Here is a 57,671-nt window from a genome sequence, read left to right as displayed (position 1 = left end):
CCCACTCCATAATTCATAATTTATAATTCATAATTCCCACCTCCCCACCTCCCCCCGCAACGCGCACGAAGTGGTCTCCCCACTCCATAATTTATAATTCATAATTCCCACCTCCCTACTTCCCCATCTCCCCACAGCAAAAATTAAGTTTTGTATCAAAAATTTGCTAATTTTGCTGTTATGTGCTATACAGTTACACCACAAAACAGGATAGAAAAACGAGATTTTCTTAATTACCAGACATTTTCTCAAATTTTATGGCAACTCTCCCAGAGTCAAATTATCCTAAAAGAAATCCTCTCCTAGAAAATCCGACAAGACTCAGAGAAATTGTGGCCATTAGTGCTTTTATCCTTGTATTAGGACTTCGATGATGAAAGAATTGGAGCGATACTATAAAGTTTTAGGGTTAGATCATGGGGCATCTCTCGACGAGATCAATCAAGCCTACAAAGATTTGGTGTTTATTTGGCATCCTGATCGCATTCCCAAGGATAATCAGCGTCTTTTGGAAAAAGCCACCGCTAAACTGCAAGAAATTAACCAAGCTAGGGAACAATTGCGGCAAATTCATCAAAATTCTCCTAAACGCTCCAATTCCGCCCCTAAAACTGAAAAACAGCCCGCCCACGCCTATAAAACTGCTTCTCCCTATCAGCCTCACCCTAGCCAACCCGGCCAAAATTCCCAAACCCACAGTCAACAAACCCACAGTCAACAAACCCATAGTCAACACAGCCACTCCCAGAATAACCATCAGGTTCACAATCAGGGCACCTGGCGCCCTCACTATCGGGATTTAAACGGAGCCGATTTACAGGGAGCTAACCTGAAAGAAAAAGATCTCTCTAGTCGCAGTCTCATCGGGGCAGATTTAAGCCATGCCGACTTAAGCGATAGCTTCCTGCACAAAGTTAACCTAGAAAAAGCTAATCTGTACAAAGCTAATCTTTTTCGCGCCAATCTCCTCGAAGCTAACCTTAAAGGCGCAAATTTACAGGAAGCCAATCTCATCGGGGCGGATTTAAGCGGGGCGGATTTAAGTGGGGCGGATTTACGCGGGGCAAAAATTGGCTTTGGTAAGCGTATTATGGTGAAATTAACCCGGGCAATTTTAACAGGAACAATTCTCCCCGATGGCTCGATTCATCAATGAATAACCTCTTGCTAATTTTGATTTTTCTTTAATAGGAACTATCACCCGATGGGCATTTATTACACAATCGCTGCTGTTTTTCTAGGAATGCAATTAGCTGCAGGAGAAAATTTATCGGCGGCAAACCCTGATTTTCTCCGGCTGCAAAAAACTTTAGAAAAACACAATTTTATCGTCAAAATTGCCCCGCCACCAGTGCGAGGAGCCTATGGTTTATTTGATAGTAAAACTAGAATTATTTGGATTCATCCTCTGGTTTTTGACTTAGGTATTGCCCGACCAACATTAATTCATGAAGCTGTCCATGCCGCTCAACTTTGTCATGGAGGCAAAACAGTTAAAGCTCTTAATTTAGGCATAGAACCCCCAGCAATGACCAGAAGATTTTTTATGAATTATGAGGGTTTTAGCAGACAAATTGAAGCCGAAGCCTATACTGTTCAAGTTCAGCCCGATGGTCTAGATTTAGTGATTTCTTTACTGCAAAAATATTGTGCTTAGAAAACCTGTCGATAAATCTACCAATCCCGTTCTAATTCTTCGGCCACACGACGATAATCGGCGCTGGCTTCTTGGGCATTTTTACCGCGCCAATTGGTAATAGCAACCCCGTCTAAAACGGCCTTTTCGTGGGCCTTATAATTTCTGACAAAAGCATGACAGGCAGGAATACCTAATTCTAATAAAGTATTTTGTGCTTCTAAAGTTTCCTTAAGACTACGAGAATCCACTTTTGTTAACAAAACCCGATAGGCAATTCCTAGGGGTTTAACTGCTGTGCGTACCGTGTCAATTAAAGCCATTAAATCCATCGGTGCGGGAGGAGTCGGTAAAATTAAATAATCTGATTCTGCTATTACTGCCGTAAGTAATTCGGAACGCAAAGCTGGTGGTGTGTCAATCACGATCAGATCGTACTCGATAATTTGACGCAATTCTCCTAATTTCTCTGTATTAATTTGCTTGGCTAAATCAAATACCATACCCGCTTGATTTCTTTCTACCCACCAAGTGGAGGAACCCTGCGGATCCGCATCCACAAGCAAAACACGCTGATTCTGCCCCCAAATTGCCGCTAAATTAACCGCAGTGGTGGTTTTACCCACACCACCTTTACCGTTGACAACAGCGAGAATTTTTGGGCTATTAGACTTTAATTGCGAGGTTGTTGGGGAATTTGGCATTTTCAGTTATCAGTTATTTTAGCTCTCAGGAGACAGGAGACAGGAGACAGGAGACAGTATTCGGGAGAGTGTTTTTATTTATTCTCCCCCCTCCCCAATTCATAATTCATAATTCATAATTTCTACTGATTACTGATCACTGAATATAACTAACCAGAAAGTTTTTGATCTAAGATTTGGCTAGTTAATTTAGGATCGGCTTTACCGCCGCTTTTTTTCATGACTTGACCGACAAAAAATCCCTTAAGATTGGTTTTACCCGCCCGGAATTTTTCTAACTCGCTTGGATGGGCGGCGATAATTTCCTCGATCAGTTTTTCGATGGCAGAAGTGTCAGAAATTTGTATTAATCCTTTCTTTTCCACCAGTGTTTTTGGTGAACCGCCCTGGGTGAGAAGTTCTGGTAAAATTTCCTTAGCAATTTTGCCACTAATTGTTCCCGTTTCAATCAGTTTAACTAATTCGGCTAAGTCTGACGCTTGCAGGGCGATTTCTGTGATCGTCAGCTTATTATTATTCAAATAAGCGGCGATATCTTGACTGATCCAGTTAGCGACTAATTTCGCATTTGCCCCCGCAATTACAGCAGTTTCAAAATATTCGGCCACGGTGCGATCATCGGTTAAAACCCTGGCATCGTAGGCGGAAAGACCAAATTCTTCTTCATAACGACGACGTTTACGAGCGGGTAATTCCGGTAATTCTTCCGCCCAAGCTTTTAACTGTTCGGGGGAGACTTCTAGGGGGGGTAAATCCGGTTCGGGAAAATAGCGATAATCGCTAGAACCTTCTTTTTTCCGCATACTAATCGTCCGTTGACTAGCTTCTTCCCAAAGACGGGTTTCCTGTACGATCGCTCCGCCATTTTCGATCGCTTCAATTTGTCGATCGATCTCGTATTCTATGGCTTTTTGGATAGCACTAAAGGAGTTCATATTTTTAATTTCTACCTTAGTCCCGAACTTCTTAGCGCCTTTTTTACGAACGGAAATATTGACATCGCAGCGCAGGGAACCTTCCTGCATATTACCGTCACTGATGCCGAGATAACGCACTAAACGCCGTAATTCTTGGGCATATTCCGCCGCTTCGGCCCCAGTGCGTAAATCCGGTTCCGAGACAATTTCTAATAATGGTACACCTGTACGGTTAAAATCCACCAGGGAATGGGTGGAACCGGAGAGACGTTCGCTGCCAGCATGAACCAGTTTTCCCGCGTCTTCTTCCATGTGCAGACGGGTAATACCGATAATTTTGCGGCTAACTTCCTTAGTTTTTTTATCGACGATCTCGATTTCTAGTTGACCCTGTTCGACAATAGGGAGATCATACTGGGAAATTTGATAATTTTTCGGCAGGTCGGGATAAAAATACTGTTTGCGATCGAATTTGCTATGAGGTGTGATTTTACCATCGATAGCTAATCCCAGTTTAACGGCACTGGCCAGGACTTCTTGGTTAAGGACGGGTAATACCCCCGGATAACCCAAACAGATGGGACAGACGTTAGTATTGGGGGGACTATCGAAGTTGGTGGGACAGGGACAAAATATCTTGCTTTTGGTGTTGAGTTGACAGTGGGTTTCTAAACCGATAATTGCTTCGTATTCAGTGGCAGACATATTTTCTCGCTCTCGCCGACACAGGAATGATCTGTTTAATCATTATAGTCGCGATTCTGGAGCATTCCCTCCCTTCATAAAACTTAATAATGTAGTTACTAATCACTTTAGTCACCTTTAATATAGCCCAAAAAAGATAATTTATTCAACCAATGTCCGCCATTATTTTAAATTTGATCAAAGGCATAAGATTAAAGAAGCTTATCGATAATTTTTCACCGATAAACCTAGCCTTTCTAGTATCGACCACCGACCAGCGAACCACGAAAACCAAAACTTCCCACCTCACCATGAAGATAACCGCCATAAATCGCAGCAAAAATTAACTTCTAGAGACAGGATATTTGCTTAGTATAGAAATAGAGAGATTATACCTGAGAACTGACCCCATAACCGCCCAAAAGCAATATAAGCGGCGAAAGTGATCATTTTCTAGGCAAGTATTGCCTTAGTAATTGACGATTTTTACTTTTTACTTGATTTTATGTCTTTAACTCTCTCAGAACAACTCAAGCGAGAACAATTATCCTATCCCCAAACTCTCCTCCATCATCTGCAAAAGTTACGGCATTTTGTGACAGTGGAAGGAGAGGAGAAATTGCAGCAGTGGAAAAACCTAATTGAAAGGGAGAATTTTCAACCTAGCACCCGTAATTTAGCCTATTATCTCGCCCTGAGACAAGAAGATATCCGGGATTTGCAATTAGCTTTAATGCCCTGGGGATTATCTTCCCTAGGCCGGATTGAATCGAAAGTTTTACCGACCCTCGATGCGGTAATTGCCACTTTAGGGGCGGTTTGTCATCAAGAAGCCTCATTATTACCCAAACATCCCCCTTTAGAGGCATTTTTCCAGGGAGATCAACTTTTAGCCTCCCATAGCGCCGAAGTTTTCGGTCTGCCTTCCCCCCAGCGTCGGGTGCGAATTATGGTGACAATGCCGACGGAGGCGGCAACCGACCCCGATTTTATCGCTCAATTACTGCGTTGCGGGATGGACTGTATTCGCATTAATTGCGCCCATGATGGACCCAAAGAGTGGCAGGGAATGATCGAAAATCTGCGCGAGGCGGTCAAAAATCCCGAAAATTTAGTCAATGGACATACCTGTAAAGTTTATATGGACTTAGCTGGCCCAAAAATCCGTTTAGAACAGATTTTAGCCCCCCAGTCCCAAACCAGACTATATCAAGGGGATTTTCTCCTCTTAACCACCCAACCGCCCCATACTGCCCATCCTCAGTATTTTCAGGCTAATTGTTCCCAACCGGAAATTATTCCCCAAATTCCCGTCGGGGCGAAAGTTTGGATTGATGATGGTCATATCGGGGCTGAAGTTATTGCCATAATGCCAGAAGGTCTCTTACTAAAAATTACCCACGCCAGGGAGAAAGGGGAAAAACTCAAAGCAGATAAAGGCCTAAATTTCCCCGATACGGTCTTAAATATCGATCCTTTGACCGCAAAAGACCGGCAAGATTTAGATTTTATTGCCGAAAATGCCGATATTATCGGTTACTCTTTTGTACAAAAAGCCAGCGATATCGAGACACTACAGCTAGAGTTACAAAGTCGTTTGGGGGATACTTGGCGACAAAAAGCAATCGTGGCCAAAATAGAAACACCTTTAGCCGTGAAAAATCTTCCCGAATTAATCATCCATGCCGCCGGTAAACAACCTTTTGGGGTAATGATTGCCCGGGGTGATTTGGCCGTAGAAATTGGCTATCAAAGACTAGCAGAAATTCAAGAGGAAATTCTCTGGTTATGCGAAGCGGCCCATATTCCGGTCATTTGGGCTACCCAAGTCCTAGAAAATCTGGTCAAGAAAAGTATTCCCTCCCGGGCCGAGATTACCGATGCCGCTATGGCCGAAAGGTCCGAATGTGTCATGCTGAATAAGGGGGAATATATCCGCGAAGCGGTGACAATTCTCGATGATGTTTTACAAAGAATGCAGACCCACCAAGCTAAAAGTTATCAGTTATCAGTTATCAGTTATCAGTTATCAGTTATCAGTTATCAGTTATCAGTTATCAGTTATCAGTTATCAGTTATCAGTTATCAGTTATCAGTTATCAGTTATCAGGAGTCAGTTATCAGGAGTCAGGAGTCAGGAGATTATTTTTATTTATTCTCCCCAGTTCATAATTCATAATTCATAATTCATAATTACTCACACCTTTTAAACAGGATTGAGAATCAGAGGCAAATTAACGTATATTATTGACCGCACCGCTAACCAAACCAGCGCTAACATAGCGACCATAACCATCAAGACGGTTTTGTTGAGCGATTCGGGAGGGATTATTGACGAGATCGGCAACTCCCACACCCATCATCACCACGGAGATAACTGCGATTAAGTAGTTACGGACAAAAGTTGGATTTTGGTGGCTGACTAACATGGTTGTTACCTCTCTTTCCTGTCGATAACCTTAGAATACGAGAGGGTTTGGGGTGATGTCAGTCCCATAATTCTGGGTGACAGAAGTGGAAAAAAGTGGAATCCACAGATAAGCTATGATTTTTTGTCGATTAGAATCGGTAAATAGGGAATCGGGAACAGGAAAAGGGCAATATTCGTCATTAATCTGGTTAAATAATCAGTAAATTGCCTAAAAACTGACATATTCTCCAGAATATGACCCTAGAAACAGCGATTATGACCATAAAATTTCTCTGGCCTTTAGTTTTAGGATTATCTATTGTTATTATTGACAATGGGCAATACCTGAGAGCAGAAACGCTAACTTTGAGCGCCAGTCAACGGCAACAACTGCGATCGCTGGATGCTAAGATTATTTTACCTAACTATATCCCTCCCGGATTTCGGGCCAGCGAGATTAAAATCCTCGCAGAAGAGGGGAATGGATACGCAGTCCTCTTTGAAAATGCCGAGAATAGCTGTTTTTTGGTGGAAGGAATCGAAAACGCCAGGGGCGATGATGGTTTAGAATTAGAGGGAACCCTAGCGCTCAATTCCCCACTATTTGGAGAAGGATACTGGCTCAATTATGGTACACCCAAAGACTCGGAATTAAGGCAACAATTCCCCGAACCCGATTTATATTCCGATTGGATGAAAATGGGAGAATATTTTTATCGTCTCAGTGGGGCATTAATTGCCCGGGAGGAGTATGATTATCCTAATTGCCGTCAAGATATTTCCCCATCGGAAGCAGTTAAAATAATCGAATCTTTTGGAGATAACAATTAAATTGAATTTATCTACAGTCATTTCTGCTCTACAACAAAGAAGCAAGGAGCGGTTAGCTTGGTCTAATTTTTGCTGGTTAGGATTAGTAATAATTTTGGGACTGGTTATTAGGTTAACACAATTAACTAGCAAACCTCCCTGGACGGATGAATTTGCCACTATGGTTTTTAGTGTTGGCAATAATTACCAGATAGTGCCGTTAAATCAGATAATTTCCCTCACCACTTTATTAGCACCTCTCCAGAGCAACCATCAGGCAACTATTGCCGATGTAATTAAATTAGTTATTCAGGAGGACAATCATCCACCTTTATATTTTATTCTCGCCTATCTCTGGAATAAATTATTCTTTGATCGCGGAGAATATGTATCTTTAGAAGGAATGCGATCGCTGGCAGTATTTTGGGGAGTTATTTCGATTCCTGTAATTTATTTTATCAGCAAATTGGTCTTTAAATCTGGCTCTATCGCTTTTCTGTCGGCGATTTTAATGGCGGTTTCTCCCTACGCGGTTTTTATCTCCCAAGAAGCGCGTCATTATACTTTAGCGGTTGTATTTGTCCTCATATCTTTAGGCTGTTTTCTGAGGGCAAGCAGCAAAATTATCGACCATAAGAGAATATCCCATACTTTGGTTTTTTTCTGGTTAATTGTCAACTGTATCGGGTTATTAGTTCACTATTTTTTTAGTTTAACTATCCTCGCGGAAGCGATAACTTTATTATGGATTTTATCCAATCAAATCAAACAAAAAAACTTTTGGATAACTAATTGGTGGCGTTTAAGTTTAGTTTTTTTAGGTAACTTGAGCTTTATTATTATTTGGTTTATCACGTTTGTACCCAAAGATTATGGCAATCAGATGACCAGTTGGATTCAGAGAGACAATGATAGTTTTTCAGCAGTAATTAGCCCCTTTTTTCAATTGCTGGGAACATTAATTACTATGCTTTCTCTGCTCCCCGTCGAATCAGAATCTTTAATAATTATCTTGATTTCTGGGGCAATAATGATCGGTTTTTTTCTCTGGATTATCCCACAATTAAAAACAGCGTGGCTAGACTCCTATAAACCAGAATTAGGCATTCTCTCGGCATTTTTTCTCAGTTCAATTGCTATTTTCTTGGTCATCACCTATCTGCTCTCGATCGATATTACCCGGGGAGCTAGATATAGTTTTGTTTACTTTCCCTCGGTAATTTTAATTCTAGCAATTTTATTAGACAATTGTTGGCAAAGGAAGCAGAAAAAAATCGTAATTATTGTCCTTATCATGGCTTTAGTTAGTTCCCTAAGCGTGACTTTTAATTTAGGCTATCGTAAGTATTATCGGCCAGATAAATTAGTTACCACTATCGAAAATAATAGCCGTTATCCGTTAGTAATTGCCACTAGCTATAGGAGTTTAGTGCAGGTGGGAGAAATGATGGGAATTGCTTGGGAATTTAACCAAAAATTTCCCGATAAAAACCCTAAGTTTCTCTTAGTTAACCCAAAACAAAAGCCAAATTTTAATCTGCCCTCTTCTCCCCCTTTTGAATTATGGCTAATTAATTTCCATTCTTCAATAGATCGAGCGGACTGTCAACTCTCAGAGTTATCCTCCAATTATGTAACGGGTTATGAATATCAAAAGTTTCTCTGTGGGCGATCGATGGAGTATAATAATAAAGTTAAGTAGGGCTATTAACTATGATTATTTGGGTAAATGAACAGATTGACCCCTGCGGTTTAGTACAAGCTTGTATTGCCTGTCAAGATGAACAAGCAGCAAAAGATTGTCATCAAAGTTGGTTAACCAGTCTTACGGACGAACAAAAACAAGCAGGGTGGATAGCAGTTTTAAGAACCGTAGAGTCTTGGGATGATGTACCGGTAAATGCTCTGAAGTTAAGTTATTAACTAACGTCAGTTCGGGATAAGGGTGCAAAGAAAAGGCGGGGGCTAGTAAGCTGAAAAATATATAAACTCAGCACCCCCAACCCATCTATGTCTAGTCTAGAAGCTCTTTTCTGTCCTGTCGACGACGGATGCCGTGTATTTGAACCTAAATTAGAACAGACAAGGCTTTGGCCCGATAATAAAGCTCGTAAACATGGCAAAATCTTGACTTGAAGCGAAATGATGACCATCCTGGAGCATTGTTTTGGTCGTTGCACGGGGATTAGCTTTGTCGATGCCACCAAAATTCAGGTCTGCCATAATCGCCGCATCAGTAGTCATCGGGTGTTTGACAATTTAGCCGCACGGGAAAAACCTCTGTGGAGAGGAGGGGGAATTGCTCAACGTTCACCTTGCTCCAGGCAATGTGGACGACCGTAAACCCGTGAACAAATTGCTACAATCCCTGTTTGGCAAAGTTTTTGCTGACCGAGGTTATACCAATTCTCTAAATGCCAACTACAGATAGAGCATCCAGGATATAACCTCGTCCAACAATTGAAGCAATTACCTCTTTGTTCATTTCTTCGAGTCGTTGACCAATTAACAAACGTAATTCCTCTAAGTCTCTAGGTAGTTTCCATCTCAATCCTTTTTTTAGATATTGCTAAATCTGTTCAATTGGATTAGATTCTGGGTAATGCGGTGGCTGAAACATGAGAATAATGTTGTCAGGTATTTTCAGGTTTTTTGCCTTATGAAACCTGCCATTATCTAACTGTATTATCAAAATACTATCAGCAAAATATTCAGAAACTAATTCTAAAAATATTTAAAAATATTCCTTTTCTTTTAATCTTTTTTCTAAGGCTTTTTCTGCCCACTGAGGAACTTTTCTTGGTCTTCCTGTACTGACTTTTTTAGACAATAATTTTTCCAGTCCCCCTTGACGATATTTTCCTAACCAATCTTGTACAGTGACTCTATTTCTTCCTATCATTTCCGCGGCTTCTGTCACTGTTTTTGCCTTTTTTGTCTTTAACAAGTACAATAATTGTATTCTTTCTTTTCCTGAACCAGTTTTTTCTTTTCTAAGCAGTTCCTTGAGTTCTGCTTAACTTTCAGATATTTCTATCTTATAAACTCCTGCCATATTTTTCCTTTAACTCTACTAATATGATATTCTATCCTATCTGTATTCACATTTTGGAGAATTGGTATAAGATTGAATGTGGGATGTGTGGGGAGTGTTATGACTCGTAAAGTAATTGCCTCAATTACAGAACAGGCTTATATTCTTGAGGTTTTGTCTATCGCCAAAGTTTAGAGAATCGGGACAAAAGTCTTACTCGATAAGCATTTCACGATTCCTTAAGCAAAAACTATTACACAAAGTCGAGAACAGCGGCAATTTACTACTAAAGATAGATATTTAAACGCATAAAACCTGTTATTTATAAGATTATAGCAATTTTCATCAGAAGGAGGCGTAGTCAAGAGGCTTAAGCTCCTTGTTGGCAAAACTTGTCGATACCTCGGTAAGGTAAAAAGAGCTATAAAGCGATGGTCTTATGAAGAATGGCAACATTTTCGGAGTTTCTCGATTTTTGCTTTAAACCAAATATCGAACCATCAACAATTAAACTTAACCCCTCTTAGTGGTGCGGAAAGCTTTTTAAAATCTCTCAAGAGACAACCAATGTCGTCAAAACGAGGGCTGAAACCAATTATCTTCCTAGTATTCAGATGCGCTATATCGAACTATATCGAACAGTGTCTTACTGATAATCTTTTATTGATAATAGTGTTAGGAGTTTTCCGACCACCAAGCTCATCCCCGGGTAAATTGCCATGACAACATGGAAAATTTTGGGTCGTGTTATCGACCGTCAAACTCGTTCCAGTATTTCAGGACTCCGAGTTGAGGCTTGGGATAAAGACTTAATCTATGACGACCTGCTGGGCAGTGCCGTCACGGGGGAAGGCGGAGATTTTCAGATAATGTTCGACGAGTCCTACTTCCGAGAAGTGTTTCTGGATCGGCGGCCGGATATTTTCTTTAAAATCTTTCAAGACAACGAGCTAATCGAGAGTACGGAAGATTCTGTCCTCTGGAATATTGAATCAGGAGAAAATCAAATGGTTATTGAAGCGGATCAATCGATTAGTCACAGACATAAACTCGGCTTGAGCGGCCCGCTCAGAGTCACTTTACCCGTTGAAGTCGCCTATAATCTAGAAGCTTTGCAGGTCAGTATCGCGGAAATTATGGGTCGCGTGGGTTGTAAGCCCTGCTTTTCCGGGGCGGCTTGTACTTTCCTTCACGAGCGGGAATTTATCCTCGATCCCGTGCGGAAAGTCACGCCATTGAATCGGCCAATCCCGGAACTTATGGACAGAGACTTGGGTGCGCGGGCCGGTGGGGTGAGCGTAGTGCTAGATGCTGGGATTAGTAACGATATCGAACGGGTGAAGGAAGCGATCGCCCGTATTGTCGCCCGTCTCGGATGTCCCGCATGTCACTCGGGATTCGATATCGCCTTTCGCAACGAGTTAGACCTGATTACCGTTGATAAAAAGTTGAATGTACAAGCATTTGGCAAAATCTAATTCTCGACTTCCGGAAATGGGCGTTGGGATTACCTATTCACCAGAACTAGAGCCTCTTTTAGAACAACGCCCGGAACTTTTTCCTGTCCTAGAAATCGAGCCTCAGACGATGTGGATCGAGACTGGGCAAGCTCCTCGACGCTACCGAACGCTAGAGAAAGTTTTCGAGCGTCTCGCTGGGCTTCCGGGAAAAAAGCTCGTCCATAGCGTCGGGATTCCCGTCGGCGGGACAGTTCGCCCCGATCGAGGGCAGTTAGAACTGTTGCGGCAGACGATCAACCGTCTCGGTTCGCCTTGGATGAGCGAGCATCTTAGCTTTAACGCGACCCCGGAATTCCACACGGGCTTTTTCTTGCCTCCCCTCCAAACACTAGAAGGAGTCGAGACCGCCGTTCGATCGATCGGGGATCTTCAAACCGCTTTACCCGTGCCGATCGCGGTGGAAACTGGGGTCAATTACCTGCGACCCCGGCCCGGGGAAATGGAAGACGGCGAGTTCGTCGCCCGCGTTATCGAAACTGCCAATTGTGGGCTGTTGTTGGATCTTCATAACCTCTGGGCTAACCAACTCAACGGTCGTCAGTCGCTCGAAGCTTACCTATCCCGACTTCCTCTCGATCGGGTCTGGGAAATTCATCTAGCGGGTGGCATGAAGTTGGGGGGTTTCTGGCTAGACGCTCATTCCGGGGAAATACCCGCTCCCTTATTCGAGTTGGCTAAACGGGTCATTCCCACCTTGCCGAACTTGAAAGCGATTATTTTCGAGATTTTTCCCTCTTTCATTCCCGTTGTCGGCCTGGATTTAGTCCGAGAACAGATAGAACGACTGCACGAACTCTGGGAACTTCGGAAACCCGGCCGCCCCTCCCAAGAAATCTCTTATCCCGTCCCGAAAACGAACGGGGGGGCGATAGGGGGTACTGCCGTTTCCCCGAGTAGATGGGAGTGGCTCTTAGGCAGTTTGGTGATCGGCCGCTCTCTACCGGACGAAATAGCACGAGAACTGACCGCCGACCCCGGAGTCCAAATTATCAACCGCCTGATTCAAGAATTTCGCGCTTCGATGATTGTCAGTGCCATCAGGTTAACTTCCCGTCTGATGATGCTGGCGCTCGGGCCGGACATCTTCCGCGCTATCCTAGCCGATTTTTGGTCGAAAGCCCCGCCCCATCAATTCTCGACCACCGAAGTGGAAGCTTTCGCCGAATACTTGCGCTCTCTCGACCTTCAACTCCCCCAACTGCTAAAAGTTCTGGAGTTCGAGCGGGCTGTTATCGCCACGCTCATCGATGGACAACCGCGTCTCGTTCGCTTCGACATTGACCCATTCCCCTTATTACGCGCTTTAGCCGAAGGGCATTTACCCGATGTACCCAGCCAACCCGGTCAATACGAGATCGAGATCGCGCCCGATGGCCCGGTTGCAGTTAGTGGCGTTGATTTAGATTCCACTCGGTCAACTTTGCCTTTTCACTAAGAGCTGGCGAGAATTCTGGCTCTTCTGGTTTCTGTGTGGAAACGGGGCCTATACTGATAGTTTCTTCAGCAAAATAGCACTAAAAGCTGAAGGGGTGACAACCAAAAAGTGCCGACCTTTGGAGGGATCGGGGGTAAAATTCAGGTACTTTTTCCCTGAAAATTAGGTAACTGACTACCTGAAAATCGGTAAAACCCCACACCCCACACCCCACACCCTGCCCCCACGAAAAACTTTTTCAGCAAACCCTAGGTAAGGCCGATATCGGTTGGAATCTTTCTTAACAAAAAAGTAAAAAACTTAAAAAAAGAGCAAATGATTGATGGGTATAGTTTTGAAAGAAGGAATCGAGGTCGAGGTCATCAAAAAAATGGAGAAATGGGCGGATCGAGAATTACAGTATGCGGGGCGGAGTGGAAAAATCGGAGGGAAGATGCGAACAATGGTTAGGTTATTGACCAAGAAGCACCGACGACCATCTCAGAAAACGGGAATTTGGCTGTCAACTTTGTGGGGATGCCTCTCTCCAGGATTAGCGATCGCAGGAGTTCCCAATGGAACTTGGCTTTCTCAACCTCAAATTCGGTTTCATTCGTCCACTAACACCCTCGGCCAGGTCATGAAAGACATCCAAAGCCAAAACTATAAGGTGGTCTTCCTGGATTTTCGGGGAGTGTCCGATGAGGTACAGAGGCGGGTGAGTCGGGAGGCGCGAGAGTACAGGTTAATGCCGGTGGTCTGGGTTCAGTCGCCCCAGTACCGTTCCCTGAGCGTCGCTGAACTGATCCATGAAGCGCGTCACGGGGATGGGATTCAGGTCGATGACCATTTTTTTGCCCATTATTCGGAGAGGGAGTTCCAATCTCTAGATTATCAGTACCGGAAACCGATTTTTTGCAGTATTCAGCCATTTCAGGCAAATTTAGTCACAGGGGGTCGGTGTAATCAGCTTGACGTTCAATGTTATGCCACCGAAAATTTTCGGAACTGTATCGCCCTGGCCGAAAGACTCGATGCAGTGGTGAGTTTGTCGGAGCAAGATACTTTTAGATATAGAGAGCAACTGGGAGCGCGGCCTTTCAACGTTTTTTTATGGCCTTATAGTTATCTTCCGCCCACAACACAAAATCTCTTTCATGCGGTGTCCGCCTTTTTAAGGGAATGGGGTGGGGAAGGTGACGGTTAGGATTATTCACCCCGAAGCGCGGGCGAAAGCCGTCCCGAAGCGCGGCAAACTAAAATCGAAAATCTAAACCTTCTGGATAGGGGTGAAAGTAGCGATCCCGTCGAGCGCCCGCGACCCCGTTTTCCTGACAACGGGGCTTTGTCGTGATGCCGAACGTGATAATTTAGGTATCGTAAAGCATAATTATCGGCAGGATGGGTTAGACATCTCTTATTTTTAACCTGAGTTTCACATCTGCCAATTTCCCCTCATAACTACCATAAAATGAGAAATTATGACAATATTTCTAAGGATTGCCAGAAAAGAAAGAGCGCCCCGCTGCCGTGCCGATGGCCTATCCTAAAAGAATAATTGACGTCCAAACTTGATTTTTTTGGGTTCCTTCCACCTTTTCTAGTCTTCTATCCATCCCATCGACTTTCTCAGTTAGTTTTGCCTGTCCCACCTCTAGTTTAGTTAGCCGTTCGTCGATTTTGTCAAATTTCTGGTTAAGATTCTTCTGTAGGCTGTCAAATTTCTGGTTAACATCCTTGATGCTGTCTTTTATTTCCTTAAGGATGGATTCAAGACTATAAGTAACGGTTTCGTTAGACATTTTGGTAAAATCCCTGTGAGTAAGTTTTTTTAAGCGATATCCGTTGATAGTACAATAATTTTATCTTAATCCTAAATCTGGTTATTAAAGACTGATTATTTATTGCCACTTTTGCCTATTGCATGAGTGCCTATTCCCTCTCCTGATATGTAGCCTATACTCAACGGATTTAGTATGATTTCCTATTTTTGAGAAAAATATAGATAACCGCCTAGGTCAGAAATGTTGAATCCGTACATAAAACTTTACATACAAGCTGACGAGAACAGGATAGTCATTAAATTCCATAATTGCAAAAATGTTTTAGACAAACTCAATTATAAACAAAGTAATGTAATTGAGAATTTAATTTACCTTATCCTATTTTTAGCCATGAAATATATGATAGCGATGATAGTTTAAAAAATCTAAATCTGGTGAGAAGCGATCAGGAACATTTAAAGTTTTACCGCGATAGTTGATAAAATTTAGTTCTAACGTCTCACTACCTTGATCCTGAGCCTTTTTTTCGATCTCATGGCCAATAATTAATCTTAAATCCTCATCGAAACTAATTAAACCTCGATCGAAAGCAGTATCATGAGTACGAGCTAGGCACAGGCCATTATGAGGGTTTAAACGCTGTTCAGGAAATTGACTCCAGGGTAATATATGACTAGCTGTTAATAACAGAGGAATGGGATTTCCTGTAATACAGCAACGATAGTTATATAGGGCTAAAATTGTCTTTCTAAAAAAGTTTTGTCCGATTCTAACTTTTCTGATTGCCTCGGTTTCTGTTTTGATCTTTTCCGAAAAATCAAGTCTAGTAAAATCCTCTTGCTGTTCGTTGATAACTCCTAAAATAATGTGTAATTTTTCCTGACTTTACAGTTTAAAAAAGTCTCTAACAAAATCTACTAACTCTGATAAGGGACTAATAAAATCTTGGGATTTTTGTCTATTTAAATCCGTCTCTTTTTCATTATCTAATTTTTTGGCCAAAAATGCTTTATCAAAAAATTTTAACATTCCTCGTTGTTGAGGATTGTTAATTTCGTTGTAAAAATTAACTGTAACAAAACAGATAAGAGGAATTTCTGGAACATTATAGTTAATGCCGTATTTTTCCTTAATTTTAGAACCATGATCATTAGCTATTTCTAACAAAAGTTTCCATTTATAGGTTTGCGATGCTCTTTCTCGCAAAGAAGTTTTTAACGATAAAATTATACATTTAGGATAGGGTATTTCTTGATTATTACCATCACTTATATTTGCAGAAGTATGGTAAGAATAAATGATCAAATCACAATCTGGTTTTTGTTGTTCTCCATCACCCAATTTAATAGTGGATATATTTTCAAATCCTCGAACAGCAGATTTTTTATTAGTTATATAAATACGTTGATCAATATTCTTGATCTCCTTATTTTTGAGAAAAATATAGATAACCGCATAGGGAAATATGTTTCCTACCACAGCTTTGGCAGTTTGTTTTTCATCTTTTATCAATCCCTGAAGCTTTCTTTGTTTAATAATTTTTTCTACTTCATCTTTTGAGCCTTGAATAACTTCATAGAGATAATTGAAAGCATTTTGATATATCTCTACATCTTGAATTGCTAAAATAGCGTCTATTTTCGAGATCACCGGTTGCATATAATAAGCATTCTTAATTGTCTCGATTAATTCATTTTCCTGAACATTAAAGCTATAGATATCACTCATAAATCTTTAGGACTAAAAAACTAGGGCAAGTTCTAATTGTTTGATAATTGGATTTTTGCGAGATGAATCAAGCAAATTTTTCTGATCTAAAATAGGATTATTCAGACTTAGCAATATCTCCCTTCCTATTGCCTCTACTACAGGAGGTACAACCGCATTACCAAACTGTTTATAAGCTTGATTATCAGATACAGGAATAATGAATTTTTCAGGAAATCCCATCAATCTTGCACATTCTCTTGGTGTTAGACGACGGGGATTTTTTCCCTGTTGAGGGATCAAAATTTCGGAACCATCTTTATAATATCTAGCACTCAAAGTTCTGGCAATTCCCTCTAAATTAACCAATCCATAACCGAAACCATTCCCTTTTTCTTTATGTTTATCAGCATACTTCTGTAAGTAATCCCAGAGATGATCTGTTAAAGTATATTTACTATCAACTTCCCCTTCAAGAATATCTTTAATTTTAGGATGAATATCTGGTATTTCTGGAAACATAAATCGGCTAGGTTTCTCAAACCCCACTATAAAAATTCTTTTTCTGTTCTGGGGAACAAGAGAACGAGCATCTATGACCTGATAATAAATATGATAATTTAAATCCTCTGATAGGGTATTTCTAATCACTTCAAATGTTTTACCCTTGTCATGACTCTGTAAATTTTTGACATTTTCTAAAATGAATGCTTTCGGTCTTTTTTCTCGAATAATTCTGACAACCTCGAAAAAAAGTGTTCCTTGAGTGGGATGATCAAATCCATGGCGAGTACCTAACGCATTGTGTTTAGTTACTCCAGCTATGCTAAAAGGCTGACAGGGAAACCCAGCCGTCAATATATCATGATCTGGTATTGTTAAAGCGGGAATTAAAGTAATATCTCCTTCGGGACTATCGTTAAAATTGGCTTCGTAGGTTTTTCGAGAAAATTTATTCCACTCCGATGAAAAAACACACTGACAACCCAGATTTTCAAAAGCTATTCTAAAGCCTCCAATGCCGGCAAATAAATCGATAAATTTGACCATTTTACCTTAATATTTTCCTAGGGATGATATTCCCTGATTATAACCAACAAGATATATAAAGTACAAGTGAATTAACCACCTTAATCCTGTTTTAATTGTTAAGATAGATACGACTGATTTTCCTAGCAGCCCAAAATAATTCAGTCGCACCTTTTTGACATTCAAATCAAATCGGGAAAAACTTCGCGCACTGCTGGATGAATTAACCTATAATTGGCGACATTTAACCCCTTAGCGAGGGAAACATCTTGATCCAAGGCTTTTAACCCATGGTCGGCTAATTTAATAACGTAGGGTAGGGTACTATTATTTAAAGCTTGGGTTGCCGTCCAGGGGACTGCTCCTGGCATATTAGGCACTCCATAATGTACTACTCCCGACTCCAGGTAAGTCGGTTGACTGTGGGAAGTGGCCCGCAGGGTTTCCACGCAGCCCCCTTGGTCCACTGCCACATCGACAATTACAGAACCAGGGTTCATTTTGGCGACTAAAGAGCGAGAAACCAGCGTAGGCGCTCGTTTTCCTAAGACTAGCACTGCCCCAATCAATAAATCGGCCTTAGGAACCACATTTTCTAATTGTGCCGAGCTACTATAAAGCAATTCTACCCTGGAACCGAATAAAGTCTCTAAATAGGCCAAGCGCTCGACGTTAATATCTAAAATAGTTACTTTTGCCCCCATACCGATGGCAATTCTGGCCGCTTCCGTACCCACCACACCACCGCCAAGGATAACCACTTGTCCAGGACTCACCCCGGGGAAACCCCCCAGTAAAACTCCCCTACCTCCCTGTTGTTTTTCCAGATAGCGGGCCCCAAATTGTACCGAAAGACGACCGGCAATAACACTCATGGGAGTTAAGAGAGGCAAGCGACCATCGGCAAGCTCGACCGTTTCATAAGCGATCGCAGTTGTTCCCGACTCGATTAATGCTTCCGTTAAATAGCGCTCGGCCGCTAGGTGTAAATAGGTGAAAAGGAGAGCTTCCTTGTTTAAAAAACCGTATTCTGCCTTAAGCGGCTCTTTTACCTTAACAACTAGCGATTTATCCCAAACTTGTGCCGCTTTTTCCACAATTTTGGCCCCAGCTTTTTGGTAATCCTCATTGCTGAATCCAGCACCCAATCCGGCGGCCGTTTCCACAAATACCCTATGACCGCGATCATTGAGTACACGCACACTACTAGGACTCAAACCGACGCGAAACTCCTGATCTTTAATCTCTTTGGGAACACCTATTTCCATAGTTTGCTTCTGGGGGACTATTTCTAACTAGGGTATGCTGAAAAAGTTTTTCGGTGGGGGTAGGGTGTGGGGTGTGGGGTGTGGGGTTTTAGCCATTTTCAGGGGAAAAGTCCCTGAATTTTCCCCCGGATCACTCCAAAGGCCAGTACTTATCGGACAATGTTTTTAGATTTATTCAGCCAACCCTATAGTTGCGAGTTATCGGGCATACTATTGGGGAATTCTAGAAACTTTTTTGGTATTCTTCTAGCAAATCGATTAAATCTATCTGACATTTGCTGGGTAACAAATCCGCTAGAGAAACTTGCAGATGACCTCCTCCGAGGGTGACTTTAATCTCCCGCAGGATAGACATGACTGCATTCTCGCTTAAGCTGTTGTTTTCGAGCAAAGGGAAGACTTTTTCGGCAACGACGCTGTGTAAATGTGCTTCCCGGAGATAGAGATGCCATTTAGCCACGTCAATGTAGATATTGTCGCCGATTTGGGCCGCCAGATTTTCGATGTCCTGAGTTGTGTTAGCCATGGGATGTTACCGAGTAGTTAGCGATCGCCGCTATATAAATCAAATGTCCCACCAATAGAATAGCCCAAATTCCCGTGAACAGATTTAACCAAGTCCAATCGGAGAATTTAATGATATGAAAAAACCACAACCCTGAATTAATCGCTAAAAAAGCCGCTACATGAACGGCGAAATTCATGCGATCATCTAAACGTCGGAAAGCGGGATCGTTTTTGCGATCGGGTTGACGGGGCCAACGAGGAGGCATAAGCAGTGATCAGTGATCAGTTATCAATTATCAGTGTACCGTTTTTTTAGCCAATAGATTTTGTCTTTGATCCCCCCTGCCCCCCTTGGTAAGGGGGGTGGCGATCCCCCTGCTCCCCGCTACCTGCCATTTGCTCCCAACTCTTGACCATCTCCAATCAGGATAAACGCCGCCCAAAAGAAAGGATGAAGGTCAATATGGGCGAGTTTTGCTTGACGGAGGGCTTCCGCTTTGGTCATGCCCTGTTGTAAATTAGTATAAAATTGATTTAAAATCGCCGCCGTGGGCAATTCTGGGCTGTTTTGTTGGGAATATTGCACAAAATCGGTGGCATTCCAAAGACTGGCGAGGGTGGTTTTCGCCCCCGCTCTTTCCCAAACGTAGGCCAAACCCGCCAAACCGACTCCATCCACTTCCCGCGCCGTTTCACAAGCGCCAATAGTAATCAGTTCGGTGTTTTGCAGTCCCAGTTTCACGGCATCTTTGAGTTCATACTCTCTCTTGTTGGCAAACAGCAGGGTATTCGGTTTCATGCCTAGGCTAGGACACCCCTCTGGACGGAAACAACCATGAGTGCCTAAGTGCAGAATAGGAAACCGAGGCGATTGGCTTAAAAAGGCGTCGAGGGTGGCTTGTTGGTGTTTGTAGATTTGGCTGTTGGCATAGGTTTTTTGCAGAAAGTCGGCTTGGGCTTCTGTCCCGATTAATTCGACTTGGGTAGGACGGGGATTAGCAAAGACGAGGACACTAGGATTATTGACTTTCGGCGTGGGTTGGGGCTGCACTTTACTCAGACGGGTGAGGTAGTGAATGGGATATTTTTGCAGGAGATACTGTTGGGTTTGGCTGTCGTAGAGGGTTTCAAAGGAGATTCTTTGCAAAGCACCCGTGGCAATGATGGCCAGGGTTTGATTCGGGGCAATTTGGGCTTCAATGGGACGAATCAGCAGGTCATAGAGTTGGGAACTGAGGGCGCGATCGACGATTTCTAGGTCGCTTTCCAGTTGGCTGGCGTAGCGTTGCAGACGCTCATTAAGATCTTTAGGGACGGGAACTTGCTGAACCTTAAGGGTGGTACGAGTAAGGATAAAGAGGGCAACGGTATGTTCAACGTTATTTCTGCCTGTGAGTAGGACGGGTTGGAGGAGGGTGGTATTAGCAGGTAGATTGGCTTGCAGTTGGGCGAGGTCGGTGGGGGTAATTTCCAGTAAATCGGCTAATTCGGGGTATTTTTCCACAAGGATTTCCGCTTGTTCGCTGAGGGCGGCTTCTTGTTGCCGGACTTGTCGGGAGAGGGTGTCGCTGAAGTTGGTTTGTAATTCTTGGCGCCGGGCTTCCAGTTGCCGTGCCTGTGCTTTCCACTCCTGATAAGCTTGATTGGCGACGGGATTTTTGACTTGTCCTTCCGTTCCCGCAAGGCGATCGTAATCCACAAGGTCAAAAGTGGTGCTGAGATTTGCCCATTCAAAAGCTTTCTGAGGGGAATTCTGGCGAATGAGCAGATCCACTAGGGCAATGCTTGTCCCTTGCTGACTTTCTAGGAAGGTTGCCCGCAAGGAACGGCTAACCCCCCGCCGTAGATCCAGAATCAGATTAGCGGATTGTTCCCAAGAGTTAATCGCCACTTCTGGTTTTCCTTGATCTCGATAGACAAAACCAATATTATTGAGGGTATTGGCTTCCCCCGCGCGATCGCCCACCGCCCGTGATAAGGGTAAGGACTGTTGGTAGTAGTCTAAAGCCTTCTGTTTCTCCCCTAAATCATCATAGACAAAACCAATATTATTGAGAGTAACGGCTTCCCCCGTGCGATTGCCCACCGCCCGCATTATGGGTAAAGCCTGTTGGTAGTTGTCTAAAGCCTTCTGTTTCTCCCCTAAAGCATCATAGACACGACCAATATTATTGAGGGTAATCGCTTCCCCAGAGCGATCGCCCACCGCCCGTCTTAAGGGTAAAGCCTGTTGGTAGTAGTCTAATGCCTTCTGTCTTAAGGGTAAAGCCTGTTGGTAGTAGTCTAATGCCTTCTGTTTCTCCCCTAAATCAGAATAGACAAGACCAATATTACTGAGAGTAGTGGCTTCCCCGGAGCGATCACCCACGGCACGGTCTAAGTGTAAAGCCTGTTGGTAGTAGTCTAATGCTTTCTGTTTTTCCCCTAAAGCATCATAGACAGCACCAATATTACTGAGAGTAGTGGCTTCCCCGGAGCGATCACCCACCGCCCGTCTTAAGGGTAAAGCCTGTTGGTAGAAATCTAAAGCTTTTTGCTTTTCTCCTAAATCATCATAGACAGCACCAATATTACTGAGAGTAACGGCTTCCCCAGAGCGATCCCCCACTGCCCGTGATAGGGTTAAGGACTGTTGGTAGCAGTCCAAAGCTTTTTGCTTTTCTCCTAAATTGTCATAGATAAGACCGATACCAGTGAGGGTAATGGCTTCCCCAGAGCGATCACCCACCGCCCGCCATAGGGGTAAAGCCTGTTGCAAGTAGTCCAATGCTTTTTGCTTTTCCCCTAAATCTGAATAGACAAGACCAATATTATTGAGAGTAGTGGCTTCCACTGCGCGATTGCCCACCGACTGAAGTATGGGTAAAGCCTGTTGGTAGTAGTCTAATGCCTTCTGTTTCTCCCCTAAAGCAGAATAGACAGCACCAATATTATTGAGAGTAACGGCTTCGCCCCTGCGATCGCCCACCGCCCGTCTTAAGGGTAAAGCCTGTTGGTAGAAATCTAAAGCTTTTTGCTTTTCTCCTAAATCATCATAGATACGCCCTAAACTGGTGAGGACTAATGCTTGCTCTAATTTACTGTCGAGTTGCTGATAAAGCTTTAACGCCTGTTGGTACTTCCCTAATGCCCCCTGATAGCCTTCTAATGTTCCCGACTGGAACAATTCAAATGCTTCTTGAAGTAATCGATCTGCTTCTTGACGTAAATCCGTCTGCACCAATAGGGGGGAGGCCATAACCGTCAAATGCGGCGCTGTTACGACTAGCCCTAGACTGAGTAATATCCCTAAACCTGTCTTCATTGCTTCCCCTCGCCAGACTCAAATGATTCTTTATATTATCTCAATAATGCCAGTATCAGGATTTTGAGGATTGGAGGATTTTCAGGATGGGGTTGAGGGTGGGTGTCCTATTCCCTGTATCTTTTAATTATCTACTCCTTGCCAATAACCTAATCCTGTTAATCCCTTAATCCTCAATGCCAGTATCAGGATTTTGAGGATTGGAGGATTTTCAGGATGGGGTTGAGGGTGGGTGTCCTATTCCCTGCATCTTTTAATTATAGACTCTTCACAAGTCACCTAATCCTGTTAATCCCTTAATCCTAAAAATCCTGATCTCAGGATTGAGGGGATTTGAGGATTTTCAGGATAGATATAATATTCTTTATGATCCTTTAATTATCTACTCCTTGCCAATAACTTAATCCTGTTAATCCCTTAATTCTCAATGCCAGTATCAGGATTTTGAGGATTTGAGGATTTTCAGGATAGATATAATATTCTTTATGATCCTTTAATTATGTACTCCTTGCCAATAACCTAATCTTGTTAATCCCTTAATCCTCTAAATCCTGATACTGATATTTGTTATCTATTATTAAATATCTTTTTGTATTCTAAACTGGTTGCGCCAAAGTTGATTAATAAACCAACAGGAAAATTATAAGCAACGACGTAATTTTTTGCTTGTGCAAGATGGACATTTTCTAGGCGAATTACTGCTTTTAATTCGACAATGACTTTTCCTTCTACGGTAAAATCGGCGCGTCTTGTTCCGACTTGTATTCCTTCATAAAAGATAAGTTGTTCTTTTTCTCTTTCAAAGGTTAATCCTGTTTTTCCTAATTCAATATCGAGACATCTTTGATAGATGACTTCTTGAAACCCATTCCCCAGTGTTCGATGGATTTTCATACAACAACCAATAATTTTATAGGTGATTTCGTCTAATTCCATAATGCCAGTATCAGGATTTTGAGGATTGGAGGATTTTCAGGATAGGGTTGGGGGTGGGTGTCCTATTCCCTGCATCCTTTAATTATAGACTCTTCACAAGTCACCTAATCCTGTTAATCCCTTAATCCTCAATGCCAGTATCAGGATTTTGAGGATTGGAGGATTTTCAGGATAGATATTATAGTCTTTTTATCCTTTAATTATAGACTCTTCACAAGTCACCTAATCCTGTTAATCCCTTAATCCTCAATGCCAGTATCAGGATTTTGAGGATTGGAGGATTTTCAGGATGGATATTATAGTCTTTTTATCCTTTAATTATAGACTCTTCACAAGTCACCTAATCCTGTTAATCCCTTAATCCTAAACATCCTGATACTGATTTTTATTGACATAATTTTGGTGATTAATTTGCCCGACAACGCACCACTCCTGCCGCTTTTAACTCGCCATTAGCAAATTCTAACTGTTTCAACACATAACCATAAGCCCCTTTCTGAGTTAACTCTCTTTGCATCTCTGGAGGCAAATCTGATAAGTTAATCTCTACCTGCTTACGCTTTTGCTTTTCCACCAAACTCAAATGCTCAAAACGGCGCGGTAGAGCATAAACCGAACCACATCGCTTGTCCTCTCCCTGAATCACAATTATCGGGTTTTCGGGAATACTGATGATGGTTTCTCCCTCTAAGGTTAATTGTGTCACTTGGGCAATGGGTAGATTAAACTCCTTACCCCCTTGCTTAAAAGAAATCTGACGCTGAGGGCGATCGAACCGAGTTAACGTCACCCCCTTATAATCTCTGCCATTGTGTAACGTAATATTTGCTAATCGTGGTAAAGCCGCTTCGAGGGTGGGTGCTTGAGCGATACTAGAAACAGTCAAAAATCCCAAAAAAACTAAAGCTATACCGGATAAAATTTCTAAACGTCTGACCATAACTCGCCCTACAATGATCATCTATAATAACTTTAATTTTAGCGTTCTTTTTTAGCGTTAGTAGCCCCCTGTGACGACTCCTTCTCCCCCGACGATTCTCCTCAATCTTGCCAGTGCCGCCGGTCTCATTGGTGCGGGATTGTACTATACGGGTTGGGTCTATCGTTGGGCATACTTTGCCTATTACCAACTAGGTATCACCAGCCTCGATTTTCCGGTTGAATCCTTCTTATTACTCCCTCTTCAAGTCTTCTTTGGTACGCCTCAAAGTATTGCTAACACCCTGATTATTGCCCTTCTGATTCCTATACTTTTTCAGCTTTCCACCCTTTGTCTTGCTTTCCTTCACTGGCAATATCAACAGTGGCTCACTAGACTGAAAAATTGGCAACTGAAAAGACAAAACCAACGCAATCGCCGAAAAATACCCTATGCTCCTCGTCCCCGCTTTCAGCGTCAGTTAACCCTTCCTCTCGCTTCGGAACTGATTCTCCTGAGTTGGATTCTCTTACTCATCTTCCATCTTGCCCGGGATCAAGGTTTAAAGGATGCCCGTCGAGATGCGGTGAATCCCACTTCTACTCTCCCCGTTGTCACCCTGATTAGTGCCAAGGAACTGCTCATTTTAGGTAAAGAAGCAGGGGATCTTGATCCCAATCAGCCCCTTTTTGAAGCCCTAACGCCCGAAGATCAGCAGAGTCTCATTGGTGATCCTAATTTAGCCCGCATTATTCAACAGCGCAACCTAACCGATACGGAGCAAGATCGCGTCTGGCGATTATTACTGGAAAGAGGGGGATGGCTGTACCTTTTTCGTGCTTTACCCCAAGATGCCCCCAAAACTGAACATCCCGTACTGCTAGGTGTCGCTAAATCTAACGTCGGTCGGCAGTTGCTTATTTTAAGCCCTGAACCCGTTAAATCCACTAAATAGTATAGAACAGTCTCAAGTTATCTACTGGTGGCGATTTCCACTTCGGGTAAGATTTCTAAAGATAAACGGGTTCTGACAGTGCCGGAAAGACGTTTAAGCAGTTGCGGGCGTAAATCACGCAGAATATAGATTAATTCGTCTCCGGTGCGCCATTCTTCCCTTTCTGTTACTACCTGTAGGGAATTATCGCGACGCAATAGTAGGGGCAGCAGTTCGCCATTTTCGATTAATTTAGTTAATCTGGTCTGTTGTTCGCTCAAATCATTGCCTTTAAAGATAGTTTTACCCAATTTAATCTGATTATCGTCTAAATACTGATTCCATTCCTTGACCGAAAAACTAGGGAGAAAAACCTGATTAACCTTATTTTTATCTGGGTTAGGGGTTCCCGCAAAGGCAGCCAACAACCGGGGAGGATGAAACTCCTCCCCGGCTCTTTGGGCTAAAACCAGATTAACCTCGCTATTATTAGTCAAAACCAGAAAAGTCCCCATGGATTCGATGCCGGCTTCTTGCAGTATTTTTGTATCAAGTCCGCTACTCTGCAGCACCGTCAAACCCTCTTCTTTTGCTTGCTGACAGGCCCTGGCATCCGTATCGATTAAAACCACGTTTTCCCCTTGTTCTTGGAATAAACAGCCGATTAAGCGACCTAGAGGATTACAACCGACGATTACTGCTCCTGTTGCCGCAGAAGAAGTGATTTTTAGCCCTTTTGCCACCCACCGCGCCGTTAATCCCTGAATAAAAACGGTCATTAAAATTGTTAAAAAGACTAAAGCTTTGATCGCTTCACCGCCATTAATACCGGCACGGGTGAGTAAAATGGCAAATAAAGAAGCTACAGAGGCGGAAACGATTCCCCTAGGGGCAACCCAAGCGATAAATAACTTATGTCGCCAATTTAGATCACTTTTTAGGGTACACAGAGCCACACTCAGGGGACGCACCACCAGCATCAAGACTAACACCGTCAGGACGCTGCCCCAACCCAAAGCGATGACACTGGCGATCGAAAGATCCGCCGCTAGTAAAATAAACAGTACCGACACGCAAAGAGTGGTTAATTGACCCTTAAAACGCCTTAATAACCGCTCATCGGGAACTGCCGCCGCTTTTAGGACAATTCCCGCCATTACCACCGCCATTAACCCCGATTCACTGCGACTAAATTGCGATAAACCAAATAATCCCCAGACTCCCGCTAAAACCACGAGGTTCTTTAACTCAAAAGTCAGAAAATTGCAAGTTTTTATAATAAAACTTAACAATCCTCCTCCAGCAATGCCGATCGCCGCCCCGATGCCTAAACGCAGGGTTAAACCGGTGATAATTTCCATGGGGCGGGCATGACTATCAATAATCGTATTTAGCACCACTACGGCTAAAATTGCGCCCACAGGGTCGATTAATACCCCTTCCCCTTCCAAAAGCGTCGCCACCCGCCGATCTACGGCTACTTGCTTCAGCAAAGGCCCGATCACTGTCGGACCAGTTACCACCACTAAAGAAGCGTAAAGAAAAGCGATCGGCCAGGGAAATTCCCCCAACCAGTGGGCTGCCATACCGCCACCGATGAGAGTGATGGAAGTACCGAGGGTGACAAGGTTGCGTAAACTGCCAGAAACTCGCCCTAATTCCCGTCCGCTTAGGCTTAAACCGCCTTCAAATAGGATAATCGCCACAGAGAGAGCAACAAGGACTTCTAAGCCAATTCCCAGACTTTGGGGCTGTAGAATTTCCCAACCATCGGACCCTAAAGCAATCCCAAAAATGAGCAGGAAGACAATACTGGGAACTTTCAGGTATTCGGCAATGACTTGGGCTGTAATCCCCGCCACCACAGTGATGACAATTTGCAGGGTAAGGGCGAAAGATGGATCCATGTTTAGCGATCGGTTATCGGCTATCGGTTATCGAGGCGGGGTTATGGTTGGGGTTTAATCATTCTAATTTTGACTCTCCCCCGCTAACCGCTCGCGCGGTGTAGCGGGAGATTCTCGGTTCATAGGTTTTTAACTAGATCGACCTGGTTTAACCCAGTCGATCCCCGTCAAATCGCCTCCGCGAGCGTTTTCTAACACGGTCAGTCCGACCGCGTTTTTTCCTCGGTTCTCGATTACCTTCGCTGATGCCGTGTCTCTCGGTTCAATGTGGCCGCAAGAATCACACCGGTGAACTCTTTCTGATAACGACTTTTTGCCAGTAATCGCGCCACAATTCGGACACTCCTGGGAAGTTCCGTTTTTATCGACCTTAAGATAATATTTCCCCCGTTTCCAAGCGACAAACGGTAGTATCTCGTTAATAAAACTACCGATGCCCGAATCCAGAGATTGTTTTCTAACGATCCCTCTAGACCAGGAAATGAAGTTAATATCTTCGACAAAGATATTATCAGCAAGATCACAAAGGTAATGAGCTAACTTAAAGTGCCAATCTCTACGAGTATTAGACACTTTTTCATGTAATCTTGCTATCTTCTCCTGAAGTTTTAACCAATTGCTAGAGCCTTTAGTTTTCCGTTTCAAGCGTCTTTGTAGCAATTTAAGCTTACTCTGTACTTTCAACAAAAATCGAGGGGCTTTGATTAAATCTCCCCGTGAAGTAGCAACAAAACTCTCAATCCCCGCGTCAATTCCTAAACAGGTTTTCCCCACTGTCATATCGGGAACTAATTCCGTAGATTGGAAGGAAACCGAAACGTAAAATCCCGACGCTTTTTGGATAATTCGAGCTTGTTTAGGCTCGAACCCAGACGGGTATTCTCTAGATTGCCTGATTCTAATTTTTCCCAATTGTGGAAAATTTAAGTATTCGTCACCTAGAAAGCTTTTTGACAGCGCAGGAAAAACAAAACTCCGCATCTTTTTCTTAAATCTAGGAAAGCCGAAGCCTTTCGATTTCATCTGGTTAAACGCCTTATCTAAAGTTTTTAAGACTTGCTGTAAAACTTGAGCGTTAACCGTCTTTAATATCGGGTAAACTTTTTTAGCTTCCGTTAGATTTTTAGCTTGAACGAAGTAATTAGGATAGGGTTCATCCGCAGGAATTATGTACTCGGAAACTAGCGAACAGTGATCCGCAAGACACTTTCGAGAGTTTAACCAATCTTTCCGTTCTGAAAGAGCGTAATTATAAACGCTTTTGCAAACATCAAGAATGTGGATTATCTCCTGTTCCTGTTGTCTGTTTACCTTTAGTTTGTACTGGTAGGTAAGCGTTATCACTGTCTTTCGTGAGCGTGATGTATAGTTAAATTATAACACTTACTGCCTAGGATATCAACTATAGCGGTTCTCACACCTGTGTGGCACAGTTTAACCTTTGCTAATTAAGCTTTTCACCATCGATAATGTATCTCTTGCGAACAGGAAACGCTATAATTACAATCATGGACCAAACTAATCGCTAACCTTAAAACAGTTAGTAGTCGCTTAATTAGACAAGAATTTCCGTATTTGGCGGCCGAGTATTTCGACAACAAACCCTATTTTTGGACGGGAGCTTATTTCGTGGCTAGTTGTGGCGACGTTACTGTCGAACAACTAAAAAAATACGTCGAGAACCAAAACTCCCCGAAAGTGGAAACGCTACCGCGTTAGTTTTATTCTGGTCGCGATTCATCTCGCTCCATTGAGATAGTTTTGATTCCCGCTCTGGCCCGGTCGGGAGGAAATAATACCAATTCTCCAAAGTCTGACTACAGAAGTTTAATCCCCCTAAATCCCCCTTAAAAAGGGTGACTTAAATTCGATGTGTAGTTTTCATTTAGAGAAATGGTATAAGCATATTCCAGAAAAAGGGTTTTTTTGAGAAACCCGTTTTCTAACTGATAACTCAAAAAGATTGGGATTGAATGGCCGTGATTACCACCGTATTGATAATATCGGGAACGGTACAACCGCGACTGAGATCATTGACGGGTTTTTTTAATCCCTGTAGGATTGGACCAATCGCTAAAGCTTTTGTTTCCCGCTGCACGGCTTTATAAGTATTATTCCCTGTATTCAGGTCAGGAAAAATAAACACCGTCGCTTGGCCCGCTACCTCTGACCCCGGCATTTTTTGGGCAGCTACTTCCTTATCCACGGCCGCATCGTACTGAATCGGCCCTTCTAGCTTCAAATCGGGGCGTTTTTCCCTAGCGATTTTGGTCGCTCGTCGTACTTTTTCCACGTCTTCTCCCTGGCCCGATTGACCCGAAGAATAGGAAAGCAGGGCGATTCGCGGCTCTATTCCGAATTTTTGGGCGGTTTCGGCAGAAGATAGGGCGATTTCGGCTAATTCCTCGGCACTAGGGTCGGGATTGACCGCACAATCCCCATAAACCAAGACTCGATCCTCTAGACACATAAAAAAGACCGAGGAGACGATCGCACAATCGGGCTTAGTTTTGATAATCTGGAGTGCAGGCCGAATCGTGTGTTGAGTGGTATGCACTGCCCCCGATACCATACCATCAGCATCGCCCTGATACACCATTAAAGTGCCAAAATAGGAGACATCCTGTGCATAATCCCGGGCCATATCCAGATTCATTCCCTTGGCTTTTCTCGCTTCGTAGAGGGTCTGCACATAGCTTTCAAAATGGGGACTAGCCACGGGGTCAATAATTTGCAGGCGATCGAGATCGAGAGTGATACCATGTTTTTTAATCACCATTGCGATCTCGTCCGGTTGTCCCAAAAGGGTTAAATCGACGATATCCTGTTCGATTAAAACTGTGGCTGCCTGGAGGATGCGCGGTTCGGTCCCTTCGGCCAAAACGATGTGACGTTTTTGCGCTTTGGCCTGTTGTACGAGATTATAGGTGAACATCTTCGGGGTAATCCCCTGGGTCCGCAAAGTGCGAATTTGCGCTTCTAGGCGATCAAGATTGATGTTACTGTGAAAAAGCTGCAGACTGAGGTTAATTTTATCGTAGTCCGTCGAGGTCAGGGTGGTTCGCACTTGGTGGATGCGTTCGGCCGTAGTGTAGGTATCGGTGGTGACGGAGAGAATCGGTAAGGGATCGGGCAAACCGTCAATTAAACGGGCGATCGAAGGATTGAGTTTATGACCTGCTGTTAAGACTATACCGGCTAATTGGGGATAATTGGCCGATTGGTGGGCCTGTAACATCCCGATAATCACATCGCCGCGATCCCAAGGCGTGATAATTAAGCTATCTTCTTTTAGCCGCTCTAGGGCATTTTGCATCTGCATGGCCACCACCAGAAAGTTACTAGCTAAACTGTCTAATCTCTGCTGTCCGTAGAGAACTTTTGCCTGTAATTGTTGGGCGATTTCTGCCACTCGCGGGCTGCTCAGTTTGGCATTGTGGGGAATCACTCCTAGGGCATATTCTTGGGGGGGAAAAATTTTAGTCAGGGTTTTCCGTAATTCCTCTATTTTTTCCTCTTCAGCTTGATTGATAATAATCCCAATCACCGTACAACCTTTATCTTGGTAGGTGTCGCAGGAAATCAGGATCGGACTAAGGGCATCTTCGATACTGCGATTGTGGGCATTACCTAATATTAAGATGGGATGGCCGAGATTTTTGGCAATTTCTGTATTTAGTTCAAATTCAAAGGCGGAATTTTCTTGCAGATAATCGGAACCTTCACAGAGGATAAAATCATATTTTTTTTCTAAGTTTTTAAACTTTTTGATAATTCTTTCGATGATTTCATCAAATTTTTGTTGTACCAATAAATCCTTAACTTCTTCGTAACATAAACCGAAGGCTTCTTCGTAGGTTTGTTCTAATTTAAAATAATTGAGGATTAAGTCAATGTCTTCGTCCCGATGACCTTCGGAGCAGTCGAGAACAATTGGCTGGAAAAAAGCAACTTTATTAGTTTTGCGGAGAATTAAGTCAATAATTCCTAAAGCGACTAACGCTTTACCGCTTCCCGTTGCCGTCGTGCTGATATATAAAGAGTTAGTCATAGGTAGAGAAGAATAATAACAGGAGTGGGATTTAATTGGGCCACCCCAACCTTGAGGTGAGCGATTGATCCCCCCTTAATCCCCCCTTAATAAGGTGGTTTTGATCCCCCCTTAATAAGGTGGTTTTGATCCCCCCTTAATCCCCCCTTAATAAGGTGGTTTTGATCCCACCTTGATCCCCCCTTAATAAGGTGGTTTTGATCCCCCCTTAATCCCCCCTTAATAAGGTGGTTTTGATCCCCCCTTAATCCCCCCTTAATAAGGGGGGCTGCGAGCAAGTTGTCTATAAGGGCGTGAATTGTTGGGAAATTTTCAGGTAAACTATCTTCAGTTGTTGGCTAATCCAGAGATTTTTCTCACAGAGCGATCGCTGTTTGAATATCTACTAGGGAGTGATGGACTATACCTTGTAATCTAGCAGTTATTTTGTCTGATTGCTGTTCACTGGTAACATTTTTTCCATGAACTTGATTTAATTTCCTCAGATTAAGATAAAGACTCCAGAAAATCCTATCACCGGCTTTCCAGCTAAGGCTTGTTTTTTCACAAAGATTTAAGCTTATCTCCCTCGGATTGCCATTAAATCTTAACTGGAAGCAATTACCCCAGATTGTTGAAACCATTGGCTAATTCCGGCGGCTAAAACTTGCGCTAATTGTTTTTGTGCCTGAGTATCGGTAATCCATTCAAATTCTTGAGGATTACTCATAAATCCTAACTCTAATAACAATGAAGGACTACTATAGGGACGAGTTAAAGCTAAATTATTCCAAAATACCCCATAGGAAGGACGACTAAGATTTTTGGTTAAATAATCGTGGAGAAAAACCGATAGATCCGCTGCCTGGGGATGATACCAAAATATGCCGATTCCTTGAGTATTTAAGGCATCTCCATCATCAGGCAAAGCATTATAGTGAACCGATATTGCTAGGGTTGGTTGCAGATTATTAATCATCTCTACTCGTGCCGGTAGGGATAGATAAATGTCCGTTTCTCTGGTTAAATAAACTGTTGCCCCCAATTTTTCTAATTCCTGTTTAATTAATTTAGACATAAGCAAATTAATCTCTTTTTCTGTGTAACCCGTCGGACCGACAGCGCCGGTTTCTTTACCTCCATGTCCTGGATCTAATAAAATAACTTTGCCCTGTAAATTATCACTTTTTTCCGGGGGATGACGCAGGGTTAAGATTAAATTTGTCCCCTGGTAACGAAGACTATAACCCCACTGTTGTTTTTGATTAAGATTAAAAGTGTATTCTATCGTGGTCGGGTTGATTTGTCGCCAATCTAAACGTCTTACTAAAGGATTATCCACTAGAAAAATTGTATCGGTTTGGGCAATGGTATTATAAAGAGTCAAAATAAATTTATCATCTTCTTGTGCCACGGCGATGGGTACAGGATGGGAGAGGGGGAAAATAATTTCCGTTGCTTGATTGATACTGCGAGAAGAGAGACCACGAATATTAGCATTATCTAGGACTTCATTAACTATTAAACGGGTTTCTCGCTCTAAAATCCAACCACCATAATCTAACCGTAACCAATCCCCTTCTTTCCCAGTGACTCTCGCTTTCGTGCCTTGGGGTAAAGGAGTTAAACGGGAATAATCACTACCCGGCCCCGTGCGTGCTACCCCTTGGACCGCTATAATTTCAATCACTGGTAAATTTTGATCGCTAATAATGTTAATTTCTCCTTGACCTTGTTGGCTAATAGAGCGATTATTTAATTGTGCTGTAAAAATAGGTTTTCCTAAGTTAGCCTCTTGCTTAAACTGCTGACAACCTCGATAGTAACCAGTTTTATCCTCGGAATTCGCTTGATTAAGATTAGTTAAAACTGCGGCATTACTAGGCAGTTTTGTAGTGTGAGTTTGGGGTAAAAGAGGTAAGATTTTATCTCCTAACTGCACAGAAACCTGAGCTTGGGGAGTGGCAATCGCACTAAAACAAATCCATTCCCCCACTAACCTCGTCTTATTGACAGAAGGACTGAGAGAGTTATCAGCAAAAGCTAATTCTTGGGGAATAATTGCTTGAGTATCTAGACGAATTATTTGACGATTAATAGTTTGGTTTTGATAGCGAATAGTGAAATTATTTTCGCCAACTTCTAGGGGAAAACTAGGGGCAAAATATCCTTTAGCACTGCGTTGAATCGGTTGATTATTGAGCAAAACTTGACCCGATGGAGGAGCAGAACCAATAAAAAAGATTTTCGAGGCCGTGGTTTGATGATTATCGGGGGGATAAACAATCATTAATGAGGTAGATTTGGCGCTGATGCTGTCATAAAAACCGATTAATAGCACTAAAACTAAACCGATTAAGATATTTTGCCCAAAAGTTCTCACCTTTAACCAGAATAGCCCCATATTATCCCCCTCTTAGCTGACAAATATTATCCTAAGACAAATTCTAAAGGTTTGTTGTTCGTCTTCTAAGCTGTACTGTATTTAAACTGATCAGGAAATTCAGTACAAATGCTCTGACTTCTTCTCCCCTCTCCCCTCTCCCCATTCCCCAATTCATAATTCATAATTCCCACACCCTGTTTGTGACCCTCATCCCTTATGATCGATATAGATTAACTTTTGTAAAGGAATCGGAGTTATGGCTTTAACCGTTGGAACAATCGCACCGAACTTTACCACCACCGACGATACTGGAAAAACCGTTTCCCTGTCGAATTTTCAAGGTAAAGTCGTAGTTTTATACTTCTATCCCAAAGATGATACCCCCGGCTGCACCAAGCAAGCGCAAAGCTTCCGGGATAACTACGAACAATACCAAGACAAGGAAATAGTAGTCTTCGGGGTGAGCAGGGATGACCAAGGTTCCCATGCACAATTTAAAGAAAAATACAGTTTACCCTTCCAATTGCTCGTAGATACCGATGGTGCTATCACCAAAGCTTATGATGTCGATGGGGGTGGCTATTCTAAGCGCGTCACCTATATCATCGATGCAGAAGGCAAAATTAGCTATATGGATGACAAAGTGAATACCGCTAGTCACGCATCGGATATTCTCTGCGTCGTCGGTTAATTTTTCCTAAAATCTTTTCTGGGTGTGTTAGGGGGGCCTAATACACCCGATATCTATTTTTTAGTTCACTGATAATCAGTTTTTAATAACCAGATTTAGTATGACTAAATAGGGCCTGCTGATGATGAACTGAATATCAAAAATCGGACTAAAATAATACTATTATCAAATATCTTGGTGGGATTAATCGGCAATCATGGTTAAGTTTAGCAAGTACCTAAAGAGGTTTGGGATTGTTGCTGGAGTGGCTTTTTTGTTGTTGGTTACTCACCGAGCGGCTCCCCGAAAGGCAGTGGAAAATGAGCAGATGAAGGGGGTTTGGTTAACCAATATTGGCACGATATTGTTACATCACACTACGTCCTTAGACGAGGTGTTAAATCATCTTTCGCGATCGGGTTATGACCGGGTGTATTTTAGTGTTTATGGGTTTAGGGGAACGCTTTATCCGACTTCCCAACGTCCGACGAATTGGTTGTTTGTGCCGCCGTTGAGCAATCCCTGGAGGGCAGCGGTTAAGGAGTCTTTACGGCAGGGTTTGAAGCCATTTGCTTGGTTTGAGTATGGTTTGATGTTATCGCCTAAGGATCCCATTGCCAAAAAGCATCCGGATTGGCTATTAAAAACGCCCGCAGGGAAGACGGTGGTGGAAACCAATGTCTGGTTAGATCCGGCGAATCCGCAGGTACAAGCCTATCTTTTGGGGAATATGGAAGATATTTTAAAAGAAAAAGATTTGGCGGGGATTCAGTTAGATGATCATTGGGCAGTTCCGCGTGTTTTTGGTAATAAAAGTCAAGCTTTAACGAATTTAACCCGCAAGTTACATGATCATGTCAAGGCGATTAATCCCAAGTTGGTGGTGAGTCTTTCGCCTAATCCTCACTCTTTTGCGGTGAATAAATATAATCAAAATTGGTTGGCTTGGGTGCGTCAAGGGATTGTGGATGAGGTGGTCTTACAGATCTATCGGAAAACTCCCAATCAGGTGGCGGCAAGTCTTTCGGGATCGGGACTGGCGACAGCTTCCCGGTATGTGCCGGTGGGGGTGGGTTTATATGCGGGTTGGAATCCTGATTTTTCCTTAAAGGGTTTACAAGCTCAGGTGAGGACGGTGGAGCAGCAGGGTTATGGCTATTCGTTATTTTGTTGGGAGTTTGTGGTCATGCGTCATCTTTTTAATCATATTCCTCGGTTTTAAGTGAAAAGGCTAGTATAATTAAGGCTGTTCTAAGTAAGTGGTTCTAATTACATAGAAGATAGATTTTGCCTTCGATCTCCCCCTGCCTTCTAGGGTTGATTCATAGTAGGGTTGATTCATGAATCAACCCTACCCTGCCCCCCTTGATAAGGAGGGTGCCAATTCCCCCTTAATACTGGGGCTGATTCATTCTCCGAATCTAATTCTTTTTTTTGCTACTCTTAATGGCTTATGAGGTAAGCTAGGGAGTAGAGGAGTACAGGTTTTTGCTCTCATAGTAGATTGATTCATGAATCAATCTACCGTTAGGGGGGCCTAATACACCCAATGTTTATTTTCCAATTCACTGATACAATCGACCGCGCCAACTTTGGGGACGGGTAAAAGCAGAGATAAAAATGCGGATAACTGCCAGCGGATCCGCGAGGGGAGATAGCCAAAATAATCCCGAAGATAGATTGACTTTTTTGCCCCGATAGTAGCTAGGAGAGACAGCCAATAAAAGGGCAAAACGAATCAATAACAGCAGCAGGTTTAAAGTCAAAACAATTTTTAAACTCAGGAAATTGTAGCCAAAAATCAAAGCTGTGAGCAGTAAAGGGGTGATAATTATCGGTAATCCCTGAGTAAGAGCTAATAAAGCTAAATCGCCCCATAATTGCCCCTGATAGGAGGCATCTTTGAGGTCAAGGGATCTGCCCCATTCGCGCCAAGTTTCCTTAAGTCCTTCGTACATCCGCACGCGAATCAACTTCGCCCCATCGAGAAATCCCACCCGATAGCCTTTCGTCGCCGCTAGACGGGCCAGGGTGACATCATCGCAAAAAGAACCTTTTGCCCCGCTATAACCGTCTAAAGCCGCTAAAACTGACCGCCGGCAGAGAAAACATTGACCATTGGCCATGACTCGTTGGGGATCTTGCCCGCGCACTCCGGCCGCATCAAAGCGATAGAGCAAAGTCATCAATAAAGCCGGCTGTAACCACCATTCTCCCGGATAGGAGAGGATAAATTGCGGCGACAGGGAAACTAAATCGTAACCTTCTGCGATCGCAGCTTTAACTAAACTGGCGACTAAATTTGCTTGGGGTTGGGTATCGGCATCAATGCCCAAAATCCAGTCACTTTTAGGAGAACTAAACAAAAAACCATTGTGTAACGCCCAGGGACGACCTACCCAATCGGGGGGCAAAGGATAATCGGTTTTCAAGCGAAAGCGGGGGTCTTTTGCCGCCATCTCCTTGACTTTTTCCCGCGTACCATCTTGGGAATTGCTATCGACAATCAGAATTTCTCGCACTTCGTAACTCTGTTGACTCAATCCCTGTAAACAACCGTCAATCCTGGCCACTTCGTTTAACGTCGGCACAATCACGCTTACTGTCCCTAACATCTCCGGGGTGGGGGGTTGGGGAGTCAGGGGAGGACGACGACGCGCCCCTTTTAGCAGACGGGAAAGAAGGATAAAAAAGGCAACAGCCTGAGACAGTAGTAGCCCCAGGCAGAATGCACCGAGAATTATCTCAGTTAACAACTTATTTGGCTCCTCTCACCGAAACAACGGGAATTTTTAGGGTTGTTACTTCGCTGGTTGCCACTGTTTGCCCGGAAGCAACAGCCTTGGCGCGATTATAGAGGAGTGTTAAAGGCAGAATACCGGTGAGTAATCCTAAGAAAATCGGCGGATAAATACCGGCACCCATACTCATGACCGTAGCAAAGCCAAAATTACCCAAATACATCACAAAAGGCAGGGTTAAATCTTGACTTGGCAGTTTCACCGGTTGCACTTGCCAAATTAAAGTGGCTACCGTCATAAAAACACAGCCCGTGCCAAACCAACCGGCAAAATTTTCATAGGGCATCCCAAAGAAGGCCCCCGGTTGTTCCCAAATCCAGAAGGGTATGGTAGTTTGACTCATGGCCGGATCTAGGACAAAATCCCAGGAAGTTAATAATACCGCCCCGATAGCGATCGATCCTAGATTTTGTAGCCATTGGGGTATAGCAAGAGTGGATAAACCAACACGAGCGATGATATAGGCACTAAAACCGAGATAAAACCAAGATAGGGGGATAGTAAAGGGGACTAAACCCGCAATTTTGTAACCTAAGCCCGAAAGATAACGATAATGACCGAAAGGAAAGCCGGTACTGGTTCCTAATAGTTCGCTACAAAGGGATAAACTGATAGCGGGAACCATGAATCCTAACCAGTGCCACACTCCTAGAGTCCGATAGGCATAAACAGCCACGGCTGCCATTCCTAACACCATATACACCACACCCCCCCCAGCCATTGACCAAGCAAAGAAGGTTTTGCCAAAATCTGGTAAATTGACCACAAATTCGGGATGGGGCAGAACTAGCAACAATCCGGCTAGTCCAAAAGCCATCGATACAATATGACCGATGAGCAGAGCTTTTTCGATCGCAATTAGTCGTCTCATTAAATCTCTAGCACTGCGAAAGGATAATCATTTTCAAGTTTACAAATCTTTATTAAAGAATTATTACGCAGATCGGTCACTTTCGGCAAAAAAGTTTTAGGGGGGCTAGGGAGTTTCCTGTAGTGGTGGTTTAGGAGTCATACTAAATCCTGTTTAGAAGGTATAGGGGAGTGGGAATTATGAATTATGAATTAGGGAGAGGGAAGACCACTTCGTGCGCGTTGCGGGGGGAGGTGGGGAGAGCGGAGCGGGGAGAAACAATTGATAACTTGGGAGTTAATCACACTATTAAAAACGGATTTGGTATCAGCAGGCAGGAGTCAGTGGTCATAATAATCAATCAAATTGTCTATTTGGAGATTTTATCTCAAATGTCGGGGCGAAGACCCTCGCTTTTAGAGACGAGATGAAACCCCGACCAATATAAAACAGCACTTCGACAGGATCAGTGTCCACATTTCGACACATTTCGACAGGCTCAATGTAAAGGATCAATGTAAAGGCTCAGTGACACGAAGAACGATTAAAAATAAGTGTCCAGTCTCCTGACAAAATCTCGAATAACTTCTTCTTTTAAGGGACTTGACCTACTCAGGCTAAATAGCTACTATATAAGTAGAGCAGATAGGGTAATCAACCGATTTAAAAACTCCTGTAGTCTAATCACTACGGTATCTGCACCTTGAAAATCAAAGATCTGGGTTTCTACTCAATAGTTCTAGTTTCTCACCCGCTCGTGATGTAAAATCTTTACAGGAACTAGACAAAGCAGTATTTGGAGTTAACACTTCAATTCAAGCAAACTTTGTAGAAATACAACTATCGTAGGGCATACGAAAAGTAACGCGCAAGCGTGAGAACCACCTCTGGGTTGGATAACGCAAGGCATCTAATTTAAGTGGACTCGATGAACCAAAAATCCCTCGCTTTTAGCGACGGGAGTGTCAAACTTAGTTTTTTCATTTTTTTAACCCCCAAAAATTAATTAGGCAAGAGGCAATGACTAAAAATGCCTGAAAATATATGTTAACAATCATGCTTTTAACCTAAAAAAAGCATTCTAAGATTAAGTCCTCTCGATCACCTAGTAATTGCAGCAGTTCTTAAAAAAACTCTCTCCATCAGACTCACTATAATTAAAACGGTAGCCTAGCTATGTCGGCAGAATCTAGACATCGGCGTTTACTTGCCAATCGATACCAACTGGTCGAGTTGATCGGTAGCGGTGCCATGGGACAAGTATATCGAGCAGAAGATAAACTATTAGGTGGCGTAACCGTCGCCGTGAAATTCCTCTCGCAAACTCTCCTCAACAAAAAAATGCGCGAGCGTTTCGAGCGAGAGGCGACTATTTCGGCACTTTTAGGCGAAAAAAGTATTCATATTGTTAAAGTTCGTGATTATGGTGTAGATGAAAAGGAAGTCCCCTTCTACGTCATGGAATTTTTGCAGGGGGAAAGCATAGGAGAAATCATCAAATATCACCCGCTGCCTCTCCCGCGCTTCTTTCATCTCACCCGTCAGATTTGTTTCGGCATCGAATGCGCCCATAAGGGTATTATCTTCCAAGGCGAGATGTGTCCGATTATTCACCGGGACATCAAACCTAGCAATATTATCGTGATTCAGGACTCAGGATTAGGGGAATTGGTGAAAATTCTCGATTTTGGCATCGCTAAACTCATCCAATCGGGAGAATCCCAAACCCAATCGTTTATGGGAACCTTAGCCTATTGTTCCCCAGAACAGATGGAAGGTAAAGAACTCGATCATCGTTCCGATATCTACAGTTTTGGGATTATGATGTACGAGATGATCACGGGAGAAACGCCCGTTTTTCCCGATAATCCCTCCTTTGGCGGTTGGTATGAGGTTCACCACTACGTTGAACCCCGTCCCTTTAATCCTAGCTTGCAATTACCGCCAGAATTAGAACAGTTAATCCTGCGCTGTTTAGCCAAAGCACCCAGCGATCGACCGCAAAGTGTTACAGATATACTACAACTTCTCGAACGACTCGAACCCCTAGTCAAAAATAATCAACCCAATAAATTGCATCGTATCGGTGAAATAGTCAAAAAAATCGACGATTACACCAGCAAAACTAAAACCCTTGATGATTTAGATCGAACCAGTGTTTCTGGTGCTAATGGGAAGGATATCTGTCTCAAGTCCAGTTGGCCCGAGGATAAACCGCGCCAAAAAATCGTCTTCTCACGCTGTATCAAGGCTGCTGACGGCATTTTTGCCAGTTTATGGGTAATGTTGGCTCGAGAAGATATCCCCGTCCGGGTTGCTAGTGTCCGTTATAATCAATTCCTCTTTTTACCCACACCCCACCCGATGATTCTCTGGATTACTGTCCTCTATCATCGTCAACAGGGGCCGCGCTGGTTGCCCTGTTATTTGGACTTAAAAACCCCCCAGGGTCAAAAAATGACCAAAACCCTCGGCGAAACCGGTCAATACTCGATTTTATTTTTCTCCCTCGAAGGCGGCAATATCTGCGAAAATGTGATCACCGCCAATATTCCCGCCAATCAATGCCAAAATTTGCAGCAATGGCTGACCGATAGTCAATTTGCCCAGATTGGCAGCCCACAAATTAGCAAGCGGATGTTAAAACAGAAACTCCAGGAACTTAAACCCAAAATTCTGGCCAAATTAGCCTCAGAATTACCCCCGCATCCCTAAAAAATTAGGGAGGCATTAACTAGGGTCTGCTGAAAAAGTTTTTCCTAGGGGCAGGGTGTAGGGTGTGGGGTGTGGGGTGTGGGGTTTTACCCATTTTCATCGGGTAAATTACCTAATTTTCAGGGAAAAAGTCCCTGAATTTTCCCCCCGACCACTCCCATATCTGGTACTTTTTGATTGACAAAAAGTCTAAAAGTCTTACCCAACAAGGTTTTTAGATTTATTCAGCTAACCCTATCTACTCACCCAGATTACAGAGGTCGATAGACACGGTAATCAATATTGGGGAAAATATTATCGATTTCCTCGACTTTTTGCAACCAACCAGAGTCAATCTTCTCGGATTTCACATCTTCATAGATTTTATTTAACCGCAGCAGGTGGGAACGAGTGCGCCGGACAGCATAGGGAACCATTGTACCGGTTCGCATAATAAAGGCCCAGTCAGAAGATTGCGCTAATAATAACTCCCGGGCTGCCTGATTTAAAGCCCGTTCCTGTAATTCATCCTCCGCTTCGTGATGACTTAATTCAATCATCCGTTCCGTGCCTTTGTGTAGGTGAGGATAGATCCAAGCGTTAGTTTCATTCAGCCAGTATTCATGGAAACCCTTATAACCCCAACTGGATTGGGAAGGACGACAGACCTGCTGAGTCGGGTTAGCCCGGAGATAATCGGCTAAATGGGTCATTTGGTAGATATTTTGGTCATACCAGGACTTACGGAACAGAAAATCAATAAACCAGGGTCCCTCATACCACCAGTGACCGAATAACTCGGCATCGTAGGGAGAAACAACCAGGGGAGGACGGCCCATAATTCCCGCTAAACTCTCCACTTGCCGCTCGCGATTATACATAAAATTGCCCGCGTGTTCGGCGGCTTTTTCTTTGGCCCAGTAAGGGTCATAAAGCCCTTTTTCCGATAAACCACCGTCCCGGCTAGTAATTTTATGGTATTTGATGCCTATATTCTTGCGTTGACCGTTGGGCATGATATAGGGCTTAATATACTCGTATTCCGCTTCCCAGCCCAAATCTTTATAGAATTCCCGATAAACTATATCCCCCGGATAACCGACTTGGGAAGACCAAACCTGTTGAGAAGATTCGTGGTCACGACCGAAAGCAGCCACCCCGGTTTCCGTGAAAATGGGCGCGTAACTGCCGTAACGGGGGCGAGGACGACCGTAGAGAATACCGTGGCCATCGACGAGGAAGTAACGAATGCCCGCATCGGCTAACATTCTTTCTACCCCTTCGTAGTAGGCACATTCCGGCAACCAAATGCCCTTGGGACGACGACCGAAATTTTCTTCGTAGTGTTGACAGGCCACCTCAATTTGCGCCCAGACCGCTTGTGGGTACATTTTCATCAGGGGCATATAACCGTGAGTCGCACCACAGGTGATAATTTCTAGGTTATTACTGTCAAGGAATTGTTTAAAAGCTTTGACCAGATCTCGATCGTATTTTTCCCAAGTTTGTCGGATACTTTGGAAGGATTCAGCGTAATATTCGGCTAAGTAGCGAATATGGCCATTGTGTTGATTATGGTCGATTTCTTTAGCAATTAATTCTTCTAACTTACCTAAGTGTTCTTCATAACGCTCTTGCAGTAACGGATCCCGCAGCATCGACACCAACGGCGGAGTCATGCTCATGGTCATTTTAAAATCGATACCGTCCCGCTTGAGACCTTCAAAAACTTGCAGCAGAGGGATGTAGGTTTCTGTGATTGCTTCGTATAACCATTCTTCTTCGAGGACGTAATCGCTTTCGGGATGGCGGACGAAAGGGAGATGCGCGTGGAGAACTAGGGCAACATAGCCAAAAGCCATAGGATTTCTTCTTAGAATTAAGGAATAAAACTTTAAGATTAGGTTGAGTAGATTTTATACTATCTTAAGCTTCTACAATAAAGAATATGATAAAAGTCGATCGATCGTCGATCGATCTCGTCAATCCCTAGGTTTACTAATTTTCCGATGCTCCCATCTAACGAGCCACTGACTGCTTTAGGGAGAGAGACGACAACGCCTCTCTCGATTCAACTTTTGCTGTTTGTTGATGACCGTCCCAGTTCTCAAGAAATTATCCGTCAAATTCAGGCCTATCTCCAGTCTTTAAAGTCTGATTACCCGATTGACCTACAAATCATCGAAATTCGCCAGCAACCTCATTTAGTCGAACATTTTCGCCTTGTAGCTACCCCCGCCTTGGTCAAAATTGCCCCCGGCCCCCGCCATACCCTCGCGGGCAGTAATCTGGTGGAACAGTTTAAAAAATGGTTGGTACGTTGGCAAAAAGCGATTAAAGAGGAGGTCAAAAATCATCACGCTGATGATGCACAACTTCAAGAGGTGGAACATTCGGGCGAACTCATCCGCATCGCCGATGAGGTTTTTCGTCTCAAACAGGAAAAGGAAGAATTATTAGAACAATTAAAATTTAAAGACCAAATTTTGGCTATGTTAGCCCACGATTTACGCAGTCCTCTTACCGCCGCTTCCATCGCCGTGGAAACCCTCGAATTAGCCTATCATCAACCAGATACTGAGCGCAGTCTGCAATTACGAGAACAACTGCACCAACAGGCCCGCAAACAGTTCCGGATTATGAACCGTTTGATTACGGATATTCTGCAAGCTTCTAAGAGCATGGCGGCGCAATTCACTCTCCAACAGAGTAAATTCTATCTGCAAGCCCTCTGTCAGGAAATTTTGTCCCAATTTACCGATACTTTTCAGGAAAAGACTTTAATTCTCCAAAGCGATATCCCCCAAGATCTGCCCCCCGTCTATGCTGATGAGGAGTTAATCCGACAGGTGATTATTAATCTCTTGGAGAATGGCATCAAATATACCCCCGCCGGCGGCGCAATTACCCTTTCTGTCCTCCATCGTACTACTCAAAAAGTACAAGTGAGCATCAGTGATACCGGCCCCGGCATTCCCGAAGAAAAACAAGAGCATATTTTTGAGGGTCATGTGCGTCTCAAACGGGATGAGGGTAAAGAAGGTTATGGCATCGGTTTATCGGTCTGTCGCAAGATTATTCGCGCCCACTACGGTCAAATTTGGGTGGATAGTGTCCCCGACCACGGCAGTAGTTTTCACTTCACCCTGCCAGTTTATCGCTAAAATGCTCCGCCAACCAATGATCAATGTCCCCTAAAACTAAGTCGGGGATTTCCCAGGGGAACAGATGGGCCGTATCCGGGTAACATTTCCACTGAGACAGTTTCAGTTTTGCCGCCGTTTCTTGGCTCGAGGCACTGGTAATATGGCGATCATTTGCCCCCGCCAGAACCAAGCAGGGAATTGTGATTCTGTCAAGAGATTTTAAACAATTGTAACCTTTTTTTAAAGCCCGATTTAAAGCGCGATCAGCAGCTGGAGAAGTGCCTAAGTAGGCGGTAACAGCATCTTGAGCGAGATATTGATAGGATATCGCTTGATGTTGTGAAAAAAGGTACTGAAACAGCGAACGACGGGCAAAAGTATCAATATTCCAACGCCATCCCGGTTTGATCTGATTGAGAATTGCCGCCATCCCCGTCAAAATCAGATCCGTGGTGGTGATAGGAGGATGACTACCCCAAGGCCGCGCAGCCGAAGCCACGAGAATTAAACCAGGAAAGCGATCGGGATGGCGCAATACTAATTCCAGGGCGATTATACCCCCCAAAGACCAACCGAGAATTAAACATTGCTGGATTTTTTGGCGATCGAGCAGCTCGATTAAATCCTCTAGATGTTCTTCTAGCTGAAAATCCAGGCGATAACGACTTTTACCGTAGCCGCGCAGATCCGGGGCCAGGGTTTGCCAACGTTGGCAAAAATGATCGGTAAATACAGACATACTACCTGCCGAACCGGGATGACCGTGCAGACAGAGAATCGGATAGCCATTACCTTTAATGTTAACGTTTAGAGCGATCGACATTGAGCAGTTATCAGTTATCAGTTATCAGATTTGAGTTTTAAGTGAGCAGTATGTATTAAGCGAGCAGTATTAAATAGCAGTTTCCTGCTGTCTTTTCACTGTTCACTGTTTACTGATCACTGATTATTGACTGGGATATATGGGTGATCGAGTCTCTGGTAAGTCATACTAGAGAATGGGAGAGAGTTGGTCTAGAGGTTGCGGGATCATTTTATCAATGATTCCGAGGAAAGTCCGAACTCCCGAAAGACCACACTTGCTGGATAACGTCCAGTGCGCGTGAGCGTGAGGATAGTGCCACAGAAAAATACCGCCCCCTTTTTTCAGTAATCAGTAAACAGTAATCAGTAACGAAAGTAAATTTACTGATAACTTTCCACTGATAACTGATAACTGATAACTGATTGGGGGTAAGGGTGCAAAGGTGCGGTAAGAGCGCACCAGCAGTATTGAGAGGTACTGGCTCGGTAAACCCCGGTGGGGAGCAAGGTGGAGGGACAAAGGTTGGTCTTTTTCCTGTCCCGTTCTTAGGAACCGCTTGAGGTAATTGGTGACAATTATCCCAGATAGATAACCTCTATTCCAACAAAGGTAAAAGCAATTTTACTGCTGTTGGGAAATACAGAATTCGGCTTATGTCTGACTCTCTCCTTTAAGTAGTCATGCAAAATAAATTTCCTAGTGAAGACAGGCAAGAGGCAATAGGCAAGAGGCAAAAGCTTTATCGAAATGTGTAATTAATTTTGCTTAGGTACTTATCAGTTATCAGTTATCAGTTATCAGGAGTCAGTATTCAGTATTCAGGAGATAGGAGATTGCTTTTATTTATTCTCCCCACACCCCACACCCCACACCCTACACCCTACACCCTACACCCCACACCCTACACCCCACACCCCTGCTCCCCGCTCCCATGTCCTTAAGTGATCCGCGTCGCCAAAAACAATTAAAAACCCTAGTGGAAAAGCTGGGTTTATCGGCTGATGTCCCCGTCAGATGGGATTTATTAGATTTGGCCCTAACTCATCCCAGTGTTTCCCGTGATAAGAATTATGAACAATTGGAATTTGTGGGCGATTCTGTGGTAAGACTCGTGGCGGCGGAGGTATTGTTAGAAACCTATCCGGAGGCCCTAGTGGGAGAATTTGCTGCGCTGCGATCGATGATGGTTAGCGATCGCACTCTGGCGGAATTTGCGGATCGCTACGGTTTCGAGCGTTATTTGTTGGTATCAAGTAGTACGAGTATCGATCAAGCGGGGAGAATTTCCCGACTAGCAGACGCTTTTGAGGCGGTCTTGGGAGCATTATATCTTAGTACACAGACAATGATTTTAGTGCGTTCTTGGTTAGATGAGCCACTAAGGGAAAAAGCGGCCGAAATTCGTCGAGATCCGGCCCGACAGAATTATAAGGATGCCTTGCAGGAGTGGACACAAGCAACATACAAAAAACTGCCGCAATATTTAGTAAAAGAAATCAATGGCTTAGATCAAGAACGTTTTTGTGCGGAAGTGTGGTTAAATGAGCAGAAATTAGGAGTGGGAACAGGCAGAAGCAAAAAAGCGGCGGAACAGGCGGCGGCTAAATCGGCTTTTCTAGAAGTGGTTAAAGGCTAAATGCGGGCATTTTTGCCTAACGAACGAATTGCCAGAGGCGAATTTTAAAATCATAATTACCACTAGCCAAATACTGCCCATCGGGACTAAAAGCTAGGGATTCCACCCAGTCGGAATTATTATCAAACCAAGCTAACTGTTTACCCGTCGTCACATCCCATAAACGCACCCCGTCATTACTAGCACTAGCGAGAATTTGTCCGTTAGGATGGAGTGCCAGGGAGCGAATTCGGGCTGTATGACCGATGAGAGTAAATAATAACTTATTATTGCTCGTATCCCAGATTTTAATCGTGCGGTCTAAACTACCCGTAATTAAATTTTTGCCGTCGGGAGTGTATAAAAGCTTGCTAACCGCTTGGGGATGGGCGGAAAATTTCGACAAAAATTTGCCCTCGCGGATGTCCCAAAAATTTACCTCACCGTTTTCATGACCACTGGCAAGGGTGACACCATCGGATTTCATCCCTAGGGAATAAACAAAATTACCCACCCAATTTAAACGATAGAGGGGACGGCGGGGGGGTTGCACTGTCCAGAGGCGAATTCCTTCCAAACCACCACTAATTAAGGTTTTACCATCGGGAGTAACGGTGAGGGCGAGGACCGTATTACCGTGTTCGAGGGCAATTCCTAAATACTTGCCTTCCACCAGATTCCAAAAATTAATCGAACCATCTAAACCGCTACTAACTAATAATCTTTCGTTGGGACTAATGGCTAAAGCTTTGACGCTGGTTCTTTGGGCGCGAGTTTGGGAAACTTTTTGCCCCGTTTTTACGGACCAAATTCTCAGGAGAGGATCCGTATCACTACCACCAGCGAGAACCAATTGGTTATCGGGGCTGAAAATCACAGCATTAGGGGTGGATTGTTGCCCTTCTAAGGTTTTAGCGAGGGTAAGTCTGCCTAAACCTTCTACTAGGATAGTTTCTGGGGTTTTTTGGCCACTTTCAGCTGCGGGTTTAGGGGGTGCAATGGGACTTTGGGCCTGACTAAGCTGATGTTCTCCGATTGTCAGCGTGGTTAAGACAGTGACCACAATTGCCCCGACAAGTTTCTCCCCACCTATAAATCGGAATTTCATAAATTTAGTTGAATATTAACGGTGCTATAGATTCTAGCCTTTGAGGGGATTGACTGCCAAGCAAGGTCAGATTTTTGAGCTAAGAAGGTCGATTTTTTTCGTTTTTCAGGGTTGGTAAAGCTACTTGACCCGATTGGGGCGGTAAATAGTATCTTGCCGCTTCTTCTTGGTTGATTTGCTGGCTTTTTTGGCTCTGTTGCCACCTGGCGAAGATAGCGATCGCCATAATCGTTGCCCCTAAAGATAGCAGTGTCCATCTTTGTCCTAGAACCCCGATGATGACATCTACTGCCGCTGCGGTAAAGATAAAGCTAGTTATTGGTTCTTGACGGTAAGCTTTCTTGAGAAAACGCGGCCAGAGGAGATTACTCATTTTATCTATTATTTCTACGGTTTCGATAATTCCAGCTTATCCTATCACCCTGAAAAATGTTGTTGATCGGGTGATGGGGGTTTTTCAGTAATCAGTAATCAGTGAACAGTAATCAGTAAGAAAAATAGTATTGTAAAGTATTAGGAACCCTAGGGGCTAAGTTTTGCCGCCAATTCCCCGTCCGACTTTTAGCCATCAATACTGTCCACCACGCTGAGAAAATCGTTGTGGATTAGCTCGGCGATAAAATTCTCCGGGTCGGTGATGGGAACAGTAACGCCTTGGCTGGCTACCATCTGTGCGGCCATCCGAGTCATGAAGTCCTGTCTTGTTTCCGCCATTCTACCCTGACATTGTTGTAATTTTTCTACCAATTCCAGTGGGGAATCGGCCACCAGTTTATCTCCCTCGCGGGTGACATAAATTGTCATCTTTCCTACCTCCTAAATGATCGGGAACGAGAATTCGGCACTACTAAACTACTTCTTTTCTCGCTATCATCATGGCTAGTTAGTTAGTCCCATCCTCGTCCGTCTTTCCCTATTTCCATTATTTGTTCTGGCTTGTCGCCTGGTAATTATTATTATCGCCAAAATAAAAGGATAAATTTGTCAATCTTTGTAACGAAAAATCAAGAAAAACTGTTCTCACCGTATCGCCCTGAACCTTTGCGGGGAAATTTGTTACAATAAATACAAAGGGAACTCCCCGCGCTGGCTTCCATCCCTAGTAAAAAATTGGCGGGGTAGGGAGCGGAAGTGAATAGTCCCGATCGGGGAGGCACTTGTCAGAGTTTCCCGCTTCCTTTAGTTTTAGGGGGAAAAGCCATGAAATCTGGAACATTATTATCGCCCGATCGACCGCTGCCAGAATTTCTCCGGTCAGCTATCCAAGACCGCTTTCCCGGGAAAGCGCTCGATGACCTCAGCGTCCGCTACTATGAAAGCGTCGAGGATGTGGGATACGAGTATTTTAATGATCGGGTGTTGCCGGCCTGTAGCGATGAGCCTGTCGTCCGCTATCTCGGCCCATTTATATCCTACGTCCGTCTAGGAGAAGCGTTAGTTTTGGATCGGCAAGATGGTCTTGTGGTTTACGAAACCGATCGAGATGTTCCCTGCACGGAAACTGGACCCTTCTGGTTGGTGACTCCTAAATCGCGCTGAAAAACCAAACCCAAGTTAGGATAAGGCTTTTAGACTTTTTTTCCCTGAAAAAGTGCCTACCATTGGAGTGATTGGGGGGAAAATTTAGGGATTTTTTCCCTGAAAATTAGGTAATTGACCACCTGAAAATGGATAAAACCCCACACCCCACACCCCACACCCCACACCCTGCCCCCACGAAAAACTTTTTCAGCAGCCCCTAGGTAAGACTCGACGGGTGGAGTCGGCAAGGGACAAAACCCGTCGCATTTTTATAACGCCTGCGATCGCAACCAAGCCACGGGTAGATAGAGCATTTTCTTGGCTAAAGGCACGAAGGCACGACGGGCGAAGACATCATAATTATTTGCTTCAATTACGTCTAAAATGCCTTGATAAAGCAGTAAAGCCGCCCAAACCGGCCAACGGGAATCGGGATTAAGGGCGCGGATCCCCCTTTCGGCGGAATCGTAGTAATAACGAGCGCGCTCAATTTGGAAGCGCATTAACGCCTGCCAACGGTGATCATTAACCCCTTTGAGTAAATCGTCTTCGCTGTAGTTAAAACGCTCTAAATCCTCTAAAGGTAGATAAATCCGGCCACGATGGACATCTTCCCCCACATCCCGCAAAATATTGGTTAATTGATTGGCAATACCGAGATCGATCGCTTCTTCTTGGGGAATATAGACGCTTTGATTGCGTCGCCAAGGAGCCGAGCGATCGCCATCTTCCAATCCTAACACCGCGCTGGACATTAACCCCACCGTCCCTGCCACCCGATAGCAGTACAGTTTTAGTTCATCAAAGGTTTGATAACGACTGCGATAGAGATCCATCTGTTGCCCGGCAATCATATCCCGAAAGGGTTGGATATCCATGGGGAACTTTTCTAGAGTATCCACGAGAGCGACATCGGCATCCTCGAGGGCAACCCCAGAAAAGACGGTTTCTAGCTGTTTTTCCCATAAATCGAGGGTTTCAGGGGTAGTTAACCGGGCTTGGGGTCCATCGACCAGTTCATCGGTACGACGACACCAGACATAAATTGCCCAGATCGCTTGACGTTTTGCTTTCGGCATCAGGAGAGTACCGAGATAAAACGTTTTGGAATACTTCTCTGTAATCCGGCGACAGAGTTCGTAGGACTCCGCAAGGGAGACGAGGGGTTTGGTGGGGTGGGTCGGTTTTGGCAATTGGAGCATTCTGCTGGGGCGGAATGATTGACTTAGATTAACGGCGAACTGTGGCTAATGATATAGCATTGTCTCACTCAAGGCCATTTTCGTCATTAGTCCCTAGCCAGAGAATTAACGAGCGCTGGACACTGGTGTGGATTGGTTTTTATTCGGGTTTAGCGGTGCTGCGGGGTGATCTTTGCTGATCACTGCTGCCGCTAATTTTCCTGATAAAACCGCTCCTTCCATGCTTCCTAAATATTTTTGCATGGTATAGTCACCGGCGAGATAAAAATTCTCGATCGGAGTTTTCTGAGAAGGTCGATAAGCTTGTCGGCCAGGGGTGGCTTTATAAACTGATCGAGGAGTTTTCACCAGATGATATTTTAACAATTGACTGGGATTATCGCCAGTAAAATGTTGGGGAAAGAGTTTTTCTAGTTCTTTCATCGTGGCGGCGATAATTTCTTGATCGGATTTAGTAATCCAATCGTGAGCGGGAGCGAGAACTAATTCTAACATCGAGCGATCGGGGTTAGCGTATTCTTTACAGGTGTTGCTCATGTCAGCATAAACACTGAGTAAGGGCGAACGGGAGAATAATAAATGATCGATGTCGGTTAGTTTGCGATCAAACCAGAGGTGTAAATTAATGACGGGAACTCCTTCTAATCCTTCTAGTTTTTGAAAGAATTTATCTTCTTGCCAAGGCTTAGGCAGTAAAACTTTTAGAGGATCTACTGGCATCGCCGAAACATAAATATCTGCTTCAAAAAGATAATCTTCCCCACCGTCTAAACCGCGCATTAAGAAGGCTTTAACTGTGCCGTCTTCATTTAAGAGTATCTCTTTTAAAGGGGCATTTAAGCGCACTTCGCCACCTCTAGCGCTGATGTAATCGACTAAAGGTTGGCAGAGTCTTTCCGGGGGTGAACCGTCGAGAAAAGCCATTTTTGAGCCATTTTTCTCCTGTAAAAAGCGGTTGAGGGCTGTTAGTAGAATTGTGGCGGAAATCTCGTTAGGATCGATAAAGTTTAGGGCTTTCGACATAGCGATAAACACTTCTTTTTCTACCCTAGGGGGGATGTTTTGTTTCTCTAACCATTCCGACCAAGAATATTTATCCATCTCCTCGACGTAACTTTGGCCTTTAACAATGGCAGGGATTAAACCGAGTCCAAATTTAATTTTTTCCTCCCAAGTTAACATATCGTTATTGCGGAGAATGGCAACAATACCGTTAATTGGGGCGGGAATATCAGGGAAGTCAAACCGCGAATAGGTCCCTGGTTTTTCCGGCTGATTGAAGATCATCGAGTGTTCTTTCCACTGTAAACGATCCTCTATGCCTAATTCTTGGAATAATTGCAGCATATTGGGATAAGCGCCAAAGAAGATATGTAAACCGGTTTCGTACCAGTCCCCATCGGCATCTTTCCAAGCGGCAATTTTTCCCCCTAATACATCGCGACGTTCCAGTACGATGGGCGTATGTCCCGCATCGACAAGGTATTTCGCACAAGATAATCCGGCTAGTCCCGCACCAGCGATCGCAACTCGCATCGTTTCCTATCTACTCTCTAATGTCTTGTCTTTATCACATTCGCTATTATACTTCACATTTCGTTACATTTTTTTTCAGATTGTCGAGAAGGCAGGGGGCAAGAGGCAAAAGGTAGGAGACAGGAGATTATTTTTATTTATTCTCCCCATTTCCCCACACCCGTTCGGACCTCGGCCTGAGTTCAGCGTTCGACAAAAGCTCACGGGCGAAGCCCACACCCCACTTCATAATTCATAATTCATAATTCATAATTACCCCTCCCCACTTCCTTGATGACTGCTTACTGGTCACTGATAACTGTTTGCTGGTCACTGATAACTGATAACTGGTCACTGCTTACTGGTCACTGATAACTGATAACTGATATTGTGATATGTAATTAGCTTAATTCGCTTACCTTTTTAGTTCACGCGTACACCCTCTTCAATTGATCGCTATGACTTTTCCCACTACGTCACCTCAAGTCTCGGAAATAGAGAATAATCGTGCTTGGCATAATTTAACTGGGGAACAAACCCTCGAAATCCTGAGAACCAATGGGGAAACCGGCTTAATTGAGGACGAAATTGTTAAAAGAAAAGATATTTTCGGTTTAAATGAACTAAAAGAAACGGGGGGACGTAGCCCGTTAATGATTTTATGGGAACAGTTTACTAACATTATGTTAGTGATGCTGATTGCCGTGGCGGTGGTTTCGGCAGTTTTGGACTTAAAAAAAGGGGAATTTCCCAAAGATGCGATCGCTATTTTTACAATTGTTATTTTAAACGGTATTTTAGGATATTTACAGGAAAGTCGGGCAGAAAAGGCTTTAGCCGCCCTTAAGCAGTTATCCTCGCCGAAAGTCCGGGTTATTCGTAATGGTAGCACCTTTGAAGTGGCGGCCAAGGAACTTGTCCCCGGGGATATCATGTTGCTGGAAGCGGGGGTACAAATTGCCGCCGATGGCAGATTATTAGAAGCACAAAACCTGCAAATCCGGGAAGCTGCCTTAACGGGGGAAGCGGAATCGGTGAATAAACAAGCACAGAAGGTTTTACCGGAGGATGCCTCTTTAGGCGATCGCATTAACCTCGTCTATCAGGGTACAGAAGTAGTACAGGGGCGGGGGAAAGTGGCGATTACCAAGACGGGAATGGATACGGAAATCGGTAAAATTGCCGCCATGTTGCAAGGAGTAGAAAGTGAACCAACTCCCCTACAGCAGCGAATGTCGCAGTTAGGTAACGTTTTAGTGAGTAGTTCCCTAGCTTTAGTGGCTCTAGTCGTGCTTGGGGGCGTAATTCGCTTTGGTTGGCAGTTTTTTGAATCATTCCTCGAAACTTCCCTCAGTATGGCTGTGGCCGTTGTTCCCGAAGGTTTACCGGCAGTGGTAACGGTGACATTGGCAATTGGAACCCAAAGAATGGTGAGAAGACAAGCTTTAATCCGTAAATTGCCGGCAGTGGAAACTTTAGGCTCTGTAACGACGATTTGCTCCGATAAAACCGGAACTTTAACTCAAAATAAAATGGTGGTGCAGAAAGTTAATACTTCCGAGCAGACAATTACTGTCACGGGGGAAGGTTACGCGCCTATCGGTGAGTTTAATGGTGTTAGTGAAAGTGATCCCGAACTACAGGCAATTTTAACGGCTTGTGTGCTGTGTAATGATGCACTTTTGCAAAATAAAGCGCAAGAATGGTTAATTTTAGGCGATCCCACCGAAGGAGCTTTACTGACGTTAGCGGGTAAAGGAGGACTATATCGGGAAGCATTAGCACCCAAAAGCCCTCGTTTAGGCGAATTTCCCTTTTCTTCCGAAAGAAAGAGAATGTCAGTAATCTGTGAGAATGCCCAGTTAGGTTTGGGGGATTCTGCCTATTTAATGTTTACCAAAGGCTCACCAGAATTAATTCTCGAACGTTGTTCTCTGATCCAAGTTGGGGCGGAAAGTCAACCCTTAACAGCTGAACAAAGAAGCCGTATTTTGGCACAAAATGACGAAATGGCGGGTAATGGCCTACGAGTCTTAGGTTTTTCCTATAAACCGATGACAGAAGTGCCAGAAGCGGAAAGAGAAGATAGTGAGGAACAATCCTTGGTTTGGTTGGGATTGGTGGGAATGCTCGATGCACCCCGCAAAGAAGTTAAAGAAGCGGTTGCCCTCTGTCGTCAAGCGGGAATTCGTCCGATTATGATTACCGGAGATCACCAATTAACCGCCAAGGCGATCGCCATTGAATTAGGCATTGCTGCCCCCGGGGAGCGAGTAATCACGGGTAAAGAATTAGAAAAAATGTCTCAGAATGATCTAGAGAGAGAGGTAGATGGTGTGAGCGTCTATGCTCGTGTTTCTCCCGAACATAAGCTGAGAATCGTCCAAGCTTTGCAAAAACGGGGCAAATTCGTCGCCATGACGGGGGACGGGGTGAACGATGCTCCGGCACTAAAACAAGCGGATATCGGCATCGCCATGGGCATTACCGGAACTGATGTCAGCAAAGAAGCCAGCGATATGATTTTGCTGGATGATAATTTTGCCACCATCGTCGCTGCCACTGAAGAAGGGCGCGTGGTTTACAGTAACATTCGGCGCTTTATTAAATACATTCTCGGCAGTAATATTGGCGAGGTTTTAACGATTGCAGCGGCTCCTCTGCTCGGTTTAGGCGGTGTACCCCTTTCTCCCTTGCAAATCCTCTGGATGAACCTTGTCACCGACGGTTTACCGGCTCTGGCTCTGGCAATGGAACCCGCCGAACCTAATGTGATGAAACGTCCACCTTTTAGCCCCCGGGAAAGCATTTTCGCTCGCGGTTTGGGTTGGTATATGATTCGCATCGGTGTGGTGTTTGCGATTCTGACCATTATTATGATGGCTTGGGCTTACCAATATACTCAGGCAACCCCCGAAATCGGAGATCCTGGACGCTGGAAAACCATGGTATTTACTACCCTCTGTTTAGCACAAATGGGTCATGCTTTAGCGGTGCGTTCCCATACCCAGTTAGCTGTGCAAATGAATCCCTTCTCTAATCCTTACATTATTGCCGCCGTGGGCTTGACAACGATCCTACAATTGTTGTTAATTTATGCTCCTCCTCTACAAAGCTTCTTCGGCACTCAATGGATTAGTGGCACAGAATTATTAATCTGTTTTGGATTTAGTGCCTTAATGTTTGTTTGGATCGAGTTGGAGAAGTTATTTATTCGCTGGTTCATGACGAAAAAATAAATCAATGCCAACACCAATTATTCTGACTTTAACGGTTTTAGTCGTTGCTTTAGTCGCTTTCGTGGCGGAATGGCTACCGGTAGATTTAACCGCTTTATGTGTGGCGATTGTCCTGATTCTGTTGGGTTTAGTTACTCCTGAAGAAGGTATCGCCGGATTTAGTAGTTCTGCTACGGTGACGGTGATGGCGATGTTTGTGCTTAGTGCCGGAATTACCCGCACGGGAGTGATTCAAGTAATTCGCGATCGCTTGCTGGCTTGGGGGGGAAAAAGTCCCCACCAACAGGTATTTGTCCTAGGGGCATTAGTGGGGCCGATTAGTGCTTTTATTAATAACACGGCAGTGGTGGCAATCTTTTTACCTATCGTTGAAGATTGGTGTAAAAAACAAAAAATTTCCCCTTCTAAGTTATTAATTCCCCTTTCCTACGCCACGGTTTTAGCGGGGATGATTACCGTGGTGGGGACTTCTACTAACATTCTCGCTAGTGGTATTTCTGCCAAGCTGGGTTATGGGGAATTTAGTTTATTTCAATTCACTGCTTTAGGAGTAGTAACTTTTTTAGCAGGTTTGATTTATTTAACAATTTTTGCCCCGAAATTACTACCCGATCGCAAATCTTCCACGGGGGAATTTTTAGACGATGATTACGGTTCTAAAGTATATCTGAGTGAGGTAATTATTGCCCCTCGTTCTAATCTTATTGGTCAAACTTTATCCCAAAGTGGACTACAAAGAAAGTTTAATTTTGATGTGTTGGAATTAATCAGAAATAAGGTACATTTATCCCAACCTTTAGCTGATAAAGTTCTCAATGCTGGCGATATTTTAATCGTTCATAGTAGTCGGGAAGAACTATTAAAAATTAAAGATGAACGAGGCTTAGAAATCTTTGCCGATGTCAAATTTCAGAAAGGAGATATTGAATCGACAATTACTACAGGTGAGGAAAAATTAGCCGAGGTTTTGATTCTCTCTAATTCCCGTTTAATTGGGACAACTTTAAAAGATTTGAAATTCCGTCAGCGTTATAACGCAACAGTTCTAGCGATTAGACGTGGTTCGGAATTACTACAAGGAAGATTGGGGAAAATTCCTTTAAAGTTTGGCGATTTGCTCTTAGTTCAGGGACCAAAACAGAGTTTTATTGGGTTACAAACCACGCGAGAATTATTAGTCTTAGAAGAAAAAGATATCGAATCCCTGCGAAAGGATAAGGGGATTATTGCTTTAATAATTACTTTGTCGGTGATTATTATTGCTGCTTTTGATATTCAACCAATTCTCGTCACCAGTTTAGTTGGGGTGGTTTTAATGGTAATTACTGGCTGTCTAAAACCCGGGGAAGTCTATGGTTCCATTCGTTGGGATATTATCTTTTTATTAGCGGGTTTAATTCCCCTGGGTACTGCCATGGATAACTCGGGAACGACTAAATGGTTAGCAGATAATTTAGTGGCTATCGGCGGCCATCTTTCGGGGTTTTGGATCTTAGTTTTCTTCTATCTAATTACCTCAGTTTTGACTGAAATCCTCTCTAATAACGCCGCCGTGGTTTTAATGATTCCCGTCGCCGTAGAAGTGGCGAAAACTTTGGGTTTAAATCCTTTGGCTTTTATGTATGCTGTCACCTTTGCTGCTTCTAATAGTTATCTAACACCGATTGGCTATCAAACTAACACCATGGTTTATGCACCAGGCGGCTATAAATTCCTCGATTTTACCCGTTTGGGTGCGCCCCTAAATTTAATTTTGACGATTTTAACCCCAGTTTTAATCGTGGTGTTTTATGGCTTGAAATAAAGAAAGAGATCGAAGATTCTTCGATCTCTAAAAAGAATTTGATCAGTAGTCAAAACTATTTCGATTCGGCGAAGCGTTTACGCAGGGATTCGGCTCGCTTTTTCGCTACGGTATTGTTAGGATCAAATTTGAGAGTTTCTTCGTAGGTTTCGAGAGCTTTTTTAGCCATTTGTTTCTTTTCGTAAACATTGCCAAGATTATTGAGAGCGATAGAGTATTCAGGATAAAGTTTAATTGCTTCTTTGTAGTTACGAATCGCTAATTCTAATTGTTCTTGGGCAAAATAGGAAAAACCGATCGCATTGTAGATTAGGGCTTGATTTTCTGGTTCGATGCTTTCTTCCCCAGAGATTTTTAAAGCCTTTTGTAGTAAACTCAATGCTTGAACATAGAGTTTTTTATCGAGATAAAGACTCCCTAATTCATAGTAATCTTTAGCTGTACCTTTTTCTTTTTGCAATTTCTTTTGTAGCTTGTTAAAGGTTCCTTCTACTCGACGGGTTTTAAAGATTTGCACGATGACAAAAATTCCTAAACCAATCACGAAAATTAGCAATCCAGAAACGTAAATAAGCGGCAGGGTATCTTCCATAATTAGCGATCGAGCAATTAATATTTTTATACTTATTCCCCCAAATTATAGCAGGATTTAGTCAGTGATCAGTGATCAGTTATCAGATGTGAGTTTTCAGTTCACTGTTCACTGTTCACAGCAAAAAACTCCCTTCTCCCCACCCCCCCACTCCCTAGGGCTGTTTCATTTAAATTAAGTACAGCTGATTTTGAGTCAATAAATTTGACTTAAGATTCTCAAGTTTATCTTTTTCTAACCAAAAGAGTTAGTCACAATAATTAATCTTT

The 57,671-nt window shown here is 43.6% G+C and carries 46 protein-coding genes, 1 other RNA gene and 4 pseudogenes; 21 read left to right on the top strand and 30 right to left on the bottom strand.

Features of this window, described 5'->3' with window-relative positions:
• Positions 1 to 373: 373 nt before the first annotated feature.
• A complete protein-coding gene (locus tag LW728_RS11845) occupies positions 374 to 1,156 on the top strand; it encodes a pentapeptide repeat-containing protein (RefSeq protein ID WP_287766775.1) in 783 nt (260 codons plus the stop codon).
• A gap of 48 nt (positions 1,157 to 1,204) precedes the next feature.
• Complete coding sequence (locus LW728_RS11840; RefSeq protein WP_002801807.1) at positions 1,205 to 1,657, top strand: DUF8637 domain-containing protein; 453 nt, start codon at positions 1,205 to 1,207, stop codon at positions 1,655 to 1,657.
• 17 nt (positions 1,658 to 1,674) lie between these two features.
• Here the strand turns inward: LW728_RS11840 and LW728_RS11835 are convergent, their stop codons facing one another.
• Together LW728_RS11835 and gatB are read right to left on the bottom strand one after the other, a co-directional pair.
• Positions 1,675 to 2,340, bottom strand: coding sequence for a ParA family protein (locus LW728_RS11835; RefSeq protein WP_002801809.1), 666 nt, complete (start codon positions 2,338 to 2,340; stop codon positions 1,675 to 1,677).
• Positions 2,341 to 2,489: 149 nt separating this feature from the next.
• Positions 2,490 to 3,962: an Asp-tRNA(Asn)/Glu-tRNA(Gln) amidotransferase subunit GatB gene (gene gatB, locus LW728_RS11830; protein WP_287766758.1), complete on the bottom strand. Its 1,473-nt coding sequence runs from the start codon at positions 3,960 to 3,962 to the stop codon at positions 2,490 to 2,492.
• A 484-nt stretch (positions 3,963 to 4,446) separates the two neighbouring features.
• Here gatB and LW728_RS11825 point away from each other — a divergent pair.
• Positions 4,447 to 5,937: pseudogene (locus LW728_RS11825) on the top strand (pyruvate kinase); the annotation flags it as partial.
• A 238-nt stretch (positions 5,938 to 6,175) separates the two neighbouring features.
• On the opposite strand, the gene LW728_RS11820 reads toward LW728_RS11825, so the two are convergent.
• Positions 6,176 to 6,370 (bottom strand): hypothetical protein, encoded by a 195-nt coding sequence (locus LW728_RS11820; protein ID WP_002801815.1) that lies wholly within the window; start codon positions 6,368 to 6,370, stop codon positions 6,176 to 6,178.
• A 236-nt stretch (positions 6,371 to 6,606) separates the two neighbouring features.
• Here LW728_RS11820 and LW728_RS11815 point away from each other — a divergent pair, with 236 nt between their 5' ends.
• From LW728_RS11815 to LW728_RS23210, 4 genes and pseudogenes are all read left to right on the top strand, one after another.
• Complete coding sequence (locus LW728_RS11815; protein WP_002801817.1) at positions 6,607 to 7,182, top strand: hypothetical protein; 576 nt, start codon at positions 6,607 to 6,609, stop codon at positions 7,180 to 7,182.
• Position 7,183: 1 nt separating this feature from the next.
• The gene (locus LW728_RS11810; RefSeq protein WP_287766757.1) at positions 7,184 to 8,863 is read left to right on the top strand and encodes a glycosyltransferase family 39 protein; all 1,680 of its coding nucleotides are present in this window, start codon (positions 7,184 to 7,186) and stop codon (positions 8,861 to 8,863) included.
• Positions 8,864 to 8,874: 11 nt separating this feature from the next.
• Positions 8,875 to 9,084 carry a hypothetical protein gene (locus LW728_RS11805; protein WP_002801820.1) on the top strand — a complete coding sequence of 70 codons (210 nt, stop codon included), beginning with the start codon at positions 8,875 to 8,877 and terminating at the stop codon, positions 9,082 to 9,084.
• An 87-nt stretch (positions 9,085 to 9,171) separates the two neighbouring features.
• A pseudogene (locus LW728_RS23210) lies at positions 9,172 to 9,568 on the top strand (transposase); the annotation flags it as partial.
• A gap of 3 nt (positions 9,569 to 9,571) precedes the next feature.
• Here the strand turns inward: LW728_RS23210 and LW728_RS11790 are convergent.
• Positions 9,572 to 9,712, bottom strand: coding sequence for a hypothetical protein (locus LW728_RS11790; protein ID WP_157404754.1), 141 nt, complete (start codon positions 9,710 to 9,712; stop codon positions 9,572 to 9,574).
• 183 nt (positions 9,713 to 9,895) lie between these two features.
• The gene (locus LW728_RS11785) at positions 9,896 to 10,123 is read right to left on the bottom strand and encodes a helix-turn-helix domain-containing protein (protein WP_287670653.1); all 228 of its coding nucleotides are present in this window, start codon (positions 10,121 to 10,123) and stop codon (positions 9,896 to 9,898) included.
• A 791-nt stretch (positions 10,124 to 10,914) separates the two neighbouring features.
• Between LW728_RS11785 and LW728_RS11780 the strand changes: the two genes are divergently transcribed.
• From LW728_RS11780 to LW728_RS11770, 3 genes are all read left to right on the top strand, one after another.
• Complete coding sequence (locus LW728_RS11780) at positions 10,915 to 11,673, top strand: transthyretin-like family protein (RefSeq protein WP_287766755.1); 759 nt, start codon at positions 10,915 to 10,917, stop codon at positions 11,671 to 11,673.
• 16 nt (positions 11,674 to 11,689) lie between these two features.
• On the top strand, positions 11,690 to 13,150 hold the full coding sequence (locus LW728_RS11775) for an MbnB/TglH/ChrH family RiPP precursor modification enzyme (RefSeq protein ID WP_002801828.1): 1,461 nt from the start codon (positions 11,690 to 11,692) through the stop codon (positions 13,148 to 13,150).
• A 322-nt stretch (positions 13,151 to 13,472) separates the two neighbouring features.
• Complete coding sequence (locus LW728_RS11770; RefSeq protein ID WP_287766754.1) at positions 13,473 to 14,336, top strand: hypothetical protein; 864 nt, start codon at positions 13,473 to 13,475, stop codon at positions 14,334 to 14,336.
• Between the two features lie 334 nt (positions 14,337 to 14,670).
• Here the strand turns inward: LW728_RS11770 and LW728_RS11765 are convergent, their stop codons facing one another.
• The 10 genes from LW728_RS11765 to LW728_RS11720 all read right to left on the bottom strand — a co-directional run bounded on the left by LW728_RS11765 (position 14,671) and on the right by LW728_RS11720 (position 24,604).
• A complete protein-coding gene (locus LW728_RS11765) occupies positions 14,671 to 14,931 on the bottom strand; it encodes a hypothetical protein (RefSeq protein ID WP_002801831.1) in 261 nt (86 codons plus the stop codon).
• A 366-nt stretch (positions 14,932 to 15,297) separates the two neighbouring features.
• Entirely contained in the window at positions 15,298 to 15,624 is a 327-nt protein-coding gene (locus LW728_RS11760; protein WP_287766773.1) for an HNH endonuclease, read from the bottom strand.
• Between the two features lie 174 nt (positions 15,625 to 15,798).
• Positions 15,799 to 16,641 carry a BsaWI family type II restriction enzyme gene (locus LW728_RS11755; protein ID WP_287670645.1) on the bottom strand — a complete coding sequence of 281 codons (843 nt, stop codon included), beginning with the start codon at positions 16,639 to 16,641 and terminating at the stop codon, positions 15,799 to 15,801.
• Positions 16,642 to 16,653: 12 nt separating this feature from the next.
• Complete coding sequence (gene dcm, locus LW728_RS11750; protein WP_287670647.1) at positions 16,654 to 17,670, bottom strand: DNA (cytosine-5-)-methyltransferase; 1,017 nt, start codon at positions 17,668 to 17,670, stop codon at positions 16,654 to 16,656.
• 161 nt (positions 17,671 to 17,831) lie between these two features.
• The gene (ald, locus tag LW728_RS11745) at positions 17,832 to 18,917 is read right to left on the bottom strand and encodes an alanine dehydrogenase (protein WP_287766753.1); all 1,086 of its coding nucleotides are present in this window, start codon (positions 18,915 to 18,917) and stop codon (positions 17,832 to 17,834) included.
• Positions 18,918 to 19,140: 223 nt separating this feature from the next.
• Positions 19,141 to 19,443, bottom strand: a complete 303-nt coding sequence (locus tag LW728_RS11740; RefSeq protein WP_287766752.1) for a DUF3181 family protein — start codon at positions 19,441 to 19,443, stop codon at positions 19,141 to 19,143.
• Complete coding sequence (locus tag LW728_RS11735; protein ID WP_159294608.1) at positions 19,436 to 19,690, bottom strand: hypothetical protein; 255 nt, start codon at positions 19,688 to 19,690, stop codon at positions 19,436 to 19,438. Before LW728_RS11735 ends, LW728_RS11740 begins: the two co-directional genes overlap by 8 nt.
• Before the next feature lie 119 nt (positions 19,691 to 19,809).
• Positions 19,810 to 22,728 carry a CHAT domain-containing protein gene (locus LW728_RS11730; RefSeq protein WP_287766751.1) on the bottom strand — a complete coding sequence of 973 codons (2,919 nt, stop codon included), beginning with the start codon at positions 22,726 to 22,728 and terminating at the stop codon, positions 19,810 to 19,812.
• Between the two features lie 567 nt (positions 22,729 to 23,295).
• Complete coding sequence (locus LW728_RS11725) at positions 23,296 to 23,664, bottom strand: GxxExxY protein (RefSeq protein ID WP_002755507.1); 369 nt, start codon at positions 23,662 to 23,664, stop codon at positions 23,296 to 23,298.
• Positions 23,665 to 24,070: 406 nt separating this feature from the next.
• The gene (locus LW728_RS11720; protein WP_287766750.1) at positions 24,071 to 24,604 is read right to left on the bottom strand and encodes a hypothetical protein; all 534 of its coding nucleotides are present in this window, start codon (positions 24,602 to 24,604) and stop codon (positions 24,071 to 24,073) included.
• 70 nt (positions 24,605 to 24,674) lie between these two features.
• Between LW728_RS11720 and LW728_RS11715 the strand changes: the two genes are divergently transcribed.
• A complete protein-coding gene (locus LW728_RS11715; RefSeq protein ID WP_130758384.1) occupies positions 24,675 to 25,538 on the top strand; it encodes a hypothetical protein in 864 nt (287 codons plus the stop codon).
• A 17-nt stretch (positions 25,539 to 25,555) separates the two neighbouring features.
• Here the strand turns inward: LW728_RS11715 and LW728_RS11710 are convergent, their stop codons facing one another.
• Together LW728_RS11710 and LW728_RS11705 are read right to left on the bottom strand one after the other, a co-directional pair.
• A complete protein-coding gene (locus LW728_RS11710) occupies positions 25,556 to 27,424 on the bottom strand; it encodes a cation:proton antiporter (RefSeq protein ID WP_287766749.1) in 1,869 nt (622 codons plus the stop codon).
• 129 nt (positions 27,425 to 27,553) lie between these two features.
• On the bottom strand, positions 27,554 to 28,768 hold the full coding sequence (locus LW728_RS11705; protein ID WP_287662886.1) for an RNA-guided endonuclease InsQ/TnpB family protein: 1,215 nt from the start codon (positions 28,766 to 28,768) through the stop codon (positions 27,554 to 27,556).
• A 168-nt stretch (positions 28,769 to 28,936) separates the two neighbouring features.
• On the opposite strand from LW728_RS11705, the pseudogene LW728_RS11700 reads away from it, so the two are divergent.
• Positions 28,937 to 29,143 (top strand): annotated as a pseudogene (locus LW728_RS11700) (IS200/IS605 family transposase); the annotation flags it as partial.
• A gap of 235 nt (positions 29,144 to 29,378) precedes the next feature.
• Here LW728_RS11700 and pta read toward each other — a convergent pair.
• The 3 genes from pta to LW728_RS11685 all read right to left on the bottom strand — a co-directional run bounded on the left by pta (position 29,379) and on the right by LW728_RS11685 (position 33,858).
• On the bottom strand, positions 29,379 to 31,475 hold the full coding sequence (pta, locus tag LW728_RS11695) for a phosphate acetyltransferase (protein ID WP_287766748.1): 2,097 nt from the start codon (positions 31,473 to 31,475) through the stop codon (positions 29,379 to 29,381).
• 356 nt (positions 31,476 to 31,831) lie between these two features.
• Positions 31,832 to 32,098 (bottom strand): hypothetical protein, encoded by a 267-nt coding sequence (locus tag LW728_RS11690; protein ID WP_287668684.1) that lies wholly within the window; start codon positions 32,096 to 32,098, stop codon positions 31,832 to 31,834.
• The gene (locus LW728_RS11685; RefSeq protein ID WP_287766747.1) at positions 32,062 to 33,858 is read right to left on the bottom strand and encodes an N-acetylmuramoyl-L-alanine amidase family protein; all 1,797 of its coding nucleotides are present in this window, start codon (positions 33,856 to 33,858) and stop codon (positions 32,062 to 32,064) included. Before LW728_RS11685 ends, LW728_RS11690 begins: the two co-directional genes overlap by 37 nt.
• Positions 33,859 to 34,096: 238 nt before the next feature.
• On the opposite strand from LW728_RS11685, the gene LW728_RS11680 reads away from it, so the two are divergent.
• Positions 34,097 to 34,531 carry a peroxiredoxin gene (locus tag LW728_RS11680; protein ID WP_287766746.1) on the top strand — a complete coding sequence of 145 codons (435 nt, stop codon included), beginning with the start codon at positions 34,097 to 34,099 and terminating at the stop codon, positions 34,529 to 34,531.
• Between the two features lie 196 nt (positions 34,532 to 34,727).
• Positions 34,728 to 35,732 (top strand): glycoside hydrolase family 10-like protein, encoded by a 1,005-nt coding sequence (locus LW728_RS11675; RefSeq protein ID WP_012268243.1) that lies wholly within the window; start codon positions 34,728 to 34,730, stop codon positions 35,730 to 35,732.
• A gap of 343 nt (positions 35,733 to 36,075) precedes the next feature.
• Here the strand turns inward: LW728_RS11675 and cruG are convergent, their stop codons facing one another.
• Together cruG and cruF are read right to left on the bottom strand one after the other, a co-directional pair.
• On the bottom strand, positions 36,076 to 37,266 hold the full coding sequence (cruG, locus tag LW728_RS11670; RefSeq protein ID WP_287766745.1) for a 2'-O-glycosyltransferase CruG: 1,191 nt from the start codon (positions 37,264 to 37,266) through the stop codon (positions 36,076 to 36,078).
• A gap of 1 nt (position 37,267) precedes the next feature.
• Entirely contained in the window at positions 37,268 to 38,182 is a 915-nt protein-coding gene (cruF, locus tag LW728_RS11665; RefSeq protein WP_287766744.1) for a gamma-carotene 1'-hydroxylase CruF, read from the bottom strand.
• A gap of 1,155 nt (positions 38,183 to 39,337) precedes the next feature.
• On the opposite strand from cruF, the gene LW728_RS11660 reads away from it, so the two are divergent.
• Positions 39,338 to 40,876 (top strand): serine/threonine-protein kinase, encoded by a 1,539-nt coding sequence (locus LW728_RS11660; protein WP_287766743.1) that lies wholly within the window; start codon positions 39,338 to 39,340, stop codon positions 40,874 to 40,876.
• Positions 40,877 to 41,127: 251 nt separating this feature from the next.
• On the opposite strand, the gene LW728_RS11655 is transcribed toward LW728_RS11660, so the two are convergent.
• Positions 41,128 to 42,717 (bottom strand): glycoside hydrolase family 57 protein, encoded by a 1,590-nt coding sequence (locus LW728_RS11655; protein WP_002801847.1) that lies wholly within the window; start codon positions 42,715 to 42,717, stop codon positions 41,128 to 41,130.
• Positions 42,718 to 42,864: 147 nt separating this feature from the next.
• Here LW728_RS11655 and LW728_RS11650 point away from each other — a divergent pair, with 147 nt between their 5' ends.
• On the top strand, positions 42,865 to 44,019 hold the full coding sequence (locus tag LW728_RS11650; RefSeq protein WP_287668636.1) for a histidine kinase: 1,155 nt from the start codon (positions 42,865 to 42,867) through the stop codon (positions 44,017 to 44,019).
• On the opposite strand, the gene LW728_RS11645 is transcribed toward LW728_RS11650, so the two are convergent.
• Positions 43,997 to 44,824 (bottom strand): alpha/beta fold hydrolase, encoded by an 828-nt coding sequence (locus tag LW728_RS11645; RefSeq protein WP_287766742.1) that lies wholly within the window; start codon positions 44,822 to 44,824, stop codon positions 43,997 to 43,999. The two genes, LW728_RS11650 and LW728_RS11645, sit on opposite strands and share 23 nt — an antisense overlap.
• A gap of 182 nt (positions 44,825 to 45,006) precedes the next feature.
• Between LW728_RS11645 and rnpB the strand changes: the two genes are divergently transcribed.
• An RNA gene (rnpB, locus tag LW728_RS11640) (RNase P RNA component class A) lies at positions 45,007 to 45,475 on the top strand.
• A 262-nt stretch (positions 45,476 to 45,737) separates the two neighbouring features.
• On the top strand, positions 45,738 to 46,442 hold the full coding sequence (gene rnc, locus LW728_RS11635; RefSeq protein ID WP_287668630.1) for a ribonuclease III: 705 nt from the start codon (positions 45,738 to 45,740) through the stop codon (positions 46,440 to 46,442).
• Between the two features lie 16 nt (positions 46,443 to 46,458).
• Here the strand turns inward: rnc and LW728_RS11630 are convergent, their stop codons facing one another.
• The 3 genes from LW728_RS11630 to LW728_RS11620 form a co-directional block, all read right to left on the bottom strand.
• Positions 46,459 to 47,529: a WD40 repeat domain-containing protein gene (locus LW728_RS11630; RefSeq protein ID WP_287766741.1), complete on the bottom strand. Its 1,071-nt coding sequence runs from the start codon at positions 47,527 to 47,529 to the stop codon at positions 46,459 to 46,461.
• Positions 47,530 to 47,608: 79 nt separating this feature from the next.
• Positions 47,609 to 47,902, bottom strand: a complete 294-nt coding sequence (locus LW728_RS11625) for a hypothetical protein (RefSeq protein ID WP_002801852.1) — start codon at positions 47,900 to 47,902, stop codon at positions 47,609 to 47,611.
• Positions 47,903 to 48,090: 188 nt separating this feature from the next.
• On the bottom strand, positions 48,091 to 48,333 hold the full coding sequence (locus LW728_RS11620; RefSeq protein WP_002795543.1) for a hypothetical protein: 243 nt from the start codon (positions 48,331 to 48,333) through the stop codon (positions 48,091 to 48,093).
• A 257-nt stretch (positions 48,334 to 48,590) separates the two neighbouring features.
• On the opposite strand from LW728_RS11620, the pseudogene LW728_RS11615 reads away from it, so the two are divergent.
• Positions 48,591 to 49,068, top strand: a pseudogene (locus LW728_RS11615) (hypothetical protein).
• Positions 49,069 to 49,319: 251 nt separating this feature from the next.
• Here LW728_RS11615 and crtB read toward each other — a convergent pair.
• The gene (gene crtB / locus LW728_RS11610; RefSeq protein WP_002801854.1) at positions 49,320 to 50,252 is read right to left on the bottom strand and encodes a 15-cis-phytoene synthase CrtB; all 933 of its coding nucleotides are present in this window, start codon (positions 50,250 to 50,252) and stop codon (positions 49,320 to 49,322) included.
• Positions 50,253 to 50,357: 105 nt separating this feature from the next.
• Positions 50,358 to 51,788: a 15-cis-phytoene desaturase gene (pds, locus tag LW728_RS11605; protein WP_287668618.1), complete on the bottom strand. Its 1,431-nt coding sequence runs from the start codon at positions 51,786 to 51,788 to the stop codon at positions 50,358 to 50,360.
• Positions 51,789 to 52,225: 437 nt separating this feature from the next.
• Between pds and LW728_RS11600 the strand changes: the two genes are divergently transcribed.
• Together LW728_RS11600 and LW728_RS11595 are read left to right on the top strand one after the other, a co-directional pair.
• Positions 52,226 to 55,006 (top strand): cation-translocating P-type ATPase, encoded by a 2,781-nt coding sequence (locus tag LW728_RS11600; protein WP_287766740.1) that lies wholly within the window; start codon positions 52,226 to 52,228, stop codon positions 55,004 to 55,006.
• A 4-nt stretch (positions 55,007 to 55,010) separates the two neighbouring features.
• Entirely contained in the window at positions 55,011 to 56,810 is a 1,800-nt protein-coding gene (locus tag LW728_RS11595; protein ID WP_287766739.1) for an SLC13 family permease, read from the top strand.
• 55 nt (positions 56,811 to 56,865) lie between these two features.
• On the opposite strand, the gene LW728_RS11590 is transcribed toward LW728_RS11595, so the two are convergent.
• The gene (locus LW728_RS11590; protein ID WP_002801858.1) at positions 56,866 to 57,402 is read right to left on the bottom strand and encodes a tetratricopeptide repeat protein; all 537 of its coding nucleotides are present in this window, start codon (positions 57,400 to 57,402) and stop codon (positions 56,866 to 56,868) included.
• Positions 57,403 to 57,671: the final 269 nt, after the last annotated feature.

It is taken from the genome of Microcystis sp. 49638_E5 (assembly GCF_021300285.1).
Classification (GTDB): domain Bacteria; phylum Cyanobacteriota; class Cyanobacteriia; order Cyanobacteriales; family Microcystaceae; genus Microcystis; species Microcystis aeruginosa_C.
Note: the sequence above shows the minus strand (reverse complement) of the source record. Positions and strands in the feature narration are given on the sequence as shown.

Excerpts from the sequence above, each read along its gene's own strand:
- LW728_RS11845 (WP_287766775.1), top strand. The coding sequence starts at position 374 with ATGAAAGAATTGGAGCGATACTATAAAGTTTTAGGGTTAGATCATGGG.
- LW728_RS11840 (WP_002801807.1), top strand. The coding sequence starts at position 1,205 with ATGGGCATTTATTACACAATCGCTGCTGTTTTTCTAGGAATGCAATTA.
- LW728_RS11835 (WP_002801809.1), bottom strand. The coding sequence starts at position 2,340 with ATGCCAAATTCCCCAACAACCTCGCAATTAAAGTCTAATAGCCCAAAA.
- gatB (WP_287766758.1), bottom strand. The coding sequence starts at position 3,962 with ATGTCTGCCACTGAATACGAAGCAATTATCGGTTTAGAAACCCACTGT.
- LW728_RS11820 (WP_002801815.1), bottom strand. The coding sequence starts at position 6,370 with ATGTTAGTCAGCCACCAAAATCCAACTTTTGTCCGTAACTACTTAATC.
- LW728_RS11815 (WP_002801817.1), top strand. The coding sequence starts at position 6,607 with ATGACCCTAGAAACAGCGATTATGACCATAAAATTTCTCTGGCCTTTA.
- LW728_RS11805 (WP_002801820.1), top strand. The coding sequence starts at position 8,875 with ATGATTATTTGGGTAAATGAACAGATTGACCCCTGCGGTTTAGTACAA.
- LW728_RS11780 (WP_287766755.1), top strand. The coding sequence starts at position 10,915 with ATGACAACATGGAAAATTTTGGGTCGTGTTATCGACCGTCAAACTCGT.
- LW728_RS11775 (WP_002801828.1), top strand. The coding sequence starts at position 11,690 with ATGGGCGTTGGGATTACCTATTCACCAGAACTAGAGCCTCTTTTAGAA.
- LW728_RS11770 (WP_287766754.1), top strand. The coding sequence starts at position 13,473 with ATGGGTATAGTTTTGAAAGAAGGAATCGAGGTCGAGGTCATCAAAAAA.
- LW728_RS11765 (WP_002801831.1), bottom strand. The coding sequence starts at position 14,931 with ATGTCTAACGAAACCGTTACTTATAGTCTTGAATCCATCCTTAAGGAA.
- LW728_RS11755 (WP_287670645.1), bottom strand. The coding sequence starts at position 16,641 with ATGAGTGATATCTATAGCTTTAATGTTCAGGAAAATGAATTAATCGAG.
- dcm (WP_287670647.1), bottom strand. The coding sequence starts at position 17,670 with ATGGTCAAATTTATCGATTTATTTGCCGGCATTGGAGGCTTTAGAATA.
- ald (WP_287766753.1), bottom strand. The coding sequence starts at position 18,917 with ATGGAAATAGGTGTTCCCAAAGAGATTAAAGATCAGGAGTTTCGCGTC.
- LW728_RS11740 (WP_287766752.1), bottom strand. The coding sequence starts at position 19,443 with ATGGCTAACACAACTCAGGACATCGAAAATCTGGCGGCCCAAATCGGC.
- LW728_RS11735 (WP_159294608.1), bottom strand. The coding sequence starts at position 19,690 with ATGCCTCCTCGTTGGCCCCGTCAACCCGATCGCAAAAACGATCCCGCT.
- LW728_RS11730 (WP_287766751.1), bottom strand. The coding sequence starts at position 22,728 with ATGAAGACAGGTTTAGGGATATTACTCAGTCTAGGGCTAGTCGTAACA.
- LW728_RS11725 (WP_002755507.1), bottom strand. The coding sequence starts at position 23,664 with ATGGAATTAGACGAAATCACCTATAAAATTATTGGTTGTTGTATGAAA.
- LW728_RS11720 (WP_287766750.1), bottom strand. The coding sequence starts at position 24,604 with ATGGTCAGACGTTTAGAAATTTTATCCGGTATAGCTTTAGTTTTTTTG.
- LW728_RS11710 (WP_287766749.1), bottom strand. The coding sequence starts at position 27,424 with ATGGATCCATCTTTCGCCCTTACCCTGCAAATTGTCATCACTGTGGTG.
- pta (WP_287766748.1), bottom strand. The coding sequence starts at position 31,475 with ATGACTAACTCTTTATATATCAGCACGACGGCAACGGGAAGCGGTAAA.
- LW728_RS11690 (WP_287668684.1), bottom strand. The coding sequence starts at position 32,098 with ATGGTTTCAACAATCTGGGGTAATTGCTTCCAGTTAAGATTTAATGGC.
- LW728_RS11685 (WP_287766747.1), bottom strand. The coding sequence starts at position 33,858 with ATGGGGCTATTCTGGTTAAAGGTGAGAACTTTTGGGCAAAATATCTTA.
- LW728_RS11680 (WP_287766746.1), top strand. The coding sequence starts at position 34,097 with ATGGCTTTAACCGTTGGAACAATCGCACCGAACTTTACCACCACCGAC.
- LW728_RS11675 (WP_012268243.1), top strand. The coding sequence starts at position 34,728 with ATGGTTAAGTTTAGCAAGTACCTAAAGAGGTTTGGGATTGTTGCTGGA.
- cruF (WP_287766744.1), bottom strand. The coding sequence starts at position 38,182 with ATGAGACGACTAATTGCGATCGAAAAAGCTCTGCTCATCGGTCATATT.
- LW728_RS11660 (WP_287766743.1), top strand. The coding sequence starts at position 39,338 with ATGTCGGCAGAATCTAGACATCGGCGTTTACTTGCCAATCGATACCAA.
- LW728_RS11655 (WP_002801847.1), bottom strand. The coding sequence starts at position 42,717 with ATGGCTTTTGGCTATGTTGCCCTAGTTCTCCACGCGCATCTCCCTTTC.
- LW728_RS11650 (WP_287668636.1), top strand. The coding sequence starts at position 42,865 with ATGCTCCCATCTAACGAGCCACTGACTGCTTTAGGGAGAGAGACGACA.
- LW728_RS11645 (WP_287766742.1), bottom strand. The coding sequence starts at position 44,824 with ATGTCGATCGCTCTAAACGTTAACATTAAAGGTAATGGCTATCCGATT.
- rnc (WP_287668630.1), top strand. The coding sequence starts at position 45,738 with ATGTCCTTAAGTGATCCGCGTCGCCAAAAACAATTAAAAACCCTAGTG.
- LW728_RS11630 (WP_287766741.1), bottom strand. The coding sequence starts at position 47,529 with ATGAAATTCCGATTTATAGGTGGGGAGAAACTTGTCGGGGCAATTGTG.
- LW728_RS11625 (WP_002801852.1), bottom strand. The coding sequence starts at position 47,902 with ATGAGTAATCTCCTCTGGCCGCGTTTTCTCAAGAAAGCTTACCGTCAA.
- LW728_RS11620 (WP_002795543.1), bottom strand. The coding sequence starts at position 48,333 with ATGACAATTTATGTCACCCGCGAGGGAGATAAACTGGTGGCCGATTCC.
- crtB (WP_002801854.1), bottom strand. The coding sequence starts at position 50,252 with ATGCTCCAATTGCCAAAACCGACCCACCCCACCAAACCCCTCGTCTCC.
- pds (WP_287668618.1), bottom strand. The coding sequence starts at position 51,788 with ATGCGAGTTGCGATCGCTGGTGCGGGACTAGCCGGATTATCTTGTGCG.
- LW728_RS11600 (WP_287766740.1), top strand. The coding sequence starts at position 52,226 with ATGACTTTTCCCACTACGTCACCTCAAGTCTCGGAAATAGAGAATAAT.
- LW728_RS11595 (WP_287766739.1), top strand. The coding sequence starts at position 55,011 with ATGCCAACACCAATTATTCTGACTTTAACGGTTTTAGTCGTTGCTTTA.
- LW728_RS11590 (WP_002801858.1), bottom strand. The coding sequence starts at position 57,402 with ATGGAAGATACCCTGCCGCTTATTTACGTTTCTGGATTGCTAATTTTC.